This window comes from Pseudomonas sp. MF08831 (assembly GCF_059862645.1).
Window position 1 is genome coordinate 171032 of record NZ_JCBCUX010000011.1, and the last position, 57671, is coordinate 228702.

Annotated in this window: 48 protein-coding genes, 1 pseudogene and 2 riboswitches (2 of these 51 running past the window's edge); of the genes and pseudogenes, 22 read left to right on the plus strand and 27 right to left on the minus strand. The window is 62.5% G+C overall.

What is annotated here, in order from left to right; genetic code table 11:
* Both AC19YS_RS22105 and AC19YS_RS22110 read left to right on the plus strand, forming a co-directional pair.
* On the plus strand, positions 1–266 hold the 3' end of the coding sequence (locus tag AC19YS_RS22105; RefSeq protein ID WP_179608469.1) for an NAD(P)/FAD-dependent oxidoreductase. 832 nt of this gene lie to the left of the window's left edge; 266 of the gene's 1098 nt are visible here — the last part of the coding sequence; its start codon lies off the left edge, out of view; its stop codon occupies positions 264–266.
* Positions 267–280: 14 nt separating this feature from the next.
* Entirely contained in the window at positions 281–1312 is a 1032-nt protein-coding gene (locus tag AC19YS_RS22110) for an ABC transporter substrate-binding protein (protein WP_179608471.1), read from the plus strand.
* Between the two features lie 25 nt (positions 1313–1337).
* On the opposite strand, the gene nadE is transcribed toward AC19YS_RS22110, so the two are convergent.
* The 3 genes from nadE to AC19YS_RS22125 form a co-directional block, all read right to left on the minus strand.
* Positions 1338–2150, minus strand: coding sequence for an NAD(+) synthase (nadE, locus tag AC19YS_RS22115; protein ID WP_200623719.1), 813 nt, complete (start codon positions 2148–2150; stop codon positions 1338–1340).
* Between the two features lie 77 nt (positions 2151–2227).
* Positions 2228–3466: a nicotinate phosphoribosyltransferase gene (gene pncB, locus AC19YS_RS22120; protein ID WP_200623718.1), complete on the minus strand. Its 1239-nt coding sequence runs from the start codon at positions 3464–3466 to the stop codon at positions 2228–2230.
* 11 nt (positions 3467–3477) lie between these two features.
* Entirely contained in the window at positions 3478–4125 is a 648-nt protein-coding gene (locus tag AC19YS_RS22125) for a nicotinamidase (protein ID WP_200623717.1), read from the minus strand.
* A gap of 146 nt (positions 4126–4271) precedes the next feature.
* On the opposite strand from AC19YS_RS22125, the gene AC19YS_RS22130 reads away from it, so the two are divergent.
* Positions 4272–4964 (plus strand): NUDIX hydrolase, encoded by a 693-nt coding sequence (locus tag AC19YS_RS22130; RefSeq protein ID WP_106579640.1) that lies wholly within the window; start codon positions 4272–4274, stop codon positions 4962–4964.
* A gap of 138 nt (positions 4965–5102) precedes the next feature.
* Here AC19YS_RS22130 and AC19YS_RS22135 read toward each other — a convergent pair whose 3' ends face one another.
* Together AC19YS_RS22135 and AC19YS_RS22140 are read right to left on the minus strand one after the other, a co-directional pair.
* Positions 5103–5876 (minus strand): L-iditol 2-dehydrogenase, encoded by a 774-nt coding sequence (locus tag AC19YS_RS22135; protein ID WP_124417757.1) that lies wholly within the window; start codon positions 5874–5876, stop codon positions 5103–5105.
* 18 nt (positions 5877–5894) lie between these two features.
* Positions 5895–7205 (minus strand): ABC transporter substrate-binding protein, encoded by a 1311-nt coding sequence (locus tag AC19YS_RS22140; protein WP_119736023.1) that lies wholly within the window; start codon positions 7203–7205, stop codon positions 5895–5897.
* 210 nt (positions 7206–7415) lie between these two features.
* Here AC19YS_RS22140 and AC19YS_RS22145 point away from each other — a divergent pair, with 210 nt between their 5' ends.
* From AC19YS_RS22145 to AC19YS_RS22155, 3 genes are all read left to right on the plus strand, one after another.
* Complete coding sequence (locus AC19YS_RS22145) at positions 7416–8354, plus strand: AraC family transcriptional regulator (protein WP_169366981.1); 939 nt, start codon at positions 7416–7418, stop codon at positions 8352–8354.
* Between the two features lie 154 nt (positions 8355–8508).
* On the plus strand, positions 8509–9456 hold the full coding sequence (locus AC19YS_RS22150) for a nucleoside-specific channel-forming protein Tsx (RefSeq protein WP_169366982.1): 948 nt from the start codon (positions 8509–8511) through the stop codon (positions 9454–9456).
* A gap of 14 nt (positions 9457–9470) precedes the next feature.
* Positions 9471–10496, plus strand: coding sequence for a purine-nucleoside phosphorylase (locus AC19YS_RS22155; RefSeq protein ID WP_106579635.1), 1026 nt, complete (start codon positions 9471–9473; stop codon positions 10494–10496).
* A gap of 125 nt (positions 10497–10621) precedes the next feature.
* Here AC19YS_RS22155 and AC19YS_RS22160 read toward each other — a convergent pair whose 3' ends face one another.
* The 4 genes from AC19YS_RS22160 to AC19YS_RS22175 form a co-directional block, all read right to left on the minus strand.
* Entirely contained in the window at positions 10622–10957 is a 336-nt protein-coding gene (locus AC19YS_RS22160) for a DUF6124 family protein (RefSeq protein ID WP_500602667.1), read from the minus strand.
* A gap of 1535 nt (positions 10958–12492) precedes the next feature.
* On the minus strand, positions 12493–13452 hold the full coding sequence (locus AC19YS_RS22165) for a quinone oxidoreductase family protein (RefSeq protein WP_500602669.1): 960 nt from the start codon (positions 13450–13452) through the stop codon (positions 12493–12495).
* 30 nt (positions 13453–13482) lie between these two features.
* Positions 13483–13656, minus strand: a complete 174-nt coding sequence (locus tag AC19YS_RS22170; protein WP_106579632.1) for a DUF1427 family protein — start codon at positions 13654–13656, stop codon at positions 13483–13485.
* A gap of 89 nt (positions 13657–13745) precedes the next feature.
* Positions 13746–14510 (minus strand): AraC family transcriptional regulator, encoded by a 765-nt coding sequence (locus AC19YS_RS22175; RefSeq protein WP_124417763.1) that lies wholly within the window; start codon positions 14508–14510, stop codon positions 13746–13748.
* Between the two features lie 119 nt (positions 14511–14629).
* On the opposite strand from AC19YS_RS22175, the gene AC19YS_RS22180 reads away from it, so the two are divergent.
* Positions 14630–14902, plus strand: coding sequence for a hypothetical protein (locus AC19YS_RS22180; protein WP_179677237.1), 273 nt, complete (start codon positions 14630–14632; stop codon positions 14900–14902).
* 36 nt (positions 14903–14938) lie between these two features.
* Here AC19YS_RS22180 and AC19YS_RS22185 read toward each other — a convergent pair whose 3' ends face one another.
* The 3 genes from AC19YS_RS22185 to AC19YS_RS22195 form a co-directional block, all read right to left on the minus strand.
* Complete coding sequence (locus AC19YS_RS22185; RefSeq protein ID WP_106579629.1) at positions 14939–15109, minus strand: metallothionein; 171 nt, start codon at positions 15107–15109, stop codon at positions 14939–14941.
* 87 nt (positions 15110–15196) lie between these two features.
* Complete coding sequence (locus tag AC19YS_RS22190; protein WP_200623715.1) at positions 15197–15652, minus strand: DMT family transporter; 456 nt, start codon at positions 15650–15652, stop codon at positions 15197–15199.
* Positions 15653–15656: 4 nt separating this feature from the next.
* The gene (locus tag AC19YS_RS22195) at positions 15657–16145 is read right to left on the minus strand and encodes a DMT family transporter (protein ID WP_200623714.1); all 489 of its coding nucleotides are present in this window, start codon (positions 16143–16145) and stop codon (positions 15657–15659) included.
* Between the two features lie 117 nt (positions 16146–16262).
* On the opposite strand from AC19YS_RS22195, the gene AC19YS_RS22200 reads away from it, so the two are divergent.
* Complete coding sequence (locus AC19YS_RS22200; RefSeq protein ID WP_124418885.1) at positions 16263–17195, plus strand: LysR family transcriptional regulator; 933 nt, start codon at positions 16263–16265, stop codon at positions 17193–17195.
* 1 nt (position 17196) lies between these two features.
* Here AC19YS_RS22200 and AC19YS_RS22205 read toward each other — a convergent pair whose 3' ends face one another.
* From AC19YS_RS22205 to AC19YS_RS22215, 3 genes are all read right to left on the minus strand, one after another.
* A complete protein-coding gene (locus tag AC19YS_RS22205) occupies positions 17197–18516 on the minus strand; it encodes an Nramp family divalent metal transporter (RefSeq protein WP_106579625.1) in 1320 nt (439 codons plus the stop codon).
* A gap of 41 nt (positions 18517–18557) precedes the next feature.
* Positions 18558–20111 (minus strand): DUF726 domain-containing protein, encoded by a 1554-nt coding sequence (locus tag AC19YS_RS22210; protein WP_500602670.1) that lies wholly within the window; start codon positions 20109–20111, stop codon positions 18558–18560.
* An 87-nt stretch (positions 20112–20198) separates the two neighbouring features.
* Complete coding sequence (locus tag AC19YS_RS22215; protein WP_124417765.1) at positions 20199–20981, minus strand: AraC family transcriptional regulator; 783 nt, start codon at positions 20979–20981, stop codon at positions 20199–20201.
* A 97-nt stretch (positions 20982–21078) separates the two neighbouring features.
* On the opposite strand from AC19YS_RS22215, the gene AC19YS_RS22220 reads away from it, so the two are divergent.
* Both AC19YS_RS22220 and AC19YS_RS22225 read left to right on the plus strand, forming a co-directional pair.
* Positions 21079–21951, plus strand: coding sequence for an EamA family transporter (locus AC19YS_RS22220; protein WP_500602671.1), 873 nt, complete (start codon positions 21079–21081; stop codon positions 21949–21951).
* A gap of 81 nt (positions 21952–22032) precedes the next feature.
* A complete protein-coding gene (locus AC19YS_RS22225) occupies positions 22033–22434 on the plus strand; it encodes a RidA family protein (RefSeq protein WP_106579622.1) in 402 nt (133 codons plus the stop codon).
* Here the strand turns inward: AC19YS_RS22225 and AC19YS_RS22230 are convergent.
* Both AC19YS_RS22230 and AC19YS_RS22235 read right to left on the minus strand, forming a co-directional pair.
* Positions 22424–23320, minus strand: a complete 897-nt coding sequence (locus AC19YS_RS22230; protein ID WP_124417767.1) for a LysR family transcriptional regulator — start codon at positions 23318–23320, stop codon at positions 22424–22426. The two genes, AC19YS_RS22225 and AC19YS_RS22230, sit on opposite strands and share 11 nt — an antisense overlap.
* Positions 23321–23645: 325 nt before the next feature.
* Positions 23646–36329, minus strand: a complete 12684-nt coding sequence (locus AC19YS_RS22235) for an autotransporter-associated beta strand repeat-containing protein (protein WP_500602672.1) — start codon at positions 36327–36329, stop codon at positions 23646–23648.
* A gap of 303 nt (positions 36330–36632) precedes the next feature.
* On the opposite strand from AC19YS_RS22235, the gene AC19YS_RS22240 reads away from it, so the two are divergent.
* The gene (locus AC19YS_RS22240) at positions 36633–38441 is read left to right on the plus strand and encodes a monovalent cation:proton antiporter-2 (CPA2) family protein (RefSeq protein ID WP_106579619.1); all 1809 of its coding nucleotides are present in this window, start codon (positions 36633–36635) and stop codon (positions 38439–38441) included.
* 73 nt (positions 38442–38514) lie between these two features.
* Entirely contained in the window at positions 38515–39072 is a 558-nt protein-coding gene (locus AC19YS_RS22245) for a DcrB/PsbP domain-containing protein (protein ID WP_124417768.1), read from the plus strand.
* An 863-nt stretch (positions 39073–39935) separates the two neighbouring features.
* Here AC19YS_RS22245 and AC19YS_RS22250 read toward each other — a convergent pair.
* The 3 genes from AC19YS_RS22250 to AC19YS_RS22260 are packed head-to-tail and all read right to left on the minus strand — an operon-like array spanning position 39936 to position 42023.
* A complete protein-coding gene (locus AC19YS_RS22250) occupies positions 39936–40655 on the minus strand; it encodes an alpha/beta hydrolase (protein WP_200623711.1) in 720 nt (239 codons plus the stop codon).
* Positions 40656–40667: 12 nt separating this feature from the next.
* Positions 40668–41423, minus strand: a complete 756-nt coding sequence (cobF, locus tag AC19YS_RS22255) for a precorrin-6A synthase (deacetylating) (protein ID WP_124417773.1) — start codon at positions 41421–41423, stop codon at positions 40668–40670.
* Positions 41424–41468: 45 nt separating this feature from the next.
* The gene (locus AC19YS_RS22260) at positions 41469–42023 is read right to left on the minus strand and encodes a histidine phosphatase family protein (protein ID WP_200623767.1); all 555 of its coding nucleotides are present in this window, start codon (positions 42021–42023) and stop codon (positions 41469–41471) included.
* A gap of 71 nt (positions 42024–42094) precedes the next feature.
* Positions 42095–42174, plus strand: a riboswitch (adenosylcobalamin (AdoCbl) riboswitch).
* A 46-nt stretch (positions 42175–42220) separates the two neighbouring features.
* Between AC19YS_RS22260 and AC19YS_RS22265 the strand changes: the two genes are divergently transcribed.
* Both AC19YS_RS22265 and AC19YS_RS22270 read left to right on the plus strand, forming a co-directional pair.
* Entirely contained in the window at positions 42221–42433 is a 213-nt protein-coding gene (locus tag AC19YS_RS22265; RefSeq protein ID WP_119736068.1) for a CbtB domain-containing protein, read from the plus strand.
* Between the two features lie 19 nt (positions 42434–42452).
* Positions 42453–43181 (plus strand): CbtA family protein, encoded by a 729-nt coding sequence (locus AC19YS_RS22270; protein WP_500602673.1) that lies wholly within the window; start codon positions 42453–42455, stop codon positions 43179–43181.
* Here AC19YS_RS22270 and AC19YS_RS22275 read toward each other — a convergent pair.
* A complete protein-coding gene (locus AC19YS_RS22275; protein WP_500602674.1) occupies positions 43171–43731 on the minus strand; it encodes a DUF4865 family protein in 561 nt (186 codons plus the stop codon). The genes AC19YS_RS22270 and AC19YS_RS22275 overlap by 11 nt on opposite strands.
* Before the next feature lie 93 nt (positions 43732–43824).
* Between AC19YS_RS22275 and AC19YS_RS22280 the strand changes: the two genes are divergently transcribed.
* Positions 43825–44691 (plus strand): LysR family transcriptional regulator, encoded by an 867-nt coding sequence (locus AC19YS_RS22280; RefSeq protein ID WP_106579609.1) that lies wholly within the window; start codon positions 43825–43827, stop codon positions 44689–44691.
* Between the two features lie 3 nt (positions 44692–44694).
* On the opposite strand, the gene AC19YS_RS22285 is transcribed toward AC19YS_RS22280, so the two are convergent.
* From AC19YS_RS22285 to AC19YS_RS22300, 4 genes are all read right to left on the minus strand, one after another.
* Entirely contained in the window at positions 44695–45168 is a 474-nt protein-coding gene (locus AC19YS_RS22285; RefSeq protein ID WP_500602675.1) for a YbjN domain-containing protein, read from the minus strand.
* Positions 45169–45241: 73 nt separating this feature from the next.
* Positions 45242–46570: an MFS transporter gene (locus tag AC19YS_RS22290; protein WP_106579608.1), complete on the minus strand. Its 1329-nt coding sequence runs from the start codon at positions 46568–46570 to the stop codon at positions 45242–45244.
* A gap of 43 nt (positions 46571–46613) precedes the next feature.
* Positions 46614–48149 (minus strand): class I adenylate-forming enzyme family protein, encoded by a 1536-nt coding sequence (locus AC19YS_RS22295; RefSeq protein ID WP_500602676.1) that lies wholly within the window; start codon positions 48147–48149, stop codon positions 46614–46616.
* A 3-nt stretch (positions 48150–48152) separates the two neighbouring features.
* On the minus strand, positions 48153–49331 hold the full coding sequence (locus AC19YS_RS22300) for an acetyl-CoA acetyltransferase (RefSeq protein WP_106579606.1): 1179 nt from the start codon (positions 49329–49331) through the stop codon (positions 48153–48155).
* Between the two features lie 130 nt (positions 49332–49461).
* On the opposite strand from AC19YS_RS22300, the gene AC19YS_RS22305 reads away from it, so the two are divergent.
* Positions 49462–50049 (plus strand): LuxR C-terminal-related transcriptional regulator, encoded by a 588-nt coding sequence (locus AC19YS_RS22305; protein ID WP_119736077.1) that lies wholly within the window; start codon positions 49462–49464, stop codon positions 50047–50049.
* Between the two features lie 91 nt (positions 50050–50140).
* Positions 50141–50590, plus strand: a complete 450-nt coding sequence (locus AC19YS_RS22310) for a hypothetical protein (protein WP_500602677.1) — start codon at positions 50141–50143, stop codon at positions 50588–50590.
* Here the strand turns inward: AC19YS_RS22310 and AC19YS_RS22315 are convergent.
* Positions 50523–51440 carry a LysR substrate-binding domain-containing protein gene (locus AC19YS_RS22315; protein WP_500602678.1) on the minus strand — a complete coding sequence of 306 codons (918 nt, stop codon included), beginning with the start codon at positions 51438–51440 and terminating at the stop codon, positions 50523–50525. The two genes, AC19YS_RS22310 and AC19YS_RS22315, sit on opposite strands and share 68 nt — an antisense overlap.
* Before the next feature lie 136 nt (positions 51441–51576).
* Between AC19YS_RS22315 and AC19YS_RS22320 the strand changes: the two genes are divergently transcribed.
* The 4 genes from AC19YS_RS22320 to mntP all read left to right on the plus strand — a co-directional run bounded on the left by AC19YS_RS22320 (position 51577) and on the right by mntP (position 55667).
* The gene (locus tag AC19YS_RS22320; protein ID WP_500602679.1) at positions 51577–52872 is read left to right on the plus strand and encodes an MFS transporter; all 1296 of its coding nucleotides are present in this window, start codon (positions 51577–51579) and stop codon (positions 52870–52872) included.
* Positions 52873–52890: 18 nt separating this feature from the next.
* A complete protein-coding gene (locus AC19YS_RS22325) occupies positions 52891–54114 on the plus strand; it encodes a CaiB/BaiF CoA transferase family protein (RefSeq protein ID WP_500602680.1) in 1224 nt (407 codons plus the stop codon).
* Positions 54111–54893 carry a methylmalonyl-CoA decarboxylase gene (scpB, locus tag AC19YS_RS22330; RefSeq protein ID WP_169366999.1) on the plus strand — a complete coding sequence of 261 codons (783 nt, stop codon included), beginning with the start codon at positions 54111–54113 and terminating at the stop codon, positions 54891–54893. The genes AC19YS_RS22325 and scpB overlap by 4 nt, the downstream gene beginning before the upstream one ends.
* A 30-nt stretch (positions 54894–54923) precedes the next feature.
* A riboswitch (yybP-ykoY riboswitch) is annotated at positions 54924–55091 on the plus strand.
* Positions 55092–55103: 12 nt separating this feature from the next.
* A complete protein-coding gene (mntP, locus tag AC19YS_RS22335) occupies positions 55104–55667 on the plus strand; it encodes a manganese efflux pump MntP (protein WP_500602681.1) in 564 nt (187 codons plus the stop codon).
* Positions 55668–55791: 124 nt separating this feature from the next.
* Here the strand turns inward: mntP and AC19YS_RS22340 are convergent.
* Positions 55792–56859 (minus strand): annotated as a pseudogene (locus AC19YS_RS22340) (NAD(P)-dependent alcohol dehydrogenase).
* A 147-nt stretch (positions 56860–57006) separates the two neighbouring features.
* Here AC19YS_RS22340 and AC19YS_RS22345 point away from each other — a divergent pair.
* Positions 57007–57671, plus strand: the 5' portion of a protein-coding gene (locus AC19YS_RS22345; protein WP_119736088.1) for an alpha/beta fold hydrolase. 154 nt of this gene lie beyond the right edge of the window; 665 of the gene's 819 nt are visible here — the first part of the coding sequence; the start codon lies at positions 57007–57009; its stop codon lies off the right edge, out of view.

Below are 57671 nucleotides of genomic sequence, written 5' to 3' on the forward strand. Positions count from 1 at the left end.
TTTTGCGCAACGCCGGCGAGTTGTACCCGTTTCTCAAAGGTGCCCAGGCGATACGTACCTGGAGCGGCACCGAAGGTTACTTACCCGATCACGAACCGGTGATCGGCCCCAGCGGCACCCAGCCTGGCCTGCTTCACGGTTTCGGCTTTGCCGGCGCCGGGTTCCAGCTCGGCCCTGCGGTCGGTGAAGCCCTGGCAGAGATCGTCTGCAGCGGGGCCAGCCGGCAACCCATCGAAGCGTTTTCCATCCGTCGTTTCCAAGCCTGAGAGGAAAAACACCCATGCACACACGTATCGCGCTGTCCTGCTTGTCCCTCACGTTGCTCGCCTCCACCGCGCATGCCGCGCCCACGCTGTACCTGGGCATGAACGGCGGCACCATGGAGCGGGTGTACGCCGACAAGGTGCTGCCCGCGTTCGAGAAAGCCAATAACGTCAAGGTGGTGATCGTGCCCGGCACCTCGTCGGACATCCTCGCCAAGGTCCAGGCCAACAAAGACAACCCGCAAATGCACGTGATGTTCCTCGACGACGGCATCATGTACCGCGCCATCTCCATGGGCCTGTGCGACAAACTTGCACCGAGCGCGCCCCTGGACCAGATCCCGGCCAAGGCCAAAATCAAGGACGAAGCCGTGGCGGTAACCCTGGGCGTCACCGGCCTTGGCTACAACGCCAAGATGTTCAAGGAAAAAGGCTGGGCCGCACCCACCTCGTGGATGGACCTGGCCGACCCACGCTTCAAAGACAAGGTGGTGTTCCAGTCCCTGGCCTCCTCCACCTTCGGCCTGCACGGTTTCCTGATGTTCAACCGTATCCAGGGCGGCTCCGAAACAGACGTAGAACCGGGCTTCAAGGCCTGGCCGAAAACCATCGGCCCCAACGTGCTGGAATACATCGCCAGCTCGGCGAAGATTTCCGAGATGGTGCAAACCGACGAGGCGGCGATTTTCCCTCTGACGCCGACCCAGGTGACCACACAGAAACTGCTGGGCATCCCGATGGAATATGCGCAACCCAAGGAAGGCGCCGTGGTGCTCAATGTGGCCGAGTGCGTGATCGCGCGTAACGACCAGCCGGAATTGGCGCAGAAACTCGCAGCTTTCCTGCTGACCGCGCAAGCCCAGGCGCCGGCGTTGGAGGAAGGTGACCAGATCCCGTCGAACCCGACCACGCCGACCACCGATAAAACCCGCGCGCGGGTGGAGGCCATGCAGGGCTACTTGCAGACGGCGATTTCGATTGATTGGGACCAGGTGAATCAGGCGCGGCCGGAGTGGAACGCGCGGTGGAGTCGCTCGATCGAGCGCTGATGATCGTTCCCACGCGTGGGAACGATCACGGGGCAATCGGCAGTGCTCGCTTGTGCGCTGTCTTGCTGTAAGCGCCCTCAACAATCGCCCGCACCCGCTCACTCACTGGCTCGCCCATCAGGTACGCGTCGATCTCTGCATAAGAGCAGCCATAGGCATGCTCATCCAGCTTGCCCGGCGCCAATTCTTCGAGGTCGGCGGTCGGGTGTTTGTGCACCAGGTTCGCGGGAGCGCCGAGGGCCGTAGCCAACAGCCGAACCTGGGTTTTGGTCAGGCCCGACAGCGGTGCCAGGTCGCAGGCGCCGTCGCCGAATTTGGTGAAGAAGCCCATCAACGCTTCGGCGCCATGGTCGGTGCCGACCACCAAACCGTTGTGCAGGTTGGCCACGGCGTACTGCGCGATCATCCGCGTGCGCGCCTTGACGTTGCCTTTGACGAAGTCGACATGCGCGGCGCTGGCTTCGGTCGCGGTGAGGCTGGCCATCAGACCGTCAACGCTGGCGGCGATATTCAAGGTGTCGATGTGATCCGGCTTGATGAAACCCAAAGAGGCCTGGGCGTCGCTTTCATCGGCCTGGGTTTTGTACGGCAGGCGCATGGCGATAAAACGCGCGGCATAGTCTTCGGCACGCAGTTGCTCCACGGCCAACTGACACAGGCGCCCCGCCGTCAGGGAATCGACACCGCCGCTGATGCCCAGCACCAGCGCCTTGCAACCGGAGCTACGCAAGGTGCTTTTGATGAAAGCGATGCGCCGCTGAATCTCCTGCGGCTCGCCGCCCTTGACGAGCGCGCGGTTAATGTTCAGTTCTTGGGCGATACGTGCCTGAGTTTGCATATCACACCTCTCTATATGACGTGGATTGACCTGTGGGAGCGGGCTTGCCCGCGAAGACGGCGTGTCAGTCAACACCTTCAAGGCTGAGCCACCGCCTTCGGGAGCAAGCCCCCTCCCACAGAAAACACCTTCGCCGCGTACTGTAAAAACGAGGCGTCTTCACAGACGTTCTTGATCGGGTCATCGGAAAACTTCACCACCGGCTCACCGTGCACACGCACCAGTTTCATCACGATGCTCAACGGCTCCACACCCTCGACATCGCAGGCCAAGCTGGTGCCCATGCCGAAACCGAACCTGGCCTTGCCACGGATGTGTCGCAGGATCGGCAGGCATTTTTCGAAATTCAGGCCGTCGGAGAACATCAGGTCCTTGGTCATCGGGTCGATGCCCAGCTGCTTATAGCGCGCCAGGACTTTGTCGGCCCAGACGATGGGATCACCGGAGTCCTGGCGCAGGCCGTCGTAGAGCTTGGCGAAGTACAGGTCGAAATCCTTGAGGAAAAAATCGGTGCTGATGCAGTCGGTCAAGGCGATGCCGAGGCGACCGCGGTATTCGCGCACCCAGTTTTCCAATGCGGCGTTCTGGCTCTCGCGCAGGCGCCCCAGTTGCTGGTGCACCATCAGCCATTGGTGGGCCATGGTGCCGATCAGCGGCAGGTCGAATTCGTAGGCCAGGTGGGCGTTGCTGGTGCCGATGAACTGCCCGGGGAAGTCGCGGCGCATGATGTCCACCACTTCGCGCTGGGCCTTGAACGACAGGCGCCGACGTGTGGAAAAGTCCGAGACGCGCAGGTCGGCCAGCTCCTCACGGCTGAGGTTTTTTTCCAGCCAGTCGAACTTCTGGTAGAGCTTGCGGGTGACGTCTTCCAGGCTCACGTCGGGGTATTTGTCGCGGTTGCGCAATTCGCTGACCAACGCCAGCACCGGCTGCTCGAACATGATGCAGTGCAGCATCGGCCCGACCACGCGGATGTTCAGTTGGCCATCGACCTCGCTGACGTGGATGTAGCGCAGGTTGAAGCGGAACAGGCCCAGGAAGCGCTCGTAATCGGGGGTCAGGTATTCGCGAAAGCGTGGGTTGAACAGAAAACGCAGTTCGCCTTCGCGCATCTGCAGGCCGGCGAGTTTCTCCAGCTCGTCGCGCAATTGCGGAATCAGGTGACCGAGCTTTTCCTTGGCGCGGACGATGAAGTTGTATTCCACGTCGACATTCGGGTGCTGGTGCAGCACGGCCTGCATCATGGTGAAGGTGTAGTAGTCGGTGTCGAGCAAGCCCTGGATTACCGGGGAATCGTAGTCGTAGGCACTTTCCATGGTGTTTCTCCTTAGCGCGTGGCCATCGCGGCCAGTTCTTCGCGGGTGCTGCTGATGACAGCACCGGCCTTGAGCAACTCATTCACCGCCTGTACGCCGCCCTCCTCGCTGATACCTCGGCAGGCCGGCAAATGCACGACCACCTCCAGGCCAGCCTTGAGCAGTTGCAACGCGGTGGTCTTGACGCAGTAATCCAGGGCCAGGCCACCGACGATCACGCGGCGCACGCCTTGGGCGTTCAAATATTCGATGACGCCGGTCGACAGCTTGTCGTGCAGGTCGTGGTAGCAGGCACCGTAGGGGTGCAGATCGGGCTCGACGCCTTTCCAGATGAAGTAGTCGTAGTCATACGGCGTGGGCAATTCGTCCAGCAGCGTAAAACCCTCGGTGCCCGGCACACAGTGGCTGACCCAGGTGACATCGGCGTGGGCCAGCCCGGTGGGTTGCAGCATCTCACTGTGCTGGGTGACCACCCATGGGGCGTGCGGGGTGTGCGCGTCTTTGCTGCCGACACGGTGGCCGGCGAGGCTGGCCATGTAGTTGAGTTCGGCACCGATCTGGTCACCGCCCACCACCGGCAATTCGTCGGGGCACAGCGGCGTGAAGCTCTTCTGGGCGTCGACGTCGAATGAAGCAATGGCAGTTCTCAAGAGGGTCATGGTGATTCTCCGGTGGCCTGGAAACAAAAGTACACGTCATGTACTTTCATTGCAAGAAACATTTAGTTATCTATCCTGGAGCAAGTACATGACATCGCTGTTCGATCCGTTAGACTGTGCCCCACCGCTGTTCAGAAGGATGTCACATGCCACTTAGCGCCTACCTCCACACCGTCGACCTGTGCGTGTTGTTCTACTGCCGCGCCTCCGGGGAATTGAAGCTGCTGCTGAACAAGCGCGAAGCCGAGCCGTTTGCCGGGCATTGGGCGTTACCGGGCGTGGTGGTCAACGGCGGCGTGCAAGATCTGAGCCTCAAGGACGCCGTGGAGCGCTTGCGGGCCAGTGATAAGGTCGGCTTTGATCTGGCCTGGAGCGAGCAAGTCGGCACGGTGGGCGATGCGTTTCGCGACCCGCGCTGCTGGTCGTCGTCCACCTACTACCTGGCGATCGTGGCCGATGACGTGGCGTTGGGTGAGCATCAGGCCTGGTTTTCGCTGAATGCAGTGGCCGACGGCAGTATCAAGCTGCCGTTCGACCACAACCTGATCGTCGCCGCCGTGCAGGAGCGGCTGTTGTCCAAGTCGCTGTACAGCAACTTGCCGTTGATGTTTTTGGGCAACGAGTTCAGCGCGCCGCAAGCGACCACGATCTTCTCGCTGGTGCTGGCGCGGCCGGTGTTGAAGACCAGTATTCGCCAGCGTTTGTTGAAGCTGACTGAGGCGGGGTATTTGCGTGAGACGGGGCGCAAGAAGAATGGCGAAGGCGGCAGGCCCCAGGCGACGGTGGAGAACCTGAAGCCTGGGGAAGTGTATTTTTTTGATCGCAGTTTTGCTGACTGACTCGATATCACCAACAATGAAGATCAAATGTGGGAGCGGGCTTGCTCGCGAAAGCAGTGTGTCAGTCACCGGATGGATTAGCTGACCCACCGCATTCGCGAGCAAGCCCGCTCCCACATTTTTGATTGGTGCAAGGCGCTAGTTCATCCAGTTGCCGCCATCGACGTTATAGGTTTGGGCGACTACATAGTCGGCCTCTTTGGAAGCCAGGAAGATAGCCATCCCGGTCAAATCCTCTGCCGTGCCCATGCGCCCGAACGGCACTTCGGCCCCTACCCGCTTCTTCTTCTCGCCCGGCGCCAACCCTTCATGCTGGGCAAACAACGCGTCCACGCCATCCCAGTGCTCGCCGTCCACCACGCCTGGGGCAATGGCGTTGACGTTGATGCCCTGCTTGATCAGGTTCAGCCCCGCCGATTGCGTGAGGCTGATCACCGCCGCCTTGGTCGCACAATAGATCGCCACCAACGGCTCGCCCCGCCGCCCGGCCTGGCTGGCCATGTTGATGATCTTGCCGCCGTGGCCCTGGCTGATCATCTGTCGGGCGGCGGCCTGCAGGGTGAACAGCGTGCCGGCGACGTTGATCGAGAACAGGCGCTCATAGCTGTCGCGGGTAATGTCGACGATGGGCGCCAGGTCAAACAGCGCGGCGTTGTTGATCAGGATGTCGAGCTTGCCGGCATGGGCCACCACGGCGGCAATCGCGGCGTCGATGGAGGCCTGGTCGGTGACGTCCATCGCGACGGCATACGCCTGTGGGCCCAGCTCTGCGGCGGTGGCCAGGGCGCGTTGCAGGTTGATGTCGGCGATGGCTACCGTAGCGCCTTCGGCGATATACGCCTGGGCAAAGGCGCGACCGATGCCGCGCGCCGATCCGGTGATCAGCGCGCTCTTACCTTCGAGTCGTTTCATGGGGCTGTCCTGTAGAAATTATTTCGGGTAGCCGGCGCGTTTCATCTCGCGCTCGGTGGTGGACTGAGCTTCGAGCAGCGCCTGGTCAACCGTCATGCCGCCGGTCAGCGCCGCCGAAAACAGCTTGCCGACCGAGGTGCCGATGGCCTGGAATTCCGGAATGGTCACGTACTGAATGCCCACGTACGGCACCGGCTTGGCCGAGGGGTGCGCGGGGTCGGCGTGCTTCATCATTTCCAGGGTCACCTGGGCAAACGGCGCGGCCTTCAGGTAAGCCTCGCTGTAGGTGGACTGGCGGGTGCCCGGCGGTACGTTGGTGATGCCTTCCTTATCAGCGACCAGTTGGATGTAATCCTTGGACGTTGCCCAGGTGATGAACGCCTTGGCGGCGTCTTTGTGCTTGGAGGTCGCCGGAATCGCCAGGGACCAGGCGTAGAGCCAGGAAGAGCCTTTGTCGGTGACTTCGGTGGGGGCCGCAGCAAAACCTACGTCGTCGGCGACCTTGCTCTGGCTCTTGTCGGTGGTAAAGGAGCCGGCGACGCTGGCGTCGACCCAGATCGCGCACTTGCCGCTGTTGAACAGCGCCAGGGTTTCATTGAAGCCATTGCTGGAAACACCAGGCGGGCCGTAGTTCTTCAGGGTGTTGACGTAATAGTTGGCGGCGGCGGTCCACTCGGGGCTGGTCAGTTCCGGCTTCCACTGTTCGTCGAACCAGCGTGCGCCAAAGGCGTTGGCCATGGTGCTCAGCAGCGCGATGTTCTCGCCCCAGCCGGCCTTGCCGCGCAGGCACATGCCGTATTGGTCTTTGTCTTTGGCCGTGAGTTTGGCGGCGAACTCACCCAGCTGGGTCCAGGTGGGATGCGCGGGCATGCTCAGCCCGGCTTGCTTGAACAGGTCGGTGCGGTAGTAGGTGACCGTACTTTCGCCATAGAACGGCAAGGCGTACAGGGTGTTATCGACCGACAGGCCCTGGCGCACCGATGGGAAAATATCCTCGGCGTCGTAGTCGGCCGGCAGTTGGGTCAGGGGTTCCAGCCAGTGCTTGGCGCCCCATAACGGCGTCTCGTAGGTGCCGATGGTCAGCACGTCGAACTGGCCGCCCTGGGTGGCGATATCGGTGGTGAGGCGCTGGCGCAGCACGTTTTCTTCCAGTACCACCCAGTTGAGCTTGATGTCCGGGTGCTGGGCCTCAAAGACCTTGGACAGCCGTTGCATGCGGATCATGTCGCTGTTGTTGACGGTGGCGATGGTGACGGTGTCGGCGGCATAGCTGGGCAGGGCCAAGGCCAGGCCGGACAGCAGGAAAAGCGCTTGCGGGAGCTTTGACATGGCGGTATCCACCTGTTGTTTTTGTTGTCGAGCGCCGATTACAGCAGCTTGGCCAAGCCCTCACAAACGAATGGCGAATGCGCCACTGATACTTTTTTAACCCAGGCGCGCAGATCAAAAAAGTATCAGTGCCGAGCGAAACCGGGGGTAGCGCAGCCGCTGCCAACGCGGGTATTTTGCTGGAATTCCAGCCGTAAAAGAGGCATCACCATGCCCATCAGCCGCGCCAAACTGTTCGAGCACCGCCCCGCCGAACTCGAAGTCATCCTGCCCGAGCCGGACCACTGCTTTCGCTGGTTCGAACACGACTACCCCTATGACCTGGCGCGCTGGAACCACCACCCCGAGTTCGAAATTCACCTGATCCGCCAGGGCAGCGGCAAGTTGGTGGCCGGCGACTATATCGGCGCGTTCAGTGCCGGGCATGTCGCGCTGATCGGTCCGGACTTGCCCCACGACTGGATCGGCGACCTGGCCCCCGGTGAATACCTGACCGGGCGCGACGTGGTGCTGCAATTCGACGGCGCCGCCCTCCTCGCCCTGCGCAAAACCCTGCCGGAACTCGGCGACCTGCAACCGCTGTTCGAACACGCCCGGCGCGGCCTGCAATTCAGCGGCGACACCGCCGTGCACGCCGCGCGCTTGCTCGAAGACATCGGCAGCGCCCAAGGCCTGCAACGGCTGATCCTGTTCCTGCAACTGCTCGACACCCTGAAAAACGCCCCGGTGCCCAACGTGCAGGCGCTGGCCAGCCCCTGCTACGCCCCCACCCTGGACGCACGCAGCGCCGAGCGCATCAACAAAGCCTTCGATTACCTGATGAGGGAACTGACCGGCGACTTGCGCTTGTCCGTCATCGCGCAACAGCTGGACATGAGCGAGCCGGGCTTCTCGCGGTTTTTCAAACGCAACACCGGCCACGGTTTTATCGACCTGATGCGCAAGTTTCGCGTACAGCGCGCCTGCCGGCTGTTGCTGCAAAGCGACATGTCGGTGGCGGATATCTGTTTTGAAGTGGGCTACGCCAACCTGTCCAACTTCAACCGGCATTTTCGGATCGAGATGAACCAGACGCCGAGCGAGTATCGACGGGAGACGGCGATGCATTTGTTCAACCGGATCGAGAAAATGACACCCAGTCATTTTTGATCAAAGCGTCGACTAATTCTGCTTTTCTCCATTTTATTCAAGCCATTGAGCAAAGTTGGTACAGCCTGTGCAAACGTTTGCGGAACGAACTTGGTAGGCAAGTTCTCCTTTGCCCGAGGAATCGGGTCAAACCGCGTACGAATAGGGATTTTCCATGCACTCCACCTCAAGGCGTCCTGCTTCCTTTGGTGTTTCCTTGCTACTGGCCGCCGTTACGGGAGTACTCAGCGCACCCATTTTGGCGCAGGAAAAACCCGCCGATGACTCAGCACAGGGCGAAACCCTGGCCCCTGAAGCCAGCCCGACGAAAAAAGGCGCGTACCTGTCGGAATGGTTCAACCAGGACCTGACACTGATCGGCAGCAAAGACATCAGCTTCGGCCCCAAACCGCAGGATGACGTGTACCTGGAATACGAGTACTTCGGTCGCAAGGGCCCGTTCGAGTTGTATGGCTATATCGACGTGCCGAAAATTCTCGGTATCGGTAACAGTAATGACAAAGGCGCATGGGACCATGGCTCGCCGGTGTTCATGGAGCACGAGCCGCGCATCTCCATCGACTACCTGGCCGGTCGCAGCCTGGCCATCGGGCCGTTCAAGGAATGGTACGTGGCGTTTGACTGGATCTACGACCACGGCAGCAACAAGTCGAACCGCGCCAACACCCTGTACAGCGGCCTGGGCACCGACATCGACACGCACTCGCGGGTCAACCTGTCGGCCAACTTCTATGGGCGTTACCAGTGGGAAAACTATGGCGCGAGCAATGAATACCAGTGGGATGGCTACCGTGCGCAAATGAAGTACATCGTGCCCATCAGCAAGTTCGACAACGGCGCGTCGCTGACCTACATCGGCTTCACCAACTACGACTTCGGCTCGGACCTGCACAAGGACAACCCGGCACGTACCGCCAATTCGGTGGTGGCCACCAACGTGCTGCTGTACTCGTTCACCCACCTGCGTTTCACCCTGGTCGGCCGTTACTTTCACAACGGCGGCAACTGGGAGGACGGCAGCGAGCTTAATTTTGGCGAAGGCAACTTCCGCGCCCGCTCGGATGGCTGGGGCTACTACGCCGGTGTCGGCTACCAATTCTGATCAAGGAGTATTAGATGAACGCATTAACCCGTCTTTCGCTGGCCGTCGGCCTGGCTGTGTTGCCCCATGTGGTGCTGGCGGACACCGCGCCGATCAAGCCTAAAGTGATGCTGATCACCATGTTTGCCCCCGAGGCGCAAACCTGGATCGATCGCCTGGAACTCAAGCAGGAAGTGCGCGTGCCCGGCCTGTCCGCCGAATACCCGGTGATCCGCTGCAACACCCAGGACGTGTGCCTGCTGGTCACCGGCATGGGCCAAACCAACGCCGCCGCCTCCACCCTGGCATTGGCCTTGTCGCCCAAGTTCGACCTGCGCCAGAGCTATTTCCTGATTGCCGGGATTGCCGGCATCAGCCCCAAACACGGCACCATTGGCACCGCCGCCTGGGCGCATTACCTGGTGGAGTTCGGCACCCAGTGGGAAATCGACTCGCGCGATGCGCCTAAAGGCTGGCCGACCGGTTACATCGGCATCAACACCAAAGGCCCGAACGAGAAACCGCCGCTGGACTACAAAACCGAAGTGTTTGAGCTCAACCCCAAGCTGCAAGCCAAGGCGTTTGCCCTGTCGCACAAGGTTGAGTTGAGCGAAAGCAAGGAATCCACCGCCTGGCGCAAACACTACCCGGCGGCCCCGGCCAATCAGCCGCCGCAAGTGACCCAATGTGACACCGTGGCCGGCAACACCTGGTTCTCCGGTACACGTCTGAGCGAGCGCGCCGAGGTCTGGACCAAGCTGCTCACCGACAACAAAGGCGAGTACTGCACCACTCAGCAGGAAGACAACTCCACCTATGAAGCCCTGCTGCGCGCCAGCCGCGAAGGGTTGGTGGATATCCAGCGCCTGGCCGTGGTGCGTGCCGGGTCCGATTTCGACCGGCCGTACCCTGGCTACAGCGAGGTGGACAACCTGCTGAAATATGCCGACCAAGGCGGGTTTGTGCCGGCGTTGGAAAACCTGTATCGCACGGGCAATCCGCTGGTACAGGCGATTCTCAAGAACTGGTCCGCCTGGGAAAAAGGCGTCCCCGAAGCCTGATACAAATCAAACTGTGGGAGCGGGCTTGCCCGCGATAGCGATCTGTCAGTCCGAGAGTGGTTGACTGATGCGTCGCCATCGCAGGCAAGCCAGCTCCCACATTTTTTCGACCGTGTTAACAATCCTTATGCCGTCGGATGGGCCACATTCAGCGCCTTATCCACCAACAGCTGCACCCCATCCAGCATCCGGCAGATGCCCAGCGCGACATTACGTTGCGACCCTTCGATTTCAAACGCCATATGGTGAGCAATCTCGCTGATGGACGCCAAATCCTGGGAAGCATTGACCAGCAAGGTTTCTGTGCCCAGATCGGCGCGCACGGTGAAGAGCCCGTCGGCAGCTTCGGGGATGGGTTTTGCGGGGTTGAGGTAGTGGTTGATCGCGCGGTAGGCCACTTCGTGCAGGGTGCTGGTATCGAAGTCTGGTTGGCCTGGGGGATTTGGGCTGTCTTTGATCATGGTGGAACTCCGTCGACAAGTGGAGCTGCCAACGCTCGCGGTCAAGCGAGTTAAGGTGGCAGCTGTACGCGGGTTGACCGACCGGTTGTCAACGAACCCGGCATACCCAAAGGTATCCCGCGCACAACTGCCGCGACACCATACCTCAGGCATAAAAAAAACGCCTGAGATAGGTACAGGGCGTAGCGTTTCGTTAACAAGGTCGGACGGTCAAATCCGGCCGCTGAATGGGCAGCGACGGCAGTGAGGTTAGTCAACGCCCTTCCGAGCGACAACCTGAAACCCTTGTGGGAAACGTCTGATCGAGCGCGCCTCCTGAAGCCCAATGAGGATCAAAATGTGGGAGCGGGCTTGCCCGCGATGGCGGCCTATCAGGTAAAAAATTGTGGGCTGACTCACCGCTGTCGCAGCATAGGTATCTACACATGTTTTTTACGAATTTAGTTCTGTGGGGGTTGCGGGGGCCGCTGGGTACATATCCGTTGTTTGGGTGATGGCGGATATGGGTTCCGCTCTTACAGCGGGTCACTTTTGGAAAAGAGCCCCAAAAGTAACCAAAAGGGCTCTTGCCCCACCACTCGGCACCTCGCTCACGCTTCGGTGTGCCCTCATGCAGGCTTTGGAGCGGGGGCCGCCGCGATGGGCCATCCATGGCCCAGCGCGGCTAAACCGGCGTCCTGCCGGTTTACCCCCGCTCCAAAACCTGCGTTCGGCCAGCGTGGTTTAACGGGGCGCCTAAGATCAAGATCACAAGCAGATCAAGATCAAAAGCCGAGCACGGCGGCCTAGTAGCCGACCTGAGTGGTTAGATCAAAAGCAAGAGCGAGGCGGCCTGACAGCCGACCTGATGTTGGAAACTGAACTCGGTTGAATTGTGGGAGGGGGCTTGCCCCCGATGTCGGTGTGTCAGTCAGCTTATTCTTAACTGACCCACCGCATTCGCGAGCAAGCCCGCTCCCACATTTTGAGCCCAGTACATCAGGTAGATGTGTGTACTCGGTCAAAGGTGGGAGCTGGCTTGCCTGCGATGGCATCAACTGGTTATGCCTGATGTACCGAAGTGTCTGCATCGCAGGCAAGCCAGCTCCCACAGAAAAACAGCTCTGCCTTTGCCCTGTTTTTGCCCTGTTTTTGCCCTGCTTTTGCTTCAACCACTCAGGTCGGCTACCAGGCCGCCGTGCTCTGCTCTTGATCTTGATCTGCTTTTGACTTTGATCTGACAGGCCCCGTCAACCACGCTGGCCGAACGCAGGCTTGAATCCGTGGGTAACCCGGCAGGACGCCGGGTTAGCCGTGTTGGGCCATGGATGGCCCGTCACGGCGGCCCACGGATTCAAGCCGGAGTGCGGGCATGTCGAGCCTAAGCGAGGCACCGAGTGGTGGGGCAAAGACCTTTTGGTTACTTTTGGGGCGTTTGCCAAAAGTGACCCGCTGTAAGAGCGGAACCATAAGCGGCCGTTACCGCAGCAACGGATATGTACTCAAACCAAGGTGACGCCATCCCAGGCAAGCCAACGCCCACATTGGCGAGTGAGTTAAGGCACAAAGATGATCTTGTCCGCACTGCCCGTGTTCACTTCTTCGTAGCACTGCACGCCATCCGCCAACGCCACTTCGCGCAAGCCAGTGGGCAACGGCAACGACCCCTCATCAAAGAAGCGCCCGAACTGCTCCAACATCACCGCGCACTGCTCGCAGTTGTAGAGTAACGAGTTGATCCCCACCACCGAACCGCCTTTGCGATACAGCGCCAGGGCCGGCAGTTGCACATGCCCATCCACCGGCGCGGCGATGATTGCGATGCGGCCGAACGGCGCCAAACCAGCAACAGACGCCGGCAACCAGAAACCGGTGGTGTCGAAAATCACATCCGCGCCGCCCTTGAACACGGCATTAACCTGCGCGCCCAACTCTTGCGGGTTGCCCAGCGTGATCGCGTCAAACCCTTGGGCTTGCAGCACCTCAACCTGATCAGCCTTGCGCACCGCCGCCAATACCTGCGCACCCCGGATTTTCGCCAATGCCAAGGCCGCGCTGCCCACGGCGCCATTGGCGCCAATCACCAACAACCGCGTGCCTTTAACCACACCGCTGCGCTCCAGCGCATCCCAAGCGGTGGTGTACGGCACACCGAGGCTGGCGGCCTGGGCAAAACTCAAATGCGTTGGCTTATGCGCCACACCCTTGGCCGACACGGTGAGGTATTGAGCGTGGGAACCATCGGCGAAAAAGCCGAGGTCGCGCCCGGTGCCCCACACCTCTTGACCGACCAGTGCCTGCGGCCCCTCGACCACAACCCCGGCAAAATCCCGGCCGGGAATACGCGGCAATGTGGTGTATGGGAAACGACCGAGCACGTTCTTGACGTCGCTGGGGTTCAGGCCGGCAGCCTTGATTTGCACCAGTACTTCACCGGCAGCCGGCACCGGCTTGGCGACGTCAACGAAACTCAGGGCGGCGAGGTCGCCGGTGGCGGAAAATTGCAGTGCTTTCATGGCCAATATCCATCGAAGGGAAAAAGGGAATCAGGACAACCAACCGCTGACCCACTCGCGCCCCATGGGCCAGAGTTTCTCGCCGAGCAACATGCCCATCAGGCCCACCAGGGCAATGGCGGGCGGCGCGGGTGAGCGGAAGTCCAAGGCGCCGTAGATCACGCCGACAAACAGGCCGATGGCGAGGGAAAGCAGGTAGTTCATGAGGACGGCGCCTTGTAGGTTGATGCGCTCAGTGTAGTGAGCGCCTGCCTGAAGCATCGGCCAAGTGCTTCAGGATTTCGGCCAAACCCTCAACCTGTGTAGTGCGACGGCGCCACGCCAAGTTCACGCCGGAACATGTCGCTGAAGCTGCTGGGCGAATAGCCCAGAGACCGCGCAATGCCACTCACCGACTGGCCCTGGATCAGCTCCGCCACCGCCGTGGCCAGTTGCACTTGGCGGCGCCATTCGGCAAAGCCCATGCCCAGGTGGTTCTGGAACAGCCGCGCCAGGGTGCGCACGCTGGCACCGGCGGCCTCGGCGTGTTGCTCGAACGGGACCTCCAGCGACGGCGCCGCCATCACCGCCTGGCAGGCGTTGATCAAGCGACGGTCGGCGCCCACCGGCATGGCGATGCGGATCTGCGAACGACGGGCCCGCTGCAATTCCAGCAGGGCCAGGCCGACGACGGCGTCGTAGTAGGCCGTATCGCCGTTGTCGCCCTGGTCGACCAAGGTGACGATCAGCTCGCGCAACAGCCCGCCGACTTCAATCACCTGCACCTGGCTGTCCAGCGTCGCCGCCAGGGCCGGGCGCAGGTAGATATTGCGCATCTGCAGGTCCGAGACCACGCGGATGCCATGTTCCACGCCCGGCGGCAGCCACACCGCGCGCTGGGGCGGCACAACCAGCGCTTCGCGAGGCGTTTCGACCCACATCACGCCGCTCATGGCGTAGAGCAACTGGCCCCAGTCGTGGCTGTGGGGCTCGACGTACAACCCACGCGGGTAGGTGCGCGCCAGGGGTTGCACGGGCACGGCGTGATCACTGAGGTCGGGGGGCGCGGCCAGGGCCATGGGCTACACATCATCAAGGGTGAGCCGCCATGGTAATGACCGGCGCCCCACAATCCGAGTGAATTTTTGCTGCCCGCAACGATCACTTGCTTACACCTTGAGAGTAGGGAGCTCTAACAATGGACGGATCAGAACCGGTCAATGGCAAGGCGCGCATCGACTACACCCAGGACACTTTATTCGGACCGATGTCCAAGCATGCCGAGTGCCAGGTGAGTGTTCAGCGCACACCGGAGCGCACAGTGCTGCGGGTGTTCCAGCCGCTGCCGGATGATCTGCACGCGGCGCAAACCGTGGTGTTTGCGCTCCAGGGACGGCGGATCAGCGCGGTGGTCAAAGGCCGTCAGCGCCTGGCCGACCACAGCGTCAGGTTCGAACTCAAACCCCACTAAAAAGAGGCCGGTAACACCGGCCTCCCGCCAACACGCTTAGCCGTGAGCCGACTTGGCGCACTCACAGCCCGTTGGCGCCATACACGGCTCACCATGGGCATGGTGCTCGGCACAGCCTTGGCAGCAATAGCCTTTACCGTCCTTCATTACCGCGTCGGCGCCCAGTACACATTTGCAGTGTGGGCAAGCACAGGTTTTATCTGGCATGGTCAGACTCCTTTTCATGGTCGTCCAAGTGCTGCGAACGCAGCACCTTAAGCAATGACTCCCGGCAACGCAGCAAGGTTCAGCCCGTTAATCGGCCTGACGGGTATTGCTGCGGTACATGAACACCAGCGCCAGCGCCAGACAGAGCATCGCCACGATACGGCTGCCCGACAGTTCGATCGCCGGGTTACCCAGCCAGCCGAAGTTGTCGATCAGCATGCCCATGCCCAACTGCCCGACGATCACCGCCACCGTTGCCACCGCCGTGCCGACGATGGGCACCGCGCCAACCATCACCATCATGTACACCACGCCGAACAACGCGCCGGTCAGTTGCCACTTGGGCACCTCGAGCAAGCTGACGGCCTGGGCCGGCTCGAAAAAGAAAATCAACAGCGCCGTGGTCATGGCGCCCACCGCAAAGGTCAGCAAGCTGCTGCGCAATACGCCCACTGCCTGGCCCAGGCGGCCGTTAATGGCCGCTTGCACACTCAGTACCGCACCGGCGGCAATCACCAGTACCAACAACAGAATCAGATTCATCGCCTTACCCTCGTGCAATCAGAACAAGTGCCGCCACAATCAGCGCCAACGCAATCCAGCGCTCTCCATTGACCCGCTTGGGTGCCGTGCCAAACCAGCCGAAATGGTCGATCAACACACTCTTGCCCACCTGGCCCGAGAGGATCGCGATCATGGTCATGGCGATACCGATATGCGGCGTGGCCAACGTCAACACCACCACATACATCGGCCCCAGGAAGCCGCCGATCAACTGCCAGCGTGGCAGGTCGGTCAGCGCCGGGCCTTTTTGCGGGCCGCTGAACAGCAACAGCAAAAACAGGATCGCCGTGCCCACGCCGAAAATGCTCAAGGTCGCCCACAAGTGGCCTACCTGTACGCCCAGCGGCCCGAGCAACCCGGCCTCCACCGACAGGCCCATGCCCGCCAAAATCACCAACGGCAACAACGACAGCCGTAGAAGGTTTTTCTTCGGCGTGGCCTGAGCCACACCCTCGATCGAACTTGCCTGCATACATCACCTGCGCTTCAAGAAGTAGACATGGCGCGCATTATCCGGTGGCCGTGCTGTGCGATAAATGGGAGCATGCGGATAACACCTTTGCGCATAACGCACAGCTTGGAGGCCATGATGCAGGGCTTGAATGAATTGAGTTTCAAGGCGTTGCGCCTGTTTGTCGCAGTGCTGGATCACGGCAGCTTTTCTGAAGTCGCGCGCCGGGAAAGCCTGGCGCCCTCCTCCATTTCTCGGCAGATCCAGTTGATGGAGCAGGCACTCGGCCAACAGTTGTTGTACCGCCACACCCGCGCCGTGAGCCCTACCGAAGCCGGGCGCCTGCTCGGGCATCATGCGCGCTTGATGCTGGAGCAACTGGAAACAGCCGGCCAGGCGTTGCAGGAACAGGAAAGCGAACCCAGCGGCCTGGTACGCATCAACGCGCCGATGGTGTTCGGCCAGCGTCATCTATCGCCGTGGCTGGGCGAGCTGTGCCGGCGCTATCCCAAGTTGCAACTGGATATCCAGCAAACCGACACCTACGTCGACCCATTGCAAGACGGCACCGACTTGCTGTTTCGTATCGGCGTGCTCAACGATTCCGGCATGCAGGCCCGCATCTTCGCGCCGCAGCGCTTTCGCATCGCCGCCAGCCCTGCCTACCTGGCCCGGCATGGCACACCGCGCCACCCCGACGAGCTGGTCAACCATCAGTGCCTGGCCTACAAGGGCATCACCGGCCAGCAACGCTGGTTTTTCCGCCGCGACCAGGGCGATTGGACGCCCTACAGCGTCAAAGGCCCGATCACCGGCAACCACGCCGACACCCTCACCCACGCTGCCGAACAAGGCCTGGGGCTGGTGGTGTTTCCGTCCTGGCTGATCGGCGAAGGCTTGCGCGCCGGCACCTTGCAGGCGGTGCTGACCGAATACGACGTGGCGACGACGCTTGAGCCGCAGCAGATTGCCGCGTTATGGCCCGGCAGCCGCCGGCTGTCATTGAAGGTGCGCACGGTGATTGATTATTTTGTCGAGTGTTTTGGCGCGGTGCCGTATTGGGACCGGTGACTCAAAACAACCACTGCCCAATCAACCACGCGTTCGCCCCGCTGATCACGGCAAACAGAAACCACGCCAACAGCCGCGTGGGCAGGCGGTTCACAAACGGCCCCATCAATTGCTTGTCACCCGTCATGCGGATCAGTGGGTACAGCGCGAACGGCAACTGCAGGCTGAGGACCACCTGGCTCAGAATCAGCAACTTGCCAATGGCATCGTCGCCCATCAGCCACACCCCCAAAAACGCCGGGATCAGTGCCAGGCCTCGGGTGATCAGGCGGCGCTGCCAGCAGGGAATGCGCAGGTTGAGGTAACCCTCCATGATCACCTGCCCGGCAATCGTGCCGGTGAAGGTCGAACTTTGCCCGGAGGCGAGCAACGCGATACCAAACAGGACACTGGCAAAAGCCCCGCCCACCAGTGGGTCGAGCAGGTGGTAAGCATCCTGAATCTCGACCACGTCGGTGTGGCCAGTCTTGTAGAACGCAGCGGCGGCCAGCACCAGGATTGCCGCGTTGACCAGCAAAGCCAGGGCCAGTGAGCCGATGGTGTCGATACGCGCCAGTTTGACCGCGTCCTGTTTGCTGGCGAGGTCTTTGCCGATCAGCCGGGTTTGCACGATGGAGCTGTGCAGGTAAAGGTTATGCGGCATTACCGTGGCACCCAGGATCCCGATGGCCAGGTACAACGGCGCAGCGTCGCTGATGGCCGACAGTGACGGGGCGAAGCCACTCAACACGTCCGGCCAGTAGGGTTTGATCAGCACCAGTTCGATAAAGAAGCACACGCCGATGGTCGCGACCAGCGCCAGCATGATCGCTTCCAGTCGGCGGAAACCCCGGTTTTGCAAGGCCAGGATCAACAGCGTGTCGAATGCGGTAATGACGATGCCGGTGGTCAGCGACACGCCCAGCAACAGGTGAAACGCCAGGGCGCAGCCGAGCACTTCGGCAAGGTCGGTGGCGATGATCGAAATTTCCGCCAGCACCCACTGCGTGCGCGCCGAACGTTTGCTGTAGCGCTCACGGCACAGTTGCGCCAGGTCTTTGCCGGTGGCGATGCCCAGCCGTGAACACAGGCATTGCACAGCCATGCCTGCCAGGCTGGCCAGCAGCACCACGAATAACAGGTTGTACCCGTAGCGCGAGCCGGCCTCGATGGCCGTGGCCCAGTTGCCGGGGTCCATGTAGCCAATCGAAATCAGCAGCCCGGGGCCGGCGAACATCAGCGCCCGTTTGAAAAACGAAGCCTTGGGGTCAACGATAACGGAGCCGGCCACTTCCGGCGGGCAGAATGGGGCAGTAGCGATTTTCGGCAGGCTGAATTTCACGCGGTATCCCAGGCAAACATACAAGTCAGAGCCGCAGCTTATCAGTCCGACACGACCGTGCGCATCACCGTCTCCCGCGGCAGGTGGAACGTTTCCACGACCTGCACCACCAGGTCCATCTCCTGGTTCAGCGCCTCGCGCTCCATGCGCTGGCGAATCATGCCGATCATCAACACCGATAAAGTGGTAATCGAGTACGCCGGGCCGGAAAACGCCCGCACGCCCGTCACCAGCAGCATCGCCGCGGCCAATGCCTGGCCCACCACCGGAATCGCCGTGGCGGCACCGCGGCGCACGATAAACCCGGTCAACCCCGCCAACGCCGTGCCACTCAAGGCCGTGGTGGCCGAGCGGCCTACATCGAAGCGGTTGAACAAGCCCTGCTCTTTTTGCGCGGCCGCCTTGAGTTCGGCGTCGAAGGCTTGACGGTCCGCACGGCTGAGCTTGTCCTTGTATTGCTCGATCAGTTTCTCCGCGACTTGGGCCTCGATGTCCGCCAGCGCAACGGTTTCCAGCGCTTGGTCAAACTTGATCCCCAGGCGCTGCGCCACATCTTCGGCGATCTGGCGATAACTCACGCCATGGCCACGGGCCAGGTTCATAAAGCTGTCACCGCCCATGCGCTGCAACTCGATGGCCAGTTTCAGCGGTTCGCGCACGCCGGCATCGATCGATGCACTGCGTTTTTGCGCCATCAATTCGGCCAGGAACTTCAACTCGTCCGGCCGCGCCTGCACCAACGCGGGGAACAACTCCACGTCCTCCTCGGCAAAGCGCACCTCAGTGCTGCGCTGATCGGCGCGGATCATGCCGCGCCGTTCCTGCAACAGGTCGGTGTATTGCACCACCGTTTTCAGCTGCGGCCAGTAGGCGGCATGGTCGAACGTCGCCAGGTGCACATTGGTGACCTTGGCCTTGAGCGCCGGCGTGACATCAATTGCATAACGCCCAATGCAACGTTCGGTGTCCGGTTTCATGGCCAGCGCCCAGTCTTTGCTGGAGTGGCAGTTGATCACACGGCCCTTGAGCGGCGCCGACACTTCATCCCACGGGCTCGACGTACAGATCGCCCCGCCCATCAGCAACAGGTTGTTCAGCGGCAGTTCGCGAGCCACCTCGGGGCTGGCCAGCACGCTCTTGACCAGAATGCGCGCGCCCAGCGAATGCCCGATGAGGTTGATGCGCCGTACCTCCAGCGACTCCGCGTGCAGGTAATTGGCCAGTTCAGGCAACAGGGTCTTGGCCACTTCATCGACGCGCGCCTCGACACTTTTGTAATGGTCGAGGAAATAGGCAATCGCCTTGCCCACGCCCACCGTTGCGGCGCCCAGGCCGCCGCCGCCAAGCATCGAGGTGATCACATCCTTGAAGGGCGCAAACAGGTTTTCGAGAAAATGCCCCGCCGGCCAGAACAGCATGAGGTTGGTCGAGCCTTCGATGCTCGCCAGCTGCTGCTTGAAATTGCCCAGTTGCTGGCGGTTGAAGAAGGCCGAATAACCGTGAACGTAGAGATTGAGCACATCCCCCTGAGGCTCGCCGCACAGTACAAACGTGGGCTTGCGGGTGCGGTGCATTTCATCCCACTGGTGTTGCATGGGCCGGTGACTCCTGGTGACGATGGACGGCGATAGTAACAAAGCATGACCTTGGTGAAGGTGAATCCTGACCGACGTGTGCCGTTTTCAGAACGCAGACGCTGCCCTGGATTTGGCCAGGTAGCGCGCGGGCGCGTCTCCCAGGTTTCGGCGGAACACCGCGGTAAAGGCGCTGGAACTGCTGAAACCCAACCCCAATGCCACCTCGGTAATGGAGGCGCCATGACTGAGCCGCGCAGTGGCTTCAAGCAGGCAGACCTGCTGACGCCAGGCCACAAACGTCATGCCGGTGCCTTCGTGGAAATGGCGAGTGAAGGTGCGTCGGCTCATGTTCGACCACTGGGCCATCTCATCCAGAGAGATGGTCTGCGCAGGGGCCTGCAGAAAACGCCGGCAAGCCTGGGCCAGACGTGGCTCGGCAGGCAACGGCGCGCTGAGGGGCACTTCGGGCATGGCGCTTATTTCGTCGATCAACAGCGTCAATATGCACTGCTGACGGACCGTAATCGCCGCCGACGGCGCGATCGCCAGTGCCGCTTCCAACAGATGCCTGAGCAATGGCGACACCTCGAATACCTGGCAACGATCCCGCAGCCCTGCCCGCTTGGCAGCCTGGTCATCGAGGTAGGTATTGAGCATCACCACATCGCCGCGCATGTGCATTTCATGGGGCACACCGCCCGGCACCCAGATCGCCCGCTGCGGCGGCACCACCCAATTGCCGAGGTCGGTGAACATCCGCAACGCACCGGTAGAGGCGTAGGCGAATTGCCCGCGTGCATGGGTATGCCGCTCGAAGACGGTGCCGCACGCATAGTCGCGCAGCGTGACGACGGCTTCAGGGTCAGTGGTTTCAAATGTCGGGATCATGGCCCGATAGTGTCAAACTATGACCTGACATAGCAAGCGGGCCATACGGCCCCGCCCTAGCATGATGGCCCGGATCAACCCATTCAAAGGCCCGCCCATGCACAAGCAACACCTAGCCCTCGCCCTGCTCGTCACCCTGGTGTGGGGCTTGAACTTCCCCATTACCCAGTTGGGCTTGCGCTCAATCGACCCGTTTGTGCTGACCGGCATCCGCTTTGCCCTCGCCGCCTTGCCGCTGGTGTTCTTCATCAAGCGCCCCGCCGTCAATTTCGGCTATGTGGCGGCCTATGGCGTTATCTTCGGGCTGGGCATGTGGGGCGTGATCAACTATGGCATCCAGGCAGGCGTCAGCCCTGGAATCGCCTCGCTGATCATTCAGCTCAGCGTGTTTTTCACGCTGGGCTGGGGCTATCTGTTGTTCAAGGAACACATTCGCCGTGCGCAGTGGGTCGGCGCTTTGCTCGCCCTGATTGGCCTGACGGGGATCATCTGCACCCAAGACGGCGAGCATGCGGTGCTCGGCGTGCTGCTGATCGTGCTCAGCGCGTTGGCGTGGAGCATCGGCAACATCATCATCAAAGCGTCGGGGGTGAAGGAAATTTTCTCGTTCATGGTGTGGGCCAGCCTGTTTCCGCCGGTGCCGTTGTGTCTGATGGCCTGGTGGATGCACGGTAGCACCGCGTTCGAGAACGTGCCCGCCAGCCTTGACCTCACCGCGGTGATGTCGATCCTGTTTCAGGTTTATTTGGCCACGCACTTTGCCTATTGGGGCTGGAATTCGTTGCTCAAGGCCTACCCCGTTTCGACCGTGGCGCCGCTGTCGTTGCTGATACCGGTATTCGGCATCGGCAGTTCGATGCTGATACTGGGCGAGCGCATTTCCACGCCCCACCTGGTGTTCATCACGGTCATCATCAGCGGCCTGGCGATAGGGCTTTACCGCAAGCCGATTGTGCAAACCGATAGATAGTCATGGCAAAAAACCGGGATGTTGTTCGCGCATTCAGTCCACTAGCATTCGCTCAGTCTTGTACTGAACCGAGGAAACACCATGAGCACGCCCGAGTTTTTTGTCACCCCAGGTTATGGCGATTACCTGCGCGAACACCTGCACTATTCCCAGGCGGTCAAAGTCGGTAACCGCGTGGAAACCTCCGGCCAGGGCGGTTGGGATGATGACTTCCAGATCCCTGCCGACCTCGGCGAAGAAATCGCCCGGGCCTTTCATAACCTGGAGCGCACCCTGGCCAGCGCTGGCGCGCAGTGGGCGCACGTGATTCACGTCAACTCCTACCACGTCGGTGGCTTCCCACCGGAGGTCAACGAGGCGATGGTCAAGCAGTACCGGCGCTACATGCCCGACCACGCGCCGATCTGGACGCAGGTCGGCGTGCAGGCGCTGGGTCTGCCGACCATGCGTGTAGAGATTCGTGTGACCGCGATTATTCCCTGACACCGAACGTATGCATCACCCATTCGGTAAATACCTTGAGCCGTGCGCTCTGGTGACGGTTGGGCGGGTAAAGGATGTGCAACGCCGTGGGCGGGCGCGACCAGTCCGGCAATACGCTGACCAACTGGCCGGTGTCCAGGTAGTACTGCACGATGGAGGTGAAGTGCTGCCCGACGCCAAGGCCGGCGAGCAGCATTTCCTTGAGGCCATTGCCCTCGTTGGTCGAGAAGGCGCAGCCGTTGACCTCGATACGCTGCCCGCCCTTCTCGAAAATCAGCGGCTCCGGCTTGCCCGAGCCGGTAAAGAAATAACCGGCTTTGAGGTGGTTGTTCTGCAGGTCCTCGGGCGAGGCCGGCAGCCCTCTGCGGGCAACGTAACTGGGCGCCGCGCAGGTGAGGTACTCAAGGTCAGCCACCTTGCGCCCGATCATTGCCATGTCGTCCAGCGTGCCGGCACGGATCACGCAGTCAACGCCCTCCCCGACGATGTTCACGGCACGGTCACTGATCCCCAGGGCAATAGTGATGTCGGGGTACTGCCGATGAAAATCCACCAGCGCCGGGATCAACAGGCAATTGGCAAACGAGGCCGGTGCGTCCACGCGCAGATGCCCGCCGGGCTTGAGGATTTGCCCGCGCGCGGCGCTGTCCACTTCATCCAGCTCAGCCACCAGCCGCCGTGCATGGCCATAGTATTCGAGCCCTTCGGACGTCGGCGCCAGGGCGCGGGTGGTGCGGTGTATCAACTTGAGGCCCAGGTGTTTTTCAAGGTCGGTGATCAGCTTGCTGACCGTGGAGCGTGGCAGCGCCAGCTGGTCGGACGCACGGCTGAACGAACCGGTATCGACGACACGGACGAAGGCGCGCAGGGCGAGAAGTTGGTTCATGTGAGTGCCTCAATGCGACTTAGTCAGCGAAGTTGTCGATCATGACCTCGCCACCGGCAAACGTCGCGATTCACTATTTTTAATGGGCGTATTCCCAGATTGAAACACAGCGTGTGGCGAGCGGGCTTGCCCCGCGTTGGGTTGCGCAGCAGCCCCGGATTCAGCCGCTGCGGAGTATCTGACACATCGCATCCTTGTTTGAAGGGCTGCTTCGCAACCCAACGGGGGGCAAGCCCCCTCGCCACAAAGAGCGTGTCGGGTAACTGGGGCGATCAAAAACCCAAAAAAAACCGCCCTTAGGGCGGTTAAAGGTGCTCGGCCTTGATCAAAAACCGAGGGAGAAACTGACGGTCATCGCGTGGTCCTTATCGTTACGCGAGAGTTGACCCGAGTAGCCCAGGCCCAGCTTGCCGTTCTGGCTGATCTGGTAATCCAGCCCCGCCTCCAGTACCGCACTGTCCTTGGCAATCGGTACACCTTGGGTGCTGAACGAACCCCCGCCGTTGATAAAGCTCAAGTCGGCGTCGGGCTTGGTATCGCCGAAGGCGTGGCGCCAGCCGATGCTGCCCCGCGGGGTGATTTTCGAGCCGTTGCCCAGGGTGATGGTCTGGCCAACACGCACGCCCAAGGTGGAGAAAGTCACGTCCTGATCAGCATCGCCGCGCAGCGCCGCCGACCCGCCTTTCTCCTTGAGTGTGTCGCTGTCGTAGTTGACGTAGGCCAGGCCGGCGAACGGTTCGACTGCCACGCTGCCGGCTGTAAGGGTGTAGCCCACTTCACCGAACACTTGCGCGCTGCGTGCCTTGTAATCGGCTTTCAGACGCTGACCTTCGCCAGCGACCGCCACGTCGCGTTTGCTTTCGATGTCATGCCAGCTGTAGGCCACGCCCATACGCGCGGCGAATGCTTCCTGTTGGTAAGCGGTGTAGGCCATCAAGTGGTAGCTGTCGACGTCGGCGCTGGAGCTGCGGCGCTTGGCGTCCAGGTCGCTGCGGGTGTAGCCGGCGGCCACGCCGACGCGCCAGGCGTCATCCACTTGCTTGTCGGTGCCAAGCAGGAAGCCGCCAAGGTTGCGGTCCAGCTTGGCGGCGTTGCTGTCGCCGCCCATGTGGCCCCAGGTGCCAAGCACGCGCATCCAGCCGACCATCTCGCCGTGGCAACCGGCACTGCTCAGGCGGTTTTCGCTTGGCGCCAGGCTGTTGCGTGGGTCGTCCTCGCGATAGCAGCCAGGTTGGCGCAGGCGCTCGTTGACCGCGTCACGGATGTAGCGCGAATCCTCAAGCATTGCGCTGGCGGTGCTGGCGTGGATCTCGCCGGACAAGCTGTCAAAAGCGGCACGCGCCCCGGCAGCATCGGTGTTGAGCAACGCATTTTGCACCGCGGCCCCGCCCACGGCGGCGCCTCTGTCCAGTGCAGCCGCCACGCCACGCTGGTTACCGGTGGCCGCTACGCTGGCGTAGCTGACGTTATTGCGGCTGACCGCCAACGCCACTTGAGTGGGGCTGTAGTCCAGCGAGGTGGAGAGGAACGCCAGGTTCTCCAGGTTGGTGTTGCTGAAGGTGCCGTTCACCGCGCCGGCAGTCAGCAGGGTGTAGGTGGTTGCCCCGGTGTAGGGCGCCAGGTTGATCACATTCAGGGTGCCGCCCAGGTTAGCCGTGCCGCCGACCGCCAGAGAACCGCTGACCGAAGGCGTGATGACCAGGTTCAGTGCGCCCGTGCTGACGTTGGTGAAGTTACCGGCCACTGTCAGCTTGCCGCCATCGGGTGTCACGCTGCCGTTGTTGACCAGCGAACCGACACTGCCGTTACCGGTCAGGCCCGCGCCATTGGCGACCGTCACCTGCCCGCCGAACACCGTGCCCGGATTGGCCGCGTTGCCGACTTGCAGCACGCCCTGATCCACCGCCACGGTGCCGCTGAACGGCTGATTACCGGTCAGCAGCAGCGCCCCTGCGCCTTGTTTGGTGAGGCTGCCAGTGCCGGTCAACGTGCCCTTGAAGGTGCCATTGGTGGCCTGCACGAACAGCATGCGCGCATTGTTCAGGAACCGGCCTTGCAAGCTGAGCGTGTTACCGGCCAACGTACCGCCGCTGACGGTAGTGCCACCGGTGTAGGTGTTGGCGCCGGTCAGCAACAAGGTGCCGGCATCAAGTTTGTTGATCGCCCCGCCGCCCACGATCGGCGCAGCAATCTCCGTGGTGACGCCCGAATTGACCCGCACCACCGCCGTGCCGGTAGGCGACAAGGTGCCCCCTGCCCCCGCCGTCAGCGTGTAGCCAGGGTCAAGAAATTGCAGCCCGGTAAAGCCTTGGTTGCCGACCACGGTGACCGTGCCGCCCTGCCCGCCAAACACGGCAAACTGGTTGTTCGACGCCTGGCCTTGGGTGCCGGTCGGATCGGTCCAGTTGGTGCCAGGGCCCCAGGTGCCACTGCCACCGGTGATGGTGCCGTCGGGGTTGGTGGTGCCGCCGTTCCAGAACTGGATTTGCCCGGGTGCGGTTTGCACCAGCAGGTTGAGCTGGTTGGCGAGTGCCGTCTGCAAGGTCAGGTCGCCTGCGCCGACGGGCAGTGTGCCAAGGGTCAAACCGTTGTCGGTCAGGCTGCCGCCGTAGCGGAACAGTTGATAAACGCCGGCACCAAAGCCGCCCGCGTCAGTGACGTTGAGCGTGCCATCCAGGGTCAGGTTACCCGCCACATTCACCGCCGTGGTCGACGCACCCGGTGCGCCGAGGGTGAAGTCCAGCGTGGTGCCGGACGACAACGCCAGCGAACCGACCGACAGCGGCGTCGCCGCCCCGGCCTTGAGCACCGAACCATCGGCCATGTTCACCGCGCCGCCCAGCGTGCCGCTGCCGCCGAGCGTCGCGCCGTTGGCAACCTGTACCGCCGCACTGTTCAACGTGCCATTGACCAGCACGCTGCCCGCGTTGACGTTGGTGTTGCCGGTGAAGGTGTTATTGCCGGTCAGCAGCAACGCGCCGGTGCCGGTTTTATTCAACACCCCGGCGCCGGTGAGGTTGCCGGTGTAGGTGCCGTCGGCGCCCTGCTCGAAGGTCAGTGTCGCGTTGTTGGCAATCGCCCCTTGCAGGCTGGTGGTATTGCCGGTGGTGCTGCCGCCATTGAGTGTGGTGCCACCGCTGTAAGCGTTGGCGCCGGTCAGCAGCAACGCGCCAGTGCCATTTTTTACCAGGCTGCCGGTGCCGCTGACCGCGCCGTTGAGGGCCAGGTCATGGCTGCCGGCCAGCGTCAGCGGGCCGCCCAGGTTGATGGCATTGGCCAGTTGCAGGTCGGTGCTGGTATCCAGAGCGGCAGCGCCGCCAACGGTCAGCGCGCCGGTGCCGAGCGCTGCGTTGTTGCCCAGGACCAGTTGGCCGGCATTCAAGCCGGTGCCGCCGCTGTAGGTGTTGGCGCCGTTGAGGGTCAGTGTCGCCGCGCCTTTTTTCAACAGGCTGCCGTTGCCGCTGAACCGGCCGTTGAGCGTCAGCGCACGGCTGCCGCCAATGGCCAATGCACCGTTGAGTACCGCAGCGTTGTCGAGCGTGACGGCTGCGTTGCTGTCCAGCGTGGTGCCGTCAGCGGCCGTCAGCGTGCCTGTGCCCAGCGCGCTGTTGCTGCCCACCACCAGCGTGCCGCCATTGAGCGCGGTGCCGCCGGTGTAGGTGTTGCTGCCGTTGAGCACCAGGGTGCCGCTGTCGAGTTTGGCCAGGGTGCCCGCGCCAGCCAGGGTCACGCCCAGGGTGGCGGTGGCGTTCGGGTCGACCCGAATCGCGGTGTTGCCGGTGCCGCCGTTGACCAGATTGAGCACGCCCGCCGTGCCGGAGGCCAGGTTATAGCCGTCGGTGACGAACTGCATGCCGGTAATCGTTTGCGTGCCATCCACGCTCACGTTACCCGCAGCGCCCTGGAACACTGCGAAACTGCTGCCCCAATTCTGGTTGAGCGTGCCATCGACATTGGTCCAGTTGGTGAGGCCGGTGCCCCAGGTACCGTTGCCGCCTTCGATGGCGCCATTGCCGATCAGGTTGCCGCCATCCCAGAATTGCACGGTGGTATTGGGCGCCGTCACCAACACGTTGACCTTGTTGCTGATGGCCGTCTGCACCTCTACGTCACCCGGGATCACACTGCCGGGCAGCGTGCCGAGGGTCAGGCCGTTATTGGTCAAGGCCCCGCCGTAATTGATGATGTTATAGACGCCGCTGCCAAAACCACCGACATCGGTGACGTTAAGGTTGCCGCCCAGGGTCAGGTCGCCGCCGACATTGAGCAGCCCATTACCGCCACCCACCACCGGAACGCCGAGTCCGACGTCCAGATTGGCGTTGCCGCCCAGCACCAACGAGCCCACCGACAAGGTGCTGCCGGTGTTCAGGCCGATGTGACCACCGTCGGCCACCGTCACGGCGCCCGCCAACGAGCCGGTGCCGGTCAGGGTCGCGCCGTTGTTGACCGCGACGGTGCCGCTGGCCAGCGAGCCGCTGACATTCAAGGTGCCGCCATTGACGTTGGCGGCGCCGCTGATGGCGTTTGCGCCGGTCAGGTTGAGCGCGCCGGTGCCGTTTTTATCCAGGTTACCGGCGCCGTTCAGCGCACCCGCGAAGGTGTTGTCCAGGTTGCTGCCGCCCACCGCCAGGGTAGTGCCGCCCGCCACCTGAACCGTGCCGTTGCCGGCCAGGCTGTTGAGGTTGGCATTGCCACCCAGGTTGAGACGGGTGCCCGCGCCAACGTTGACGCCCGACGTGTTACCCAGCGCTCCATTGCCCACGGTGGTCACACTGCCGCCCACCACCGTGAGCGGGCCGGTGAAGGTGTTGTTGGCGCTGAGCAGCAGGTCTGCAGCGCCGTTCTTGATCAGCGCCGCGTTGCCCGCCAGTACACCGGCCAGGGTCAGGTCATTGCTGCCGGCCACGCTGAGGTCGGCGTTGAGATTCACCGCGTTTGCCAGTACCAGCGGCGCACTGTTGTCCAGCGTGCCCGCGCCACTCACGGTCAGCGCGCCCGAGCCCAGGGCGGTGGCGGTGCCAATGGTCAGCGTACCGGCATTGAGGGTGGTGCCGCCGCTGTAGGTGTTGGCGCCATTGAGTGTCAGGTTGGCGGTGCCGTTTTTGCTCAACGAACCGCTGCCATCCACCACGCCGTCAAGGCTCAGGCCATCGGTGCCGCCGACGGTCAGCGCAGCATTGAGCGTGGTGTTATTGGCCAACGCCAGTGCAGTGCTGGTGTCCAGCGTTGCCGCACCGTTGACGGCCAGCGCGCCGCTGCCCAGTGCCGCGCCGTTGCCCAGGGTCAAGGTGCCTGCATTCAACTGCGTGCCACCGAGGTAGGCATTGTTGCCGTTGAGCGTCAGGTTGCCCGCGCCGCTTTTGGTCAGGCCACCGGCACCGGTGACCAGGCCGTTGAGGGTCAGGTCGGCACTGCCGAGAATGCCCAGGTTGCCCGCCAGGTTCACCGCATTGGCCAGGGTCACGGCGGAACGGGTGTCGAGGGTGGTTCCGGCAGCGACATTCAAGGCGCCGGCGCCCAACGCGGTGTCGGAAGCCAGAATCAGCCCGCCAGCGTTCAGCGCGGTAGGCCCGGCATAGCTGTTGTTGCCACTCAAGGTCAGGCTGGCGATGCCATTTTTGATCAGGCTGCCGGTGCCCGCCACCGTGCCGGCCAGGGTCAGCGCATTGCTGCCGCCAACCGTCAGCGTGCCGTTGACAGTCACGTCGTTGGCCAGACTGACCGCAGCGTTGCTGTCCAGGGTCGTGCCGTTGGCCGTGGTCAGCGTACCGGTACCCAGCGCGCTGTTATTGCCGACCACCAAGGTGCCGCCGTTGAGCACGGTGCCGCCGGTATAGGTGTTGGCGCCGTTGAGCACCAGGGTGCCCGCGTCCAGTTTGGCTAACGTGCCGCCACCGTTGAGCGTGACGCCCAGCGTCGCGGTGGCGTTAGGGTCAACACGCACGGCCGTATTGCCGCCGGTGCCGTTGAACAAGGTCAAGGCCCCCGCCGCGCCGCCGACCAGGTTGTAGCCGTCGGTGACAAATTGCAGGCCGGTAATGGCTTGAGCGCCGTCCACGGTGACAGTACCCGCCGCGCCCTGGAAGATCGCGAAGCTGTTGGGGCTCCAGGCAGTGTTGGCCAGGCCGTTGAGGCTGGTCCAGTGGGTGCCGCCGGCATTCCAGCTGCCGGTGCCGCCATCGACAGTGCCGTTCGGCAACAATTGGCTGCCATCCCAGAACTGCACGTTGGTGCTGCCATTGACCAGCAAATTGATCTGGTTGCCGATGCTGGTCTGCACATCCAGATCGCCCAGCGACACATTCACCGGCACGCTGCCGAGTGCGAGGCCATTGTTGGTCAGGCTGCCGGTGTAGTTGATCAGGCGATAGAGACCGACGCCGAAGCCACCGATATCGTGCACATTCAGCGTGCCGTCGAGGGTCAGGTTACCGCCCACATTGATCAGTGCCGTGCCGCCGGTGGACGCCGCGCCCAGGCCCGCATCGAGGTTGGAGTTGCCATTGAGTACCAGCGAGCCGACGGTCAGGGCATTGCCCGAGTTCACCGCCAGATGGCCGCCATCGGCAATGTTCACGTTGCCCGCCAGGGTGCCGGTACCGCCCAGGGTGGCGCCGCTGGCGACGCCCACAGTGGCGCTGCTCAGCGAACCGTTGACGAGCAAGCTGCCGGCATTCACCTGGGTATCACCGGTCAGCGAGCTGATGCCGCCGAGGGTCAATGCACCGCTACCGATTTTAGTGAAGTTGCCCGCGCCGGTGAGCACGCCACCGAAGCTGCCATCCAGGTTGTTGCCGCCCACACTCAACGTGTTGCCGGTGCCGACCTGGGCCACGCCGTTGCCGCTCAGGGCGCCGAGGCTGGCCGAGCCGCCCAGGTTCAGTTGCGTGCCGCTGCCGAGGTTGACCCCGGCGCCTACGCCCAGCGCGCCATTGCCCACCGTGGTCAGGCTGCCGGCTTGTACATCGAAGAGGCCGGAGAAGCTGTTGTTGCCGGCCAGATTCAGGTCACCGGTGCCGGTCTTGATCAGGTTACCGCTGCCCGCCAGCACGCCGGTCAGGCCCAGGTTGTTATTGAGAGCGCCCACCGTCAACGCTGCATTGACGTTGACCGCATTGGCCAGCACCAAAGGAGCAGCGGTGTTCAGGCTGGCTGCACCGCCGACGGTCAAGGCGCCAGTGCCCAGGGCGGTTGCGGTGCCCAGGGTCAGGGTGCCTGCATTCAGGGTGGTGCCGCCTTGATAGGTATTCACGCCAGCGAGCGTCAGGTTGGCCGCGCCGTTCTTGACCAGTGCCCCGTTGCCGCTGAGCACACCGCCCAGGTTCAAGTCGTTGCTGCCGGCCACCGTCAGCGCGGCGTTCAACGCCACGTTATTGGCCACGGCCAGCGCGGCGCTGTTGTCCAGGGTCGAGGCACCGCCGACGCTCAGGTTACCCAGGCCCAGGGCGGTGCCCGTTCCCAGGGTCAGGGTACCCGCGTTCAGCGTCACGCCGCCGAGGTAGCCATTGGCACCACCGAGTATCAGGTTGGCCGCGCCGTTTTTGGTCAGGCTGCCCGCACCGTTGATGCTGCCCGCCAGTGTCAGGTCGGCCGTTCCGCCGATGCCCAGGTTACCGGCAAGATTGATCGCGTTATTGGCCGTGACCGCAGTGCTGGCGTCCAACGTCGTGCCGTTGGCCGCATTCAAGGTGGCGCTGCCCAACGCCGTGTTGGAAGCCAGGATCAGCCCACCCGCGTTCAAGGCCACCGGGCCGAGGAAGGTATTGGTGCCGCCCAATGTCAGGTTGGCCGTGCCGTTCTTGATCAAGCCGCCGACGCCGCTGACCGCACCGTTGAGGCTCAGCGCATTGCTGCCCGCCACGCTCAGGTTGCCGTTCAAGACCAGCGCATTGCCCAGGGTCACTGCGGCATTGCTGTCCAGAGTCGTGCCGCTCACCGTCGTCAACACACCGCTGCCCAGCGCAGTGTTGCTGCCAACCATCAGCGTGCCGCCGTTGAGCGTGGTGCCGCCGCTGTATGTGTTGGCGCCACTGAGGACCAGGGTGCCGGTGTCGAGTTTATTGAGCGTGCCGATGCCGTCGATGTTCACGCCGATGGTCGCGGTGGCGCCTGGGTCAACACGAATGGCAGTGTTGCCGGTGGTGCCGTTGACAGCCGTCAATTGCCCGCCGGCGCCGCTGACCAGGGTGTAGCCGTCGGTGGCGAACTGCATGCCCGTGAACAGTTGCGGCCCTTGCACCGTGACAGTGCCCGCCGCGCCTTGGAACACCGCAAAGTCGCTGGCCCATGCCTGGTTGAGCGTGCCGTTGACGTTGGTCCAGTTGGTGCCGGCGCTGGTCCAGATGCCGGTGCCGCCATCCACGGTACCGTTAGGAATGGTCTGGCTGCCGTCCCATAAACGAATATTGGCGTTGGGCGCCGATACCAGCACGTTGACCTGGTTGCCCACGGAGGTTTGCACCACCAGGTCACCCAGGCCAAATCCGACCGGCACACTCGACACATTCAGGCCCAGGTCGGTGAGCACGCCGGTGTAGTTGATCAAGCGATAGACGCCAACGCCGAAACCACCGGCATCGGTCACGTTCAGGTTGCCGGCGAGGGTCAGGTTGCCGCCCACATTGAGCAAGGATGTCGTCGACGGTGCGCCCAGGGCCACATCCAGATTGGCGCCTGCCCCCAATGCCAGCGCGCCGGCCGACAAGGTATTGCCGCTGCTCAGCGCCAGGTGCCCGCCTGTGTTGATGTTGACTGTGCCCAACAGCGAACCGGTGCCGGTCAGGGTGCCGCCGCTGTTGACATCGACCAGGTTGCTGCCCAACGAGCCGCTGAGGTTCAAGGTGCCCGCATTGATGGTGGTGTTGCCGGTGAGGCCGTTGATGCCGGTGAGGTTGAGGGTGCCGATGCCGACTTTGGTCAGGCCGCCGCCGCCACTGAGGTCGCCGTCAAAGGTGCTGGTGGTATTGAGGCCGCCGACGCTCAGTGTGGTGCCTGTGCCGAGCTGCACCGAACCGCTGCCGGTCAATGCTGCAAGGCTGCTGTCCACGCCGAGGTTGAGTGCCGCCCCGGCGCTGATGTTGGCGCCGGAGGTGTTGCCCAGGGCACCGGCGCTGAGCGTGGTCACGCTGCCGGAGAGAATATTCACCGCACCGGTAAAGGTGTTGGTGCCACTCAATGTCAGGTCAGCCAGGCCATTTTTGATCAGGTTGCCGGCGCCGCTGACCACACCGTTCAGGTTGAGGTTGTTGTTACCGGCGACGGTCAGGTCGGCATTCAGCGCAATGGCATTGCCGATGCCGAAGGATGCGCTGTTGTCCAGGGTCGCCGCGCCACCGACAGTCAACGCGCCGCTGCCCAGGCCATTGGCGTTACCCAAGGTCAAGACCCCAGCATTGAGGGTGGTGCCGCCGCTGAAGGTGTTGATGCCATTCAAGGTCAGGTTGGCGGCGCCGTTTTTGATCAAGGGGCCAGTGCCGTTGATCACGCCACCCAGGGTCAGGCCATTGGTGCCGCCCACGCTCAGGCCGGCATTGAGGGCTACGTTATTGCCCAGGTTGACAGCCGCGCTGCTGTCCAGGGTAGCGGCGCCGCCAACCGTCAAGTCGCCAAGCCCCAGAGCGGTGTTACTGCCGACCGCCAACGTGCCGTTATTGAGCGTGGTGCCGCCCAGAAACCCATTGGCGCCATTGAGAATCAGGTTAGCCGCGCCATTCTTGACCAGGCTGCCTGCGCCATTGACCAGCCCGGTCAGTGTCAGGTCGGCAGTGCCGCCGATAGCCAACGCACCGGCAAGGTTGACCGCGTTGTTCAAGCTGGCTGCGGTACTGGCGTCCAGGCCAGTACCGGCGGCGGCATTCAGCGTACTGGCGCCGAGCGCGGTGTTGGCACCGACCACCAGCTTGCCGGCGTTGAGCGCCGTATCACCCAGGAATGTATTGGCACCGTTCAGGACCAGGTCGGCCGGGCCGTTTTTGATCAATCCCCCAATGCCCGCGACGACGCCATTGAGGGTCAGCGCGTTGCTGCCACCCACGGTCACGGTGCCGCCCAGGTTTACGTTGTTGCTCAGGCTCACCGCAGCACCGGCGTCCAGTGTGGTGCCGCCCGTTGCGTTCAACGCGCCAGTGCCCAGCGCGGTGTTGGAGCCAACAACCAACGAACCGGCGCTCAGTGCAGTGGGGCCGGTGTAGGTGTTGACACCGTTGAGGGTGAGACTCGACGTGCCGGTTTTGACCAAACCATTCGCGCCGCTGATGATGCCGTTCAAGGTCAGCGGGCTGACGCCGCCTGCCGTCAGGTTGGCGTTGAGGGTAACCGCGTTATTGAGGGCGAGCCCCGCGTTGCTGTTCAAGCTGGCTGCGCCGCCTACGGTCAGGGCACCGGTGCCCAGCGCGCTTGCGTTGCCCACTGTGAGCGTACCGCCGTTGAGCGTGGTGCCGCCCTGGAAGGTGTTCGCAGCATTGAGCACGACGCTGGAAACACCGTTTTTGATCAGGCCCGAGGCGCCATCAATCACGCCGCTGAGGGTCAATGGGGTGGTGCCGGCCAGGGTCAGGTCGGCGCCCAGGTTGATGGCATTTGCCAGGTTGACACCCGCCGCGTTATCCAGCGTCGAAACACCGGCCACGCTCAGCGCGCCAGTGCCCAAGGCCAGGTCGTTACCGACGTTCAACGTGCCGCCATTGAGCGTGGTGCCGGCAAGGAAAGTGTTGGCGCCGCTGAGAATCAGCGCGGCCGTGCCATTCTTGGTCAGCCCGCCTGCGCCACTGAGGACGCCCGTCAAGCCGAGGGTATTGCTACCGGCAATGTTCAGGTTGCCGGTCAGGTTCAGGCCGTTGTTGAGGTTGATTGCACTGCTGGCATCCAGCGTGGTGTTGTCGGCGGTGGTCAGCGTGCCGCCTGCGCCCAATGCCGTGTTGTTGCCCAGCACCAGCGCACCGGCATTCAGGCTGGTGTTGCCGGTGAAGGTGTTGGCACCTGTGAGGGTTAATGCAGCGGCGCCGTTTTTGATCAGGCCCCCGTTGCCGGAGATGACGCCGCCAAGGCCCAGCGCCTGGGTGCCGCCAACCGTCAACGCGCCCGTCAGATTGACGGCGTTGCCGAGGGTGACAGCGGTGCTGGCGTCCAGCGAGGTGCCCGCTGCGGTATTCAGCGCGCCCGTGCCCAAGGCGGTGTTGGAACCCACCACCAGGCCACCGCCGTTAAGCGAGGTCAGCCCGCTGCGGGTGTTGTTGCCGGTCACAGTCAGCAGGCTTGCGCCGGTTTTGATCAAGCCACCGGCGCCGGACATCACGCCAGCGAGGGTCAGCGGGTTGGTGCCGGTCAGCGTCAGGTCGCCGGTCAGGGCCAGGTTATTGTTCAGTGTCGGCGCCCCGCTGGCGTCCAGGTTGGCATTGCCCGTCACGCTCAAGGCGCCGCTGCCCAGGGCATTGCCACTGGTCAACACCAACGTGCCGGCGCCCAGGCTGGTGGTGCCGGTGTAGCCGCTGTTGTTGCCGCTGAGGGTCAGGCTGCCGGTGCCGGTTTTGCTGATGCCCGACGCGCCGCTGATCGCGCCGGCCAGCGTCAGGGCGCCGGTGCCGGTGGCCGTCATGGCACCGTTGAGGGTGATCAGGTTGTTCAGGTCGATCGTGCCAGGCGCCGACAGTGACGTCGCGCCTGTGAACGTCACCGTGCCGGTACTGAAAGCCTGGTTATTGCCCAGTTGCACCGTGCCGCCGTTGAGCGTGGTGTTACCGAGGTAGGTGTTGATGCCGGTCAGGGACAGTTGACCGCTGCCGACCTTGGTCAAGCCCCCGGCGCCTGAGACTACGCCGGACAACGTCGTGGCGTTGGTACCCTGGACCGTGAGACCGCCCGCGCCGAGCGACACCAGATTACTGACGTTCAAGCCCGCGTTGCTCGCCTGCAGGACGCCGCCGTTGGAGGTCAGCACGCCGCTGCCAAACGACGCATTGTTATTGAACTGCGCAACCCCGCCATTGAGCGTGGTACTGCCCGACACCAGCGGACCTTGCAGGGTCCAGGTGCCACTGTTGATCGTCAGGTTGTTGAAGTTGACGTAATTGGCGCTCGACGCAGTGCCCACACCCGTAGTACCGCCGCCGACGCCGACAGGGTTCTGCAGAATCAGCGAGTTGACGCCCCCCGCACCGCCATCGACCGTGCCCGTCGGGCCAAAGGTCAAATTGATCCCAGCCAGGCCGCCCAACCCCACACTGACCTGGAGACCGTCGCCCACGCTCACGCTGGAGCCGGTAACGGCAGTGAAGGTGTTGGTGCCGTTCGCCCCCATCGAGACGCCGCCCGTGATCGCACCGGCGTTGGTAAACGTGTTGCCCGCCGCAGAGGTTTCGAACGCCACCCGACCATTGATAACGCCGGTGCTGCTGTTGACCATGTTGACTTGGGAACCGCCGTATACCCCGACCACCGGCGTGTCGGCCAGCGTTATGCCGCCCACCGACAAACCGGTGGAGGTAATCGTGCCGTTGTTGGTGATGCTCGTGGTGCCGGTCGCTGCGTTGTTAACTGAAAGCGCCAGGCCGCCGAGGCTCGTGAGATTGAGCCCAAGCAACATCCCGGTGCCGCGCATGATCCCGCTGGCATTGTTGAGTACGCTGACCGTACTCGACGCGCCAGTGCCGATGAAAGCGCCACCACTGAGTACCGACACGAGGCCCAGAAGTGCCGGGTCGAGGGTGCCCGAGTTGTTCAAGCTGATGTTGACGCCGGTGAGGTCCAGCACGTGGCCGCCCAGCGTCGCATTCATCTGCGCGCCCGCGTTGACGTTCACGGTCAAGCCGTTGGTGGCGCTGCTGAAGTTATTCAGAAACAGCGGCAGGCTCGGCACGCCCGTACAGGTCACGGTAGAACCTGCCGTCGAACAGGTGGCTAATGCCTCAGGACTTGCCAGGCCAACCATCAACCCGACAATCCCGAGTCGAATGGCCATGTTCAGAGGGGCGATACGCGATACACCGGCAGCAGCAAGTCTTCTATCCACGTCCAACTCCTTCGTGGTCCAAGCTTTCATCCATGAATGCGCAGAAGCCCAACGCTATTGACCCACACGCATCGAATTCGAAATACCTGACCGTGGTGACAACTGATCTAGTTTGTCGAAACGGTAGTAGACCTACAGAAAAGTCATTGAATTAAATGGTATTAATACTTTCGTAAGCGCCCTGTAAGAATGGGACTACAGCCAATATCCATTGCCTGTCGCGTCAAAAATACAAGTTTCGAAATGTAAAAAAGCGCTCTAATGGCGCCCTGTTGATTGGCTTTAAAGATCCTGGAGTTCGCAATGCCCCATGAAGGCAACCTGTTACAAGCAGCCGTGGTGTTCCTGCTCGCCGCCGTGCTGACCGTGCCGTTGGCCAAGCGTCTGCAACTGGGCGCAGTGCTGGGTTATCTGTTCGCGGGTGTGATCATCGGCCCTTCTGTATTGGGCCTGATCGGCAACCCGCAAAGCGTGGCGCAGTTCTCTGAATTGGGCGTGGTGTTGCTGCTGTTCATCATCGGTTTGGAGCTGTCGCCCAAGCGTTTATGGGTGATGCGCAAAGCGGTGTTCGGCGTGGGCCTGGCCCAAGTGCTGCTGACCGGGCTGGTGATGGCGGTGGTGGCGTTGTGGCTGTTTGGCCAGGCCTGGAACAGTGCGATTGTGCTGGGCCTGGGCCTGGCGCTGTCCTCCACCGCGTTTGGGCTGCAAAGCCTGGCCGAACGCAAAGAGCTGAATCAGCCGCACGGGCGCCTGGCGTTTGCGATTCTGTTGTTCCAGGACATCGCCGCGATTCCACTGATCGCGATGGTGCCGCTGCTGGCCGGCAGTGATCACCCGACCACTGAAGCCCAGGGCTTGCAACACGTGTTGCAGATACTCGGCAGCATCGCGGTGGTGATCATCGGCGGACGCTACCTGCTGCGTCCGGTGTTTCGCATTGTCGCCAAGACCGGCCTGCGCGAAGTGTCCACCGCCACCGCGCTGCTGGTGGTGATCGGCACGGCCTGGTTGATGGAGCTGGTGGGCGTGTCGATGGCCCTCGGCGCCTTCCTCGCCGGGCTGCTGCTGGCGGACTCCGAATACCGCCACGAACTCGAAGCGCAGATCGAACCGTTCAAAGGCCTGTTGCTCGGCCTGTTTTTCATCAGTGTGGGCATGGGCGCCAACCTCAGCCTGCTGCTCAGTTCGCCGCTGGTGGTGATCGGCCTGACCCTGCTGTTGATCGGCTTGAAGCTGCCGCTGCTGTATGCGGTTGGCCGGATGGCAGGCGACCTCAATCGCGAGAGCGCGCTGCGCCTGGGCGTGGTGCTGGCCGCCGGCGGTGAGTTTGCCTTTGTGGTGTTCAAGATCGGGCGCGACCAGGGCCTGTTCGAACCGCACCTCTACGATGTGTTGGTGCTGACCATCACGCTGTCCATGGCCGTGACGCCGCTGCTGCTGTTGGTGTGCCCAAAGCTGTTCAAGCCCAAGGTCAAACCGGTGGAAGTGCCGGAGGAATACCGCGCCATCGAAAGCGATGCACCGCGTGTGGTGATTGCCGGCATGGGCCGTATGGGCCAGATCGTGGCGCGGATTCTGCGTGCGCAAAACATCTCGTTTATTGCCCTCGACACCTCGGTGGAAACCATCGAGCTGACCCGCAGTTTCGGCGGTATGCCGGTGTTCTACGGCGACCCGCAGCGTCCGGAAATCCTGCACGCGGCCAAGGTCGATCAGGCCGAGTTCTTCGTGATTGCCATGGACGACCCGGAGATCAACATCAAGACCGCCGAACTGGTGCGCAACCTCTACCCGCACATGAAAATCATCGCCCGTGCACGTAACCGCCAACACGTACACCGCCTGGTCGACCTGGACGCGTCACCCGTGCGCGAAACCTTTTACTCCAGCCTGGAAATGAGCCGCCGCACCCTTGTGGGTCTCGGTCTGACCCAGGCCCAGGCCGATGCGCGCATCACCCGTTTCAAAAACCACGACCTGCAAGTGCTCGCTGCGCAACACGCGGTATATGACGATGCGGCCAAGGTCATGCAAACCGCCCAGGAAGCGCGTACGGAACTGGCGCGGCTGTTTGAGATGGATCGGCTTGAGGAAGAGTCCGACAAAGTGTGAGGACAGGGATGAACGATCTGGCGAGTTTTCTGACAGAATACGCCGCAATTTCGTTCATCCACTGGAGCGCTTCATGGCCACTTTCACCAAGACCGCCGTCCTGCTGGCCCTGGCGCTTACCGCCGGCGGCGTGTTCGCGGCAACCAAGCCGACCGCTACACAAACCATTTCGACGCTGGGTGGCAAGTTCACCTTCAACTTGCCCAAGGCTTACGTCGCCGACACGCTGCCGACCGGTAAGGTTGAGGATGGCACCGCCGACACCCAAGGCACGCTGTACGCCAACTCGACCACGAAGAGTGTGGTGATCGTGGCTGAAACGGTGCGCAACGACGGGGCCACAATCAAAGACAATGACCCGCAGTTTCTGGATGGCGCCGTGGCTGATTTCGTCAAGGACCAGAGCGCTGCCCTGCCTGATTTCAAGAAGCAGAACGAGAAGAAACTGACCTTCAAAGGTCTTGGCCTGCGTCAGGTCGACAGCACGGCCACCCAGGGTGGCGGCAAGACGTTGAACTCGACATTCCTGGGAGGCTCGGGCAATCACTTGCTGGTGATTCAGGCGATTTCGCGGGCGGATGATGTGAAGGGGCATGCGGAGTTGGTGAAGCAGATTACTGGGGGTAAGTAGTCGGGTTTTGCGGGTGATTGAGGGGTGATGGTGCGGGGTGTTGCAGGGGGGCGGGGGCATATCCGTTGGTTGGGTGATGGCGGGTATGGGTTCCGCCCTTACGGCGGGTCACTTTGGAAAAGCCCCAAAGTAACCAAAGGGCTCTTGCCCCACCACTCGGCACCTCGCCTAGGCTCGGTGTGCCCGAACGAAGGTACTACGCAGCGGGCCGCCGCGACGGGCCGTCCCTGCCCCGTCGCGGCTAAACCGGCGTCCTGCCGGTTTACCCGCTCCGTACTACCTGCGTTCGGCCAGCGTGGTTTAACGGGGCGCCTAAGATCAAGATCAAGATCTACAGCACGGCGGCCTAGTAGCCGACCTGAGTGGTAGAAGCAAAAGCTAAGCCGAGGCGGCCTGACAGCCGACCTGATTCTCGAAACTGTATTCAATCTAATGTGGGAGCTGGCTTGCCTGCGATAGCATCCACTGGGTATGCCTGATGCACCGAGGCGCCCGCATCGCGGGCAAGCCCGCTCTCACAGAAAAGCCAAGCAGTGCGGTGCTTGCAGCTGAACTCGGTCAACTTGTGGGAGCGGGCTTGCTCGCGAAGGCGGTGTGCCAGTGATACATGAGCTGACTGAAACACCGCATTCGCGAGCAAGCCCGCTCCCACAGTTGGATCTTGGTGCACCCAATCGAGGGTGTACCCGGTCAAATGTGGGAGCTGGCTTGCCTGCGATGGCATCACTTGGGTATGCCTGATGCACCAAGGCGCCTGCATCGCGGGCAAGCCTGCTCGCACAGAAAGGCCATTAGCGCAGCAACCAGCAGGCACTCAAAGCTAAATCGAAAAATGACTATCGCAGCAGCCCTCACCCGCGGGTTCACTTCAGGCTTTTCTCCAGCCAGGCTTTAAGGTCCTGCACTTCGGTGTCACTGACGGTGTGCGGCATGCCCGGATACCCGTGAAACTCCGGCGTCAATCCAAGGCCCACCAGTACTTCATTGGCCTGCGTCGCCGAGGCATACGGCAGCGCCTGGTCGAGAGTGCCGTGACCGATAAAGATCGCCAATTTGCCCAAGGATTCGCTGGGCTTGAGTTCAGCCTTGAGCACCGGCAATACACTGCCGCTCAAGGCCGCGATGCCGCGCACCAACGCGGGCTTTCGCAAGCCCACCTCGTACGACATGATCGCGCCCTGGCTGAACCCCACCAGAAACACCCGATCGCTGTGCGTGTGGTATTTGGCGGTGGCCTTGCCCACAAAGTCTTCGATCAGCGCGGCGCTGCGTTGCAGGTCGGCGGTTTCGCCATTGTAGTCGCCGTCACCCGGCGTCTTGGTAAACCAGCGATAACCCTGGGGATCCACGGGCATCGGCGCACGTGCCGACAGGTAGGTCCAGGTGGACGGCAGCGCGTCCTTGATGCCAAACAGGTCTTCCTCGTTGCTGCCAAAACCGTGCAGGAAAATCACCAACGGCTGATTGCGCGCATCGCTCTGGGTCTGTTCCAGATAAGACAGGGGCAAATCGGTGTGCAGCGTGGCGTCGGCGTGGGCGGCGCTGGCCATCAGGGTCAGTGCCAGGGCAAACAGTTTGAGCATGGGAAAGTGACCTCAGGGTTTGCGCAACAAGTAAGTGTCCATGATCCAGCCATTTTCCAGACGCGCCGCCTTGCGCACCTGTTGGATTTGCTCAGCCACTTCACTGACCTTGCCGCTGATGAGGATTTCGTCCGGCGTGCCCAGGTAGGCGCCCCAGTAGATATCCATATCCTGATCGGCCACGCTGCGGTAGGAATCTTCGGCGTCGAGCATGACCACCAAAGTGTCCGCATCACTCGCCTGCCCCGCCGCCAACCGGCGCCCGGTGGTGATCTCGATGGACCGACCGATGCGGTTCAGCGCCACCTTGTGCTGGGCGGCCAGGGCTTGCACGCTGGTGATGCCGGGGATCACTTCGAACTCGAAGACGCTGCGGCCACTGGCCAGGATCGCCTGCAGGATGCGGATGGTGCTGTCGTACAGCGCAGGGTCGCCCCACGCCAGGAACGCGCCCACTTCACCGTCAGCCATCTGCTCGTTGATCATGTGCTCGAAGGTCTGCTGCTTGTCGCGATTCAGGTCCTGCACGGCGGTGGTGTAGTCGATATCGCCGCGCACGCGCTCGGGGCAGTCGGCCTCGACGAAACGGTAGCCAGGCTCGGTGATATAGGTTTGGCAGATCTCGCGGCGCAGGTCGATCAGCTTGTCTTTGCTTTGGCCCTTGTCCATCAGAAAAAACACGTCAGTGCGGTTCAGCGCCTTGACGGCTTGCATCGTGATGTAGTCAGGGTTGCCGGCGCCAATGCCGATGATCAGGATGCGTTTCATGGGTTGCTCTCATTGCGGGGCGTGGATTTTGCCATGTTCACGCGCTCAGGCGTGAGTTTCCAGACGCAGGCGCCACACGTTGTTAAAGCGCAGTTCAGTGGCGGACAGCGGCTCGACGTCAATCAGGTAGAACATCGAGACAGGGAACTGCAACACGTACAGCATCGCGGCGCGAATCACAAACGGGTGGGTGATAGCCACTACGTGCCCGGGCTGGGTTTCGAGACTTTTCATCCAGTCAGCGACTCGCACGCAAATCTGCTCCACCGACTCACCGCCGTGAGGCGCGCTGGTGCTGTTGGTCATCCAGTCACTCAATGCATGGCTGTCGAGCTGGGCGATGGCCTGGCCTTTCCAGGTGCCAAAATCACCGTCGCGCAACGCGTCTTCGACCTGCGCGTTATCGCCGAACAAGCCCGCGGTTTGTCGGGTTCGGGCCTCGGGCCCACACACCAGTCGCGAGCGTTTCTTGAAACGCCCCGCCAGGGACAACGCCGCGGGCTGCCACTGCATTGCCACCGATTCGTCATCGGGAAACCGCCCCTGTTTTTGCAACGGCGTGGCGGCATGGCATATCAAGGTCAAGCGGGTGGCCTGCATCACAATTCACTCTGTTTCGACGCGCAGTCGGCGTAGACTGGCAAAGTTGTTTCAACATGTTACAACGAACATGAAAGAGGAAGCCGGTTCGAATCCGGCGCGGTCGCGCCACTGTATTCGGCCTTTTAGCCGTAAGCCAGACCCTGTTTCAGCCCAATCGCAATCCATTTCGGGACGCGTCATCCCTGGAGGTTTTCATGGCTAACACTGCTGCAACGAACCCTGATGTGTATGGACCCACCCTGCCCTTGGGCGAAATTCTGCCTTGGGCGATCTTCGGTGGCCTGTTGTTGCTGCTGGCGCTCTATTTTGTCGGCGCCGAGCAAGGCGCCACCGCTGTGTTCAAAGGCATGTATGTGCATGAATTTGTGCACGACGGCCGCCACCTGCTGGGTTTCCCCTGCCATTAATCGATAAGAGAGACACGACATGACAGGGCATTTACTCCTACGCGGGATGCTGGTGGGCTTGCTCGCCGGCGTGCTGGCTTTCGGCTTCGCCAAGGCCTTTGGTGAACCGCAGATCGACAAGGCCATCGCCTTTGAAGACCACATGGCACACATGCACGGCGATGCGCCGGAAGAGGAACTGGTGAGCCGCGAGGTGCAAAGCACCTTTGGCCTGTTCACCGGCGTGGTGGTGTACAGCGTGTCACTGGGCGGCCTCTTCGCCCTGGTGTTCGCTTACGCCCTGGGCCGCATCGGCAAGGTCGGCCCGCGTGGCCTGGCGGCGCTGCTGGCACTGGCGGCATGTGTGGCAATTACCGTGGTGCCAGGGCTCAAGTACCCGGCCAACCCGCCATCGGTGGGCGACCCCGAAACCATCGCGCAGCGCACCAAGCTGTTCTTCCTGATGCTGCTGGTGTCAGTGGCGGCCGCGGTGATTGCGATCAACGCCGCACGCAAGCTGATTGCCCGCCGTGGCATCTGGGCCGGGGCGATTCTGGGTGCGGCGTTGTACATCGTGATTGTGTCGGTGGCCGGCAGCCTGTTCCCGGTGATCAACGAAGTGCCGGAGGCGTTTTCGGCTGTGCTGCTGTGGAAGTTCCGCGTAGCGTCGCTGGGTATCCAGTTGGTGCTGTGGACCACCCTCGGCCTGGTGTTTGGCGCGGTGGCCGAGCGCAAGCTCAGCCAGCCAAAAGCGCGCTTCAACCCTTGAACTGACTCCCGGGGCGGGCCAGGTACAACACCTCATAGCCCGTTCCGGGATGCGCCGCATCCAGCGCCTTGCCCGACAAGGTGATTCGCACCAGCCGCCAAGCCTGCACATCCAGCGCCAGGCACACCGCGAACGTGTCGCGGCTGTCGGCCACCTGCTGATTGCGCCGTTTCTCCTCGGCGACGATCCCGGCCCGATCCGCCCCCGGCACCAGCGGCCACTCCTCTCGGTACAGGCTCAACGCGTGCTGCGCGGGCCCACGCTGCACATCCACCGGCAACCAGCTTTCGATGTGCGGACGGCCAAAGCTGTCGAGCACCTTTTGAAAACGCTCGCCCAGTAGAAAGTCGGCGGCCTGCAACGGGTCGGCCCACAGGTACACCGACGCATACACATTGCCCGGCGCCTGCCCACGCGTCTGCGCGATAAACGCCTTGAACAGCAGCCCTTGCGCGTCATCCCACAACGGCCCCAATTGCGCGGCGCGCCGGCGTATCACGTCCATGTCGTAGTCGGCTGGCAGGCGGTGTGAATACTGTTTGGCAAACATGGCAAAGCTCCTGTGCAAGATGTGGACTGAGCTTGCGCACTGGCGATGATTTCAACAAGATATGGCCGAATATAAGTGCGATAAGGATTGGATATGACTGACGCGCTCAAACCCCTGGACATCGACACCGTGCACGCCTTCGTGCTGGTGGCTGATTTTGCCAGCTTCACCCGCGCCGCCGAGGCGCTCGACACCTCCCAGGCCGCCATCAGCCTGAAGCTCAAGCGTCTGGAAGAACGCCTCGGTTACCGCCTGTTGCTACGCACGCCTCGCCATGTGCAACTGTCCCCCCAGGGCGAGCAGTTCATCGTGGCCGCGCGTGCCCTGCTCAATGCCCATGAGCGGGCACTGGCGGACCTGGGCACCCACGCGCCACGGCGTTTGGTGATCGGCATCAGCGACCACGTGGCCGGGCCGGACTTGCCCACCTGGCTCAGCCGCCTCGCGGCCTACGACCCGCTGGTGATTCTCGAGGTGCGCATCGCCTCGTCCCGCGACCTGGTGGCTGCGTTTGATCGCAATGAACTGGACGCGGTGATCGTGCGCAACGAAGGCGATCGCCAGGACGGCGAAGTGCTGGCGGTCGAACGCTTTGGCTGGTTCGCCGCGCCCCACTGGCAACACAGCCCCGGCACACCGCTGCGCATGGCGACCATGGCCGCGCCCTGTGGCGTTCGGCACTTGGCGGTCAGAGCATTGGATGCAGCGCGTATCGACTGGACCGAAGTGTTTGTCGGCGGTGGTGTGATGGCGGTAGGCGCGGCCGTGAGCGCCGGATTGGGGGTCGCCGCCCTCGCCCCCCGCGTGGCCCCGGCCGGGGCGGTGGACGTGAGCGAGCAATACGGCCTGCCCGCATTACCCGTCAGTGAAGTGCTGCTGTACAGCCGGATCAGTGATGCACGCTCGCGCGAAACGTTGCGCGCGTTGAGCGCAACGTTTCGCGGTGTGCTGCAGCGCTGAGTGTCAGACGACGGGCGCTTCTTCGCTGGCCACAGCGGTGGCGGCCTGGGCCTGCAACTGAGCCGCCTGCTGGCTGTAGTCACGCAGGTAGACGATGAATTCCTGCAGCAGGCGATCCCACAGTTCCAGCTGGCTGCGCAGGTGCGTGGTGCCAACACCGGCCACCACCACATCCATTTCCATCAGCAGGAACTCACCCTGCACCGACAACCGCGCAAAACGGCGCGATGCGTTCCATACCTGGGCCAGGCCTTCGGGCAATTCGCCTTGCACGCGCAGGGCGCAGCTGTAGGTGAAGTCGACGTAACTGCCCTGCTCCGCCGCCGGGTTGCCGAAGCGCACGGCAAAGCCGATACCCTGGCTCGCGCTGAGCAATTGCACGATGCCGTTCTGTTCGGTCTGGTTGACGCGATAGCCGGCTTCCTGCAGCAATTCAGTCAGGCTTTTCGGGGTAACGCTGTTGATCAGTTCACTCATGGTCAGGTCTTCCTTGAAGATCAATGATAGGCGCCTGAAACAGCGTAGCCGGGTTTTCGAAAACCGCAGTCGATCAGGCGGCGGTGGCCAGCACGGCCCCCGCCGGCGCCACCAACGGGCTGCCACTGGCGACGAAATCTTCCTTGCGCAGCACCACCAGAGCGATCAACGACACCACACCGGTTGCCACGTAGAAATACCAGGGTGAGGTGATGTCGCCCGTCACCTTGATCAGCCAGGTGGAGATCAGCGGCGCGCTGCCGCCAAACACCGCGACCGGCACGTTGTACGCCACGGCAATCCCGGTGGAGCGGATGCGCGTGGGCAGCAGCTCGCTCATCAGCGCATAGGTCGAGGAGGCATACAGCCCGAACAGGATCGCCACTGCCATCAATGGCGCGAAGAACGATGCAGCAGTGGCGGTCGGCGCCGACTTGAACAGCCAGAACATCGCCAGCGTGGCCAGGGTGCCGATCACCATCAGAAACGGCTTACGTCCGTATTTATCAGTGAACGCACCGCCAAACGGCATCACGAACGCGGCCGAGAAACTCGCGACGAACACATAGAGCAGCGTGGTGCCGCTGTCGAACTTGAGGATCTTGGCCATGTAGGTCGAGGCGAAGGTCAGCACCAGGTAAAAGATCGAGCTGTGCAAGGTGATGATGAAGAACACCAGGGCAATCGCGCGCTTCCACTGCCAGACTTCGCGCAACGGTGCACGGGAAGTCTGCCCGGCGCGCTGCAAGGCGAGAAACTCCGGGCTGTCTTCCAGCTTGAGGCGGATGTACATGGAGATAAAACCCAACGGTGCGGCGATCAGGAACGGCACACGCCAGGCCCATTCCTGCATCACCTCGGCGCCCAGGATCCAGGTCATGCCATTGGCCACGGCGCCGCCCAGCAACAGGCCGAGCACGGCGGTGACCATCAGCCAGCACGTGGCAAAGCCGCGTCGGCCGGGGCCGGCGTATTCGGAGATAAAGCTCGTCACTGTGCCGATCTCGCCGCCCGCCGAAAAACCCTGCACGCAGCGCACCAGAATCAGCAGCACCGGCGCAGCAATGCCCAGCGTGGCGTACGTGGGCAACAGGCCGAGCATGACGGTGGAACCGGTCATCATCACCAGCGCCATGATCAGGGTTTTGCGGCGCCCGATCTTGTCCGCCAGCGGACCGAAGAACAGCCCGCCCAGTGGCCGGATGAAAAAGCTCAGGGCAAACGCTGCGAAGCTGGCCAGCAAGCTGGTGGTCGGGTCATCGGAGACGAAAAATGCCTGGCCGATGTACACGGCGAGAAAGCCGTAGACGCCGTAGTCGTACCACTCGATCAAGTGACCGGAAGTGGCACCGAGAAACGCACGGCGCCGCTTGCGGACCGTGTCTTGCGCTTGATTGCCCATCGAAGGGACTCCTTGTCTGATGTTCTGTCCATGAAAAACGGGTCTAGGGAAGCGCGGCGATACTCGCTGCTTTCAGCCACTGCCGCAAGTCAGTCTTGAGGATTTTGCCGTAACTGTTCTTTGGCAATTCGCCGGGAAACAGGTACTTCCTGGGTTTCTTGAACGAGGCCATGCGCTGTAAAAACCATGCCGTCAGCTCGGCTTCATCGAGGGGCTGGCCGCTGCGCGTCACCACAAACGCCACCACCGATTCGCCCCATTGCGCATCCGGCTCCCCCACGACGCACACCTCGAACACCTCAGGATGTTGCGCCAACACTTCCTCGACTTCACGCGGGTACACGTTACTGCCACCGCTGATGATCACGTCCTTGGAACGGTCCGTGAGGGTGAGATAACCCGCCGCGTCGAGAAAGCCGACGTCACCGGTCATCAGCCAGCCCTCGACCAGGGTTTGGCGCGATGCCTCGGGGTTGCGCCAGTAGCCTTGCATCACCGTGGCACCGCGCACAGCGATTTCGCCGCGCTCGCCCGTCGGCACCGGCTGGTGCTGTGCATCGAGAATGCGGATTTCAACGCACGATTGCGCGTGGCCGACGGAGGCAGCCAACGTGGCCCAGTCTGCGCGTTGGCGGTCGGCGATCAGCGCGCGAGGCAGCACGCTGATGGTCATCGGGCTCTCGCCCTGGCCGTAGATCTGCACCAGCCGCGGGCCAAAGGTGTCGACGGCCTCACACAGATCGGCCACGTACATCGGGCCGCCACCGTAAACGATGGTTTTGATGCCTTCGCCGCGATAGCCCTGGCGCCGCGCCTGTTCGACCATGCGCTTGACCATGGTCGGCGCCGCAAAAAGGGAGACGTTGCCCAGCTCGGCCGCCAGGCCAAACAGCTCGGCGGCGTCGAAACCGTGGGAGGCCGGCACCACATGCCGCGCGCCGCAGCGCACATGAATGAAGTTGTAGAGCCCGGCGCCGTGGGACATTGGCGCGGCATACAGCACCGCGTCATCGGCGCTGACCGGATCCACGTCAGTGGGGTAACACAACGACATCGCCATGAGGTTGCCATGGGACAGCATCACGCCCTTGGAGCGCCCGGTGGTGCCGGAGGTGTAAAACAGCCATGCGAGGTCCTGGTCCTGGCGTGGCTCGGGCTGCGCCAGGGTTGGCCAGCCACGTGTCGGCGGCAGTGTGTGGCCGTCCAGTTCCTTACAGGGCGGGGGCAAGTCCCGCGACGCCGAAAATACTCGGCCGCCGTCGGTAAAGATCAGGCGCGCCTGGGCGTTATCGGCGATCCAGGCCGCCTCAGCCGGGTGCAATTTGGCGTTGATCGGCACAACCACCGCGCCCAGCCACCAGATGGCGTAGAGCACTTCGAGGTAATCGCAGCTGTTCTTCATCAGCACGGCGACCGCATCACCGGCCGCCACGCCGTGCTGGTCTACCAAGTGCGCGGCGCGCTGGCGAACATGCGCAGCAAAGGTAGCGTAGTCGGCCACTAGCCGCGTGCCTTCGAACAATGCCGGTCGCTGCGGGTCGCGGCGCTGGGTGTCGTGCAACCAGTTGGCAATGTTCATGGGTCAGTACCGGCGCGCGTGCAGGACCGAGGCGTAGTTGGCCACTGCCATGCCGCCCATGTTGAACACCAGGCCAAACTCCGGGTTGGGCACCGCCAGGCCAATCGGTTCGCCGGTCAATTGGCGGAACGCCAAGGCGTGCATCGATACGCCGGTGGCCCCCACCGGATGCCCCTTGGCCTTGAGCCCACCCGAAAGATTCACCGGCAGCCGCCCGCCGGCGCGCACCACGCCACTGTCGAGCACGCGATGGCCCTCGCCCTTGGGCGCCAGGCCCATGGCTTCGTAGATCAGCAGTTCGGCGATGGTGAAGCAGTCGTGTACCTCGGCGAAACTCAGGTCGGCCAGGGTGATATTCGCCCCGCGCAGCGCCGAGTGGATGGCCCGTTGCGGGCCTTCAAACGCCAGGATGTCGCGCTGGGCAATGGGCAAGCAGTCGTTGACCTGGGTCATCGCGCGAATCTGCACATCCCGACGAAACGCGCGCGCCCGCTTGGGTGAGGCCAAGATGATCGCGGCGGCGCCGTCGCTGATCAACGAGCAATCGGTCAGGCGCAGCGACTCGGCCACAAACGGGTTGCTCTTGGACACGTTGTTGCAGTGTTCGAAATCCATTACCCGGTGCATTTGCGCCAACGGGTTGGCCATGGCATTGGTGTGGTTCTTGGTGGCGATGGCGGCCATCGAGCCCAGCGGGCAGTGGTAGCGTTCGGTGTATTGGCGCGCCGCACGGCCGAACAACTGCGGGAAACTCAAGCCGGCTTCGGCCGGATCATTCTGATAACCGGCGCCGGCCAGGGCCTGGGTGACCTCGGCGGTGGACGTGTGGGTCATCTTTTCGGCACCGACCACCAGCACCAGGTCGGCGCTGCCGGAGAGGATCGCATTGACCCCGGCCTGGATCGCCGCCGAGCCGGAGGCGCAGGCGTTTTCACAGCGCGTGGCCGGTTTGAAGCGCAGGCCCGGGTCGGCCTGCAACAGCAAGGAGCTGGCAAACCCGTCAGGCACCAACCCCGAGTTGAAGTGCCCCAGGAACAACGCATCGATTTGTGACGCATCAATGGCCGCGTCGGCCAGGGCTTCGCGGGTAACCTGCACGATCAGGTCTTCAAGGGTGGTGCCTTCCAGGCGACCAAAACGCGAATGACCGGCGGCAACAATGGAGACGCAATCAGCTGGCATAATCAATTTTCTTCTATTTTTGATGCGGACATTTACCTACAATGACGCACCGCTGAGCGCTCGCCAATTCGTGTAACTACTTACATGGATAAGTAGGCCCGGTGAGAAAAGCAACGAGGCAGGATGCCCAATGAACGCGTTTACCCAGCAACTTCAAGATATCGAACGCCTGGCGTTCCAGCTCTCCCCGGCCCCGCAACTGGTCACGCGCAACCGCGTGATGGTCGATTGCAATGAGGCCTTCCTGCAGTTGTTCGGCTATTCGCGCGACGAATTGGTCAACCAACTGACCCTGCTGATCTACCCGTCCCAGGCCGATTATCACGCCATCGGCAAGCGTAGCCACGACTGGCTGCTGGAGAGCGAGAATGGCTTCTACTCCGATGAACGCTTCATGCAGCACAAAAGCGGCGAGGTGTTCTGGGCCAAGTCCCACGGCTACACCCTCACGCCCAGAGACCCGTTCAAGCTGATGATCTGGCACTTCGAGCGCCTGGACCGCACGCACCAAGGCACCGGCGACCTGACGCCACGTGAGCGGGAAATCGCCATGCACATCGTCAACGGCCTTAAATCCAAGGAAATCGCCCAGCGCCTGGCGATCTCTCACCGTACGGTGGAAGTGCACAGGGCACGGCTGATGAAGAAACTCGAGGTGAAAAACATCGTGGAGCTGGTGTCGAAAATGATTTTCGTCGGCGGGCGCGCCTGGTTATAGCCAACCATTACAAACCCCGGTCCCGCGCTAGCTACGCTGAGAATGCTCAAAAGGAGCTTTCCCACGCAGTTACGCTTAAAGGACTAATGATATGGCGCACTCCGACCGTTCTTCGCCCGCCACCCAACCTCGCAAGACTCCGCCACCCCTCGAGGGCAGCGGTTCAAACCTGCTCACCCTGGACAACGCCGGCCCCGTGCAAATGGGCTTCTGGGTGCCCAACCGCGTGTGGGCCACCGTCAACTTTCTGGTGCCACTGCGCGACTACATCGACGCCATGAAAAAGGCTAGCCCCCTCGCGCCGATGCAGCCGCAATTGGTGGAATTCAAACACTGGGTGACCACCCACAGCGTGTACCGCATGTGGGTCATGTCGCTGATCGAGCAGTCCAACGCGTTCGTGCTGACCCTGCCGCCGCACACTCGCGACCCGATCAAGACCCATCCAAGGGGCAGCGGCGGCCGGTTCGCAATCAGCCAGCCGCCGCCCAGCCTTGTTGCTGCTCAAACGCTTCGAACAATTCCAGAATCGTCTCTTTGACTTTCTGCACGGCATTGCTGTGCACCGCCGTATCCGGCCAGCACAACGACAGTTCGCGGCTGAACAAGCGGTGATCGATGCTCGCCAGCTTGAGCGACTGTTGCGCCAACTCCACGTGCGCCGCCGCCCACGGCAGGATGGTTACCCCAAGGCGCGCCCGTACCGCCGAGAACAATAGATCAGTGGAATTGGCTTCAAACTCCACGGCGAATGGCAGCCCCGCTTCCTGCATGGCGGACTCTACGCGGCTGCGAATGGTGTTGGGCACGCAAGGCAACACCAACGGCATCTGCGCCAGGCTCTGCAGGCTCACCGACGTCTGCGCCAATTCAAATTCCGGCCATGCCACCAGGTACAGGGTTTCACTGAATAACCGCTGGGACACCACGCCGCGTGTCGGCACGCCATCAACTTCGACCGCCAGCGCCACGCGCCCCACGGTGATCAGGCCTGCGAGGTCGGCGCTTGGCGCGTCGATCAGCTCCAGTTTGATCCCCGGATAACGGCTGCGAATCGTGCGTGCCAGCGGCATCGCGAGCATCCGCGCGGTGCTCGAGGGCATGCCCACCGAGACCTTGCCCTGCGGGTACTCGGCGTCCTGGCGCAACAGTTCATGGGTGGCATCGGCCTGGCGCAACAGGTCGACGGCGTGTCGGTACAAGGTCTGGCCGGCGGCGGTGGGCACCACGCCTTGGGCGCTGCGTTCCAGCAGTTGCATGCCCATGTCCTGCTCCAGGTTGCGCATCTGCTGGCTGATCGCCGGTTGAGCGATGTGCAACGCCTCGCTGGCGCGGGTGATGTTGGCGCACTCGACCACTTTGACGAAGTACCGCAACTGGCGCAGGTCCATGGGAGCCTCCCGGAAAGCCTCGACTCTATATAGAAATCCGATGCCACCAAAGGAATTTCATATTTGTTGCTTATGACCCTCAAGCCTAGATTGACCTCACAACAAAAAGGCCCGCTCAGGGCCATGGGAGGTCGTCATGTCCAAAACGTTAATCGCGTCGGCGATGCGGGTAAAACCCTACAAAACACCGTTGTCCCGCGAGCAGATCCGCGGCTTCTGGGCGGTGTACCTCGGCTGGGTCCTGGACGGCGTGGACTCCGTCATCTTCGCCCTGGTGCTGATCCCCGCCCTTACCGAACTGCTGCCGCGCTCGGGCCTGGCCCCCACCGCCGCGAATATCGCCATGTACGGCTCGATCATGTTCGGGCTGTTTCTGGTCGGCTGGGGCTTGTCGTTCATCTGGGGACCGCTGGCCGACCGCTTCGGCCGGGTCAAGGTGCTGGCGGCGAGCATTCTGGTGTATTCGCTGTTTACCGGCGCGGCGGCGTTTTCCGACAACCTCTGGCAACTGGCGATTTTCCGCTTGATCGCAGGGATCGGCGTCGGCGGTGAATGGGCGCTGGCAGGCACCTACGTGGCCGAGAGCTGGCCCGAGGACCGCCGCAAGATGGGCGCCGGTTACCTGCAAACCGGCTATTACCTGGGCTTCTTCATCGCCGCGTTGCTCAACTACACCGTCGGCGCCACCTATGGCTGGCGCGTGATGTTCCTGTGCGGGTTGTTCCCGGCGGTGGTCGCGATCTACACCGCCTTGAAGGTCAAGGAACCGCAGCGCCACATCGTCAAGGCCGCCCCGCGCACGCCCTGGTGGGAAATCTTTGCGCCCGCCTTTCGCCGCCGCACCTTGACCAGTTCAGCCTTGGTCGGCGTGGCGATTGTCGGCCTGTGGGCCGGTTCGGTGTACGAAGCCACCGCCGTGGTCACCCTGGCCACCCGCGCCGGTATCGATCACGTCGGCGCCGTGCACCTGGCGTCCATCGGCGCGGCGGTGTTGTCGCTGAGCACGATTGTGGGCTGCCTGGTGGCGCCATGGCTGGCGGAACGCGTGGGCCGACGCAACGCCTTGGGCTTGTACTTTATCGGCATGGCGGCGGCCATCGTGTTTGCGTTCGGCTGGGTGTTCTACCTCGACGACGGCTTGCATCTATTCATGATTTCGCTGGTGTTCCTCGGGTTCTTCGGCGGCAACTTCGCGATCTTTTCCCTGTGGTTGCCCGAGCAATACCCAACCCGCATCCGCGCCACAGCCTTTGCGTTCAATGCCTCGGTGGGGCGCTTTATCGGTGCCGGGGTCAACTTCCTGCTGGCCGCGGCCATCCATGCGTACGGCTCTATCGGCGTACCGATTGCCTGGACCGCCGCCGCCTTCGTGCTGGGCGTGCTGATCCTGCCGTTTGCGGTTGAAACCCGCCACCAGACCCTGCCGCAGTAACCCTATTTGGAGACGCCCATGCAAGCGTTACAAGGCATCAAGATCATTGACCTCAGCCGCGCGTTGTCCGGCCCGTTCTGCAGCATGGTGCTGGCCGACCTGGGCGCCGATGTGATCAAGGTCGAACCCGGCCCCGCCGGCGACATGAGCCGCACCTGGGGCCCGTTCGACCGTGGCGTGAGCACGTACTACCTGTCGTGCAACCGCAACAAACGCGGGCTGTGCGTGGACTTTCGCAACCCCCGCGGCCTGGACACCATCCAGCAATTGATCGACGGCGCCGACGTGGTGATCGAGAATTTCAAACCCGGCACCCTGCAGAGCATGGGCCTGGGTTTCGAGGTGCTCAGCGCCCGCAACCCACGGCTGATTCTGGGCAGCATCAACGCCTTTGGCAGTGACGGCCCGATGAGCACTTGGCCGGGCTTTGATCAGATCGCCCAAGGCTACTCCGGGCTGATGAGCCTCACCGGTTTCAGCGACGGCGACCCTACCCGTACCGGCACCGCCATCGGCGACCTGACGTCGGGCATGTGGCTGGTGACCGCCATCCTTGCTGCGCTGCTGGAGCGTGAACGCAGCGGTCGCGGCCAACACGTACACACCTCGTTGCTTGCCAGCCTGATGGGTTTGCTCAGCGTGCACGGCCAGCGCTACCTGAGCCTGGGCGATGTCCCACGGCGCACCGGCAATGCCCACGCGGTGATCGCGCCATACGGCGTGTTCCAGACCCTGGACGGCCCGTTGAACCTGGCGCCGATCACCTCGGCCATGTGGAGCAAGCTGTGTGTGCTGCTGGACCTGCCCGAGCTGCCGGACGACCCGCGCTTTGCCAGCAATGAAGCGCGCGTGGAGCACCGCGATGCGTTGAAAGCGCTGCTGGAGAGCCGCTTGAAAACCCGCGGCAAACGCGACTGGACCGAGCGTTTCACCGCCGCCGGCTTGCCCGCCGGCCCCATCAACACCCTTGACGAAGTGTTCGCCGACCCACAGGTGCTGCACAGCCGGTTGACCCAAACCCTGGACCATCCCACTCTGGGCGCATTACGCCAGGTGGTGACGCCGGTGTTCACCGAGGCCGCACAGGCCGGCGCGCAGCGGCCACCGCCGTTGTTAGGCGAACACAGCGTCGAGGTGTTGCTCGAAGCCGGCTTTGATCCGGCCTCGGTGCAAACCTTGCTGCAGGCCAACGTGCTGTTGCAGGCCACTCCACCCGACCGTTCAACAGGAACTGCACCATGACTGCCACTGTGTCACTCAAGCTCCTCGACACGCGCATTGCGCGCTTGACCTTCAGCAACCCCAGCCAGCGCAATGCCCTGAGCGCGCAGCTGCTCGACAGCCTGGACGAAAGCCTGGTCGCCCTCGCCGCCCAGCGCGTCGGCGTGGTGATCCTCGGCGCCGACGTCGGCCAAAGCGTATGGAGCGCCGGCCACGATATCGGCGAAGTGGCGCGTGACCGCGACCCCGTCGCCTACGGCAAACCGCTGGAGCAAGTACTGCGGCGTATCCGCGCCTACCCTGGCGTGGTCATCGCGCTGATCTCGGGCTCGGCCTGGGGCGGCGCCGTGGACCTGGCCATGAGCTGCGACCTGGTGGTGGCGGACCCCAGCGCCAGCTTCGCCATGACCCCGGCCAACATCGGCCTGCCCTACACCACCAGCGGCCTGTTGCGGTTCTTCAATAACCTGCCGATTCATGTGCTCAAGGAAATGTTCTTCTGCGCGCAAAAACTCGACGCCCAACGGGCCGAGCGCTTTGGCGTGATCAACCGGCTGGTGCCTACCGATGCCCTCGAGGCCACCGCCCTGGAATACGCCCAGGGCATTGCGGCCAAGGCGCCGCTGGCGATTCAGGCGGTCAAGGAACAACTGCGCATCCTCGAAGATCTGCAGCCGATGCCCGTGCAAGCCATGGAGCACATCGCCGAACTGCGCCGCCAGGCGTGCGCCAGTGCTGATTTCGGTGAAGGGCTGGCAGCGTTCGCCGAGCGCCGTCCACCGGTATTTGAAGGGCGTTGACGCAATTTTCATATTGGGCTGTCTATGATGCGCCCCTTCGTTGGGGAGTAACCGGCTTCTGACCCGCTCAGAAGCGTTCGTATCAACATATTCGGCAACCTGCCGTGGTACGAACACCGTTGAGGTTGGTGAGACCAGCGACACATCCATGCCTAAAGTCGGGCGTGTGGTTGTGTCGTTGACTCATACAGCCCGACTGGAAGCCTCACCGTGAACCCCATTTCTCTGATTTTTCTCGCCCTGGCCATGTCCACGGACGCCTTTGCGGCGGCCATCGGCAAAGGCTCCAGCCTGCACAAACCGCGTCTGGCCGAAGCACTGCGCGCCGGCCTGATCTTTGGTGTGATCGAAGCCATTACGCCGATGATCGGCTGGGCCATCGGCCATGCGGCCACGCGTTGGGTGCAGGACTGGGATCACTGGATCGCCTTTACCCTGCTGGTCGCGCTGGGCTTGCACATGATCTACAACGGGCTCAAGGCGGACGATGAGGAGGCGCAAAAGCCTACCCAGCATTCCTTCATGATCCTGGCCATCACCGCCTTTGCGACCAGCATTGATGCGATGGCCGTCGGTGTGGGCCTGGCCTTTATTGATGTGAATATTCTGGTGGCGTCGGCAGCCATCGGCCTGGCGACCATGACCATGGTAACCATCGGCATGATGCTCGGTCGGGTGCTGGGCACGGTGGTGGGCAAGCGCGCCGAAATGGTCGGCGGCGTGGTGTTGATGCTGGTGGGTGCGACGATTCTCTACGAGCATTTGTCGGCTTAACGGCTCGCACTGAACAAACGTGGGAGCGGGCTTGCCCGCGAAGGCGGCGAATCAGTCGATGCATTTTTTGACTGACCCCGCGCCTTCGCGAGCAAGCCCGCTCCCACAGCAGGTCTGCAGCGTTTTAAGCCGCGTGACTTTCCTTCTTCAAGCTCTCCATATCAATCACGAAGCGATACTTGACGTCACCCTTGAGCATCCGCTCGTACGCCTCGTTGATGCCCTGGATGTCGATCATCTCGATGTCCGAGACAATCTTGTGCTTGGCGCAGAAGTCCAGCATGTCCTGGGTTTCCTGGATACCGCCAATCAACGAACCGGCCAGGCTGCGGCGTTTGAAGATCAGGTTGAACACCGTCGGCGACGGATGCGGGCTGTCGGGTGCGCCGACCAGCGTCATGGTGCCATCGCGCTTGAGCAGGTTGAGGAACGCATCGAGGTCGTGCGGCGCGGCAACGGTGTTGAGGATAAAGTCCAGGCTGTTGACGACCTTGGCCATCTCGTCCGGGTCCTTCGACACCACCACTTGATCGGCACCCAGGCGCAGGCCGTCTTCGCGCTTGTTCGGCGAGGTGGTGAACAGCGTGACATGTGCGCCCATGGCATGCGCGATCTTCACCGCCATATGCCCTAGCCCGCCGAGGCCGACCACCCCGACTTTTTTGCCGGGCCCCACCTTCCAGTGGTGCAGCGGCGAGTAAGTGGTGATGCCGGCGCACAGCAGCGGCGCCACGGCCGCCAGGTTCGAATCATCGTGGGAGATGCGCAGCACGAACTTCTCCTTGACCACGATATTGTCCGAGTAGCCGCCAAAGGTATTTTCGCCGCCGTACACCGGGCCGTTGTAGGTGCCGGTAAACCCGTTCTCGCAGTATTGCTCCTCGCCCTCGGCGCAGGATGCGCAGTGCTGGCAGCTGTCGACCATACAACCGACACCGGCCAGGTCACCGACCTTGAATTTTTTCACGTTGGCACCGACTGCCGTGACGCGGCCGACGATTTCGTGGCCGGGCACCTACGGGTACAAGGTGTTGTGCCATTCGTTACGCACGGTGTGCAGGTCGGAGTGGCACACGCCGCAATAGAGAATATCGATCTGAACGTCGTCCGCCCCCGGCGCGCGGCGCTCGAAGGTAAAAGGCTTGAGTGCATCCTTGGAATCCCGAGCGGCGTAGCTGTAAGTCTTGGCCATTTGGTTCACCTGTTGAACTGACGGTAGAGGTCAGTGGACCAACGCAGACGCGCAAGCGTTCAACCGAGCACATCCGTACAAGCCCCTGGGCCGGTTTAACGCGATAGTGAGATTTAGCGTTTGCCCCCTGACCCTAAGGAGTTTTCCATGAGCACATTCGTTGCCAAAGACGGTACCCAGATCTATTTCAAGGACTGGGGCAGCGGTAAGCCCGTGCTGTTCAGCCACGGCTGGCCACTGGATGCCGACATGTGGGAATACCAGATGGAATACCTGAGCAGCCGTGGCTTTCGCACCATCGCCTTCGACCGCCGGGGTTTTGGCCGCTCGGACCAACCGTGGACCGGTAACGACTACGACACCTTCGCCGACGATATCGCCCAACTGATCGAACACCTGGACCTTAAAGACGTGACCCTGGTGGGCTTCTCGATGGGCGGCGGCGATGTGGCGCGCTACATCGCTCGCCACGGCAACTCGCGTTTGGCCGGCCTCGTGCTGCTGGGCGCCGTCACGCCGATCTTCGGCCAAAAACCGGATTACCCGCAGGGCGTGCCTACCGCAGTGTTCGATGGCATCAAGGCCGGGCTGCTGAAGGATCGCGCGCAATTTATCAGCGACTTCAATGTCTCGTTCTATGGCATCAACAAGGGCCAGCAAGTCTCCCAGGGCGTGCTGACGCAGACCTTGCAGGTCGCGCTGCTGGCGTCGCTTAAATCGACCGTGGATTGTGTCACCGTGTTCTCCGAGACCGACTTCCGCCCGGACATGGCCAAGATCGAGGTGCCAACCCTGGTGATCCACGGTGACGG

Coding starts and splice junctions, on each gene's coding strand:
- AC19YS_RS22110 (WP_179608471.1), top strand. CDS start 281: ATGCACACACGTATCGCGCTGTCCTGCTTGTCCCTCACGTTGCTCGCC.
- nadE (WP_200623719.1), bottom strand. CDS start 2,150: ATGCAAACTCAGGCACGTATCGCCCAAGAACTGAACATTAACCGCGCG.
- pncB (WP_200623718.1), bottom strand. CDS start 3,466: ATGGAAAGTGCCTACGACTACGATTCCCCGGTAATCCAGGGCTTGCTC.
- AC19YS_RS22125 (WP_200623717.1), bottom strand. CDS start 4,125: ATGACCCTCTTGAGAACTGCCATTGCTTCATTCGACGTCGACGCCCAG.
- AC19YS_RS22130 (WP_106579640.1), top strand. CDS start 4,272: ATGCCACTTAGCGCCTACCTCCACACCGTCGACCTGTGCGTGTTGTTC.
- AC19YS_RS22135 (WP_124417757.1), bottom strand. CDS start 5,876: ATGAAACGACTCGAAGGTAAGAGCGCGCTGATCACCGGATCGGCGCGC.
- AC19YS_RS22140 (WP_119736023.1), bottom strand. CDS start 7,205: ATGTCAAAGCTCCCGCAAGCGCTTTTCCTGCTGTCCGGCCTGGCCTTG.
- AC19YS_RS22145 (WP_169366981.1), top strand. CDS start 7,416: ATGCCCATCAGCCGCGCCAAACTGTTCGAGCACCGCCCCGCCGAACTC.
- AC19YS_RS22150 (WP_169366982.1), top strand. CDS start 8,509: ATGCACTCCACCTCAAGGCGTCCTGCTTCCTTTGGTGTTTCCTTGCTA.
- AC19YS_RS22155 (WP_106579635.1), top strand. CDS start 9,471: ATGAACGCATTAACCCGTCTTTCGCTGGCCGTCGGCCTGGCTGTGTTG.
- AC19YS_RS22160 (WP_500602667.1), bottom strand. CDS start 10,957: ATGATCAAAGACAGCCCAAATCCCCCAGGCCAACCAGACTTCGATACC.
- AC19YS_RS22165 (WP_500602669.1), bottom strand. CDS start 13,452: ATGAAAGCACTGCAATTTTCCGCCACCGGCGACCTCGCCGCCCTGAGT.
- AC19YS_RS22170 (WP_106579632.1), bottom strand. CDS start 13,656: ATGAACTACCTGCTTTCCCTCGCCATCGGCCTGTTTGTCGGCGTGATC.
- AC19YS_RS22175 (WP_124417763.1), bottom strand. CDS start 14,510: ATGGCCCTGGCCGCGCCCCCCGACCTCAGTGATCACGCCGTGCCCGTG.
- AC19YS_RS22180 (WP_179677237.1), top strand. CDS start 14,630: ATGGACGGATCAGAACCGGTCAATGGCAAGGCGCGCATCGACTACACC.
- AC19YS_RS22185 (WP_106579629.1), bottom strand. CDS start 15,109: ATGCCAGATAAAACCTGTGCTTGCCCACACTGCAAATGTGTACTGGGC.
- AC19YS_RS22190 (WP_200623715.1), bottom strand. CDS start 15,652: ATGAATCTGATTCTGTTGTTGGTACTGGTGATTGCCGCCGGTGCGGTA.
- AC19YS_RS22195 (WP_200623714.1), bottom strand. CDS start 16,145: ATGCAGGCAAGTTCGATCGAGGGTGTGGCTCAGGCCACGCCGAAGAAA.
- AC19YS_RS22200 (WP_124418885.1), top strand. CDS start 16,263: ATGCAGGGCTTGAATGAATTGAGTTTCAAGGCGTTGCGCCTGTTTGTC.
- AC19YS_RS22210 (WP_500602670.1), bottom strand. CDS start 20,111: ATGCAACACCAGTGGGATGAAATGCACCGCACCCGCAAGCCCACGTTT.
- AC19YS_RS22215 (WP_124417765.1), bottom strand. CDS start 20,981: ATGATCCCGACATTTGAAACCACTGACCCTGAAGCCGTCGTCACGCTG.
- AC19YS_RS22220 (WP_500602671.1), top strand. CDS start 21,079: ATGCACAAGCAACACCTAGCCCTCGCCCTGCTCGTCACCCTGGTGTGG.
- AC19YS_RS22225 (WP_106579622.1), top strand. CDS start 22,033: ATGAGCACGCCCGAGTTTTTTGTCACCCCAGGTTATGGCGATTACCTG.
- AC19YS_RS22230 (WP_124417767.1), bottom strand. CDS start 23,320: ATGAACCAACTTCTCGCCCTGCGCGCCTTCGTCCGTGTCGTCGATACC.
- AC19YS_RS22240 (WP_106579619.1), top strand. CDS start 36,633: ATGCCCCATGAAGGCAACCTGTTACAAGCAGCCGTGGTGTTCCTGCTC.
- AC19YS_RS22245 (WP_124417768.1), top strand. CDS start 38,515: ATGGCCACTTTCACCAAGACCGCCGTCCTGCTGGCCCTGGCGCTTACC.
- AC19YS_RS22250 (WP_200623711.1), bottom strand. CDS start 40,655: ATGCTCAAACTGTTTGCCCTGGCACTGACCCTGATGGCCAGCGCCGCC.
- cobF (WP_124417773.1), bottom strand. CDS start 41,423: ATGAAACGCATCCTGATCATCGGCATTGGCGCCGGCAACCCTGACTAC.
- AC19YS_RS22260 (WP_200623767.1), bottom strand. CDS start 42,023: ATGCAGGCCACCCGCTTGACCTTGATATGCCATGCCGCCACGCCGTTG.
- AC19YS_RS22265 (WP_119736068.1), top strand. CDS start 42,221: ATGGCTAACACTGCTGCAACGAACCCTGATGTGTATGGACCCACCCTG.
- AC19YS_RS22270 (WP_500602673.1), top strand. CDS start 42,453: ATGACAGGGCATTTACTCCTACGCGGGATGCTGGTGGGCTTGCTCGCC.
- AC19YS_RS22275 (WP_500602674.1), bottom strand. CDS start 43,731: ATGTTTGCCAAACAGTATTCACACCGCCTGCCAGCCGACTACGACATG.
- AC19YS_RS22280 (WP_106579609.1), top strand. CDS start 43,825: ATGACTGACGCGCTCAAACCCCTGGACATCGACACCGTGCACGCCTTC.
- AC19YS_RS22285 (WP_500602675.1), bottom strand. CDS start 45,168: ATGAGTGAACTGATCAACAGCGTTACCCCGAAAAGCCTGACTGAATTG.
- AC19YS_RS22290 (WP_106579608.1), bottom strand. CDS start 46,570: ATGGGCAATCAAGCGCAAGACACGGTCCGCAAGCGGCGCCGTGCGTTT.
- AC19YS_RS22295 (WP_500602676.1), bottom strand. CDS start 48,149: ATGAACATTGCCAACTGGTTGCACGACACCCAGCGCCGCGACCCGCAG.
- AC19YS_RS22300 (WP_106579606.1), bottom strand. CDS start 49,331: ATGCCAGCTGATTGCGTCTCCATTGTTGCCGCCGGTCATTCGCGTTTT.
- AC19YS_RS22305 (WP_119736077.1), top strand. CDS start 49,462: ATGAACGCGTTTACCCAGCAACTTCAAGATATCGAACGCCTGGCGTTC.
- AC19YS_RS22310 (WP_500602677.1), top strand. CDS start 50,141: ATGGCGCACTCCGACCGTTCTTCGCCCGCCACCCAACCTCGCAAGACT.
- AC19YS_RS22315 (WP_500602678.1), bottom strand. CDS start 51,440: ATGGACCTGCGCCAGTTGCGGTACTTCGTCAAAGTGGTCGAGTGCGCC.
- AC19YS_RS22320 (WP_500602679.1), top strand. CDS start 51,577: ATGTCCAAAACGTTAATCGCGTCGGCGATGCGGGTAAAACCCTACAAA.
- AC19YS_RS22325 (WP_500602680.1), top strand. CDS start 52,891: ATGCAAGCGTTACAAGGCATCAAGATCATTGACCTCAGCCGCGCGTTG.
- scpB (WP_169366999.1), top strand. CDS start 54,111: ATGACTGCCACTGTGTCACTCAAGCTCCTCGACACGCGCATTGCGCGC.